The following is a 57,671-nucleotide window of genomic DNA, read 5'->3' as shown; positions in this document are numbered from 1 at the left end:
CAGGTTCGTTTCAAAGTAACCCGACAGATGGCGGCCATTGCCGGCAAACCACTGCTTGTCCCAGTCCGACTGGATCGCGACGCGGCCCATGCGCTGCTGCGGGTTGGTACCGTATTCGAACGACACGGAATCGATATAACCGTTGCCCACGGTGGATTGGGCGAACGCGGCAGGCGCGCACAGCGCGGCGCTGGCCAGCGCCAGCATGCTGATTTTTTTGAGAGTGAACATGGTCTACCTGGAAAGGGTGGGGGATGACATTTTGGAATAATGCGGTATTGTACTAGCGAGAACAATAGCGTGCTGGCAGCCACGCAAGCGGGCGGCACAGGTATCATAGGCGCCCGCCGCAACAATATCGATCAATCACCATGGCCGAACCAACCATCACCCCGCTGTATCCGTTGACCGCGCCGATGCAGCGCCAACCCGAATCCGTCGTGCTGCCGCACGACCCGGTCGGCGAACACATTGCCACGCACCTGGGCGCCCCCGCGATGTTCTTCCACGAGACCGATGGCGGCGCCACTCAGGTCGACATCCACGTGATCGCACCAACCGCCGATTTCCCCTACGTGCGCTTGGTGACCTCGGGGATGAGCAAGCGTCCGATGACGACGCCGGAAGGTGCGCCGCCGTTCGCCGAACTGATCATGACGCTGCCGGCGAACTGGCAGCTCGACGAAGCGTCGATCAAGGAAGAGCGCTGGTATTGGCCGGTAGCCCTGATGCGCCACCTGGCGCACTATCCGCACAACCAGGGTACCTGGATTGGCCTGGGCCATGCGCTGCCCAACGGCGCACCGCCCAAGCCCTACGTCGATGGCGTGGGCTTTTGCGGCGCCATCCTGCTGCCGCCTGTGTCGACGCCAGAGCCGTTTCATTCGGTGACGGTCGAAGGCAAGGACATTTACTTCCACTGCGTCGTGCCGCTGTTCAAGGAAGAACTGGATCTGGCGCGGCACCAGGGGTTTGCCGCCCTGATCGACAAGTTCAACGACAAGGACGTGACTGATGTCGTCGATCCGGCGCGCAAGAACACGGTCAAGAAAAAATTCCTCGGTCTGTTCTAGGCGCCCTCAAGCAGAGCCGGGCGCGATGCCCGGCCCGCCACGTTGTCAGGCAACCGGCAGACTCATCTCCGCCAGGCGTACCCAATAGCTCGCGCCAATCGGCAGCAGGTTGTCGTTGAAATCATAGCTGGCATTGTGCAACTGGCACGGTCCAAGACCGTGGCCACCGGTGCGATGGTCGCCGTCGCCATTGCCCAGGAAGACATAGCAGCCTGGCTTGGCCTGCAGCATGAAGGCGAAATCCTCGGCGCCCATGGTCGGCTCGACATTCGCATTCACCGCGTCCGGGCCCACCACCGCGCGCATTGCCTCGATCGCAAACGCGGTCTGCTCGGTGTGGTTCACCAGCGGCGGATACTTGCGCTTGAAGCCAAAGTCGACCGTCGCGCCAAAGCCCGCAGCAATCCCGTCGGCCATTTCCTGCATGCGGCGCTCGATCAGGTCGAGCACCTCGGTCGTGAACGTGCGCACCGTACCCACCAGTTGCGCTTCATCCGGAATGATGTTGGTAGCACTGCCTGCGTGGATCTGGGTAATCGACAATACCGCCGTAAGCAGCGGGTTCTTTTCGCGCGAGATGATCGTTTGCCACGCCTGCGCGATCTGCACCGCCACCATGATTGGATCGATGCCGCGGTGCGGCTGCGCCGCGTGGGCGCCCTTGCCGCGCACGGTCACGCGAAACTCGTTACTCGAGGCCATCATCGGCCCGTCGACCACGGCAAACGTACCTTCGGCGATGCCTGGCCAGTTGTGCATGCCGTACACGGCGTCCATCGGGAAGCGTTCGAACAGGCCATCCTCGATCATGCGCTCCCCGCCGCCGCCGCCTTCTTCGGCCGGCTGGAAAATCAGGTACACGGTGCCGTCGAAATTGCGGTGCTGCGCCAAGTAGTGCGCGGCGCCGAGCAGCATCGCCGTATGGCCGTCGTGGCCACAGGCGTGCATCTTGCCCGCATTGGTCGACGCGTGGGCGAAGCCATTGATTTCCTGCATGGGCAGCGCGTCCATGTCGGCGCGCAGGCCGATCGCGCGCTCGGACGTGCCGTTCTTGATGATGCCGACGACGCCCGTCACGCCCAGGCCGCGCACGACGGGAATGCCCCAAGCTTCGAGCCGGTCGGCCACGATCTGCGCGGTACGGTGTTCTTCGTAGCCCAATTCGGGATGCGCGTGCAGGTCGCGCCGGATTGCCTGGATTTCGGCGAGTGACGCCAGGATAGGTTCAACCAGTTTCATGATGTTCTCCGCGATGGGGACCTCGGTGACGCTGCCGCGCGCTGCAGCGCGTCAGGCGCTGCGCGTAGGGGGTTGCTGGAGGCCCCTCGGTTGTCTTGCCACCCTTGCATGGCATGGTTTTAACTATTGTAGCGTGCCTTAAACAGACTTGTCAGGGGAGGTCACGAACCCCGGCCGAATCGTATAAAGTATTGGTTTAGCGCAGTTTTTTCAGTGCAGCCTGCATGCAAAGCCCAAATAACAATATGACCACCACCACCGTCCGCGCGACCTGTCCTCACGATTGTCCCGATACCTGCGCGCTGCTCGTCAAAGTCGAGAACGGCGTCGCCACGGAGGTCAAGGGCGACCCGGACCATCCCACCACGGCCGGCGTGCTGTGCACCAAGGTCTCGCGCTACATCGAGCGCACCTACCACCCGGATCGCGTGCTGTATCCGATGCGGCGCGTCGGCCGCAAGGGCGAAGGCAAGTTCGAGCGCATCACGTGGGACGCCGCCCTGGACGAGATCGCCACGCGCCTGACCGGCATCGCCGCGCGTGACCCTGAAGCGATCCTGCCGTACAGCTATTGCGGCACGATGGGCCTGGTGCAGGGCGAATCAATGTCGCTGCGCTTTTTCAATCAGCTGGGCGCGTCGCTGCTCGACCGCACCATCTGCGCCACAGCCGGCGCGACCGGCTACCGGTATTCCATCGGCAGTTCGATCGGCACCGACCTCGAACAGTTCCAGAACGCCAAACTGATCCTGATCTGGGGCGGTAACCCGATCGCATCGAACCTGCATTTCTGGATGCGCGCGCAAGAAGCCAAGCGCAATGGCGCCACCTTGATTGCCATCGATCCGTATCGCTCGCTCACTGCCGAAAAATGCCATCAACATATTGCGCTGCTGCCCGGCACGGATGCCGCGCTGGCCCTGGGCATGATGCATGTGCTGATCAAGGAAGACCTGCTCGATCACGACTACATCGACAAGCACACACTGGGTTTCGAGCCACTCAAGGCGCGGGCCCTCGAATGGCCGCCGGAACGCACGGCCGAGATCTGCGGCATCACCGTCGATGAAGTGGTCAACCTGGCGCGCCTGTACGGTCAGACCGCGAAGAACGGCGAAGCGGCTGCGATCCGCGTCAACTACGGCATCCAGCGCGTGCGCGGCGGCGGTATGGCCGTGCGCAATATCGCCTGCCTGCCGGCCCTGGTGGGTGCCTGGCGCCAGCCCGCAGGCGGCATCCAGCTATCGAGCTCAGCCTCGTTCCCGACCAACCGCCCGGCGCTGCAGCGCCCGGATCTGCTGGCCGGGCGCACCCCGCGCACGATCAACATGACCACGATCGGCGACGACCTGCTGCGCGAGAGCGCGCCCGATTTCGGCCCGAAGATCGAGGCCGTCATTGTCTACAACGCGAACCCGCTGGCCATTGCGCCCGATTCGCGCAAGGTGCAGCAGGGCTTCGAGCGCGAAGACCTGTTTACCGTGGTGCTCGAACACTTTCATACCGACAGCGCCGACTACGCCGACATCCTGCTGCCGGCCACCACCCAGCTCGAACACGTCGATGCGCACCTGGCCTATGGCCACCTGTACATGATGGCCAATAACGCCGCCGTGGCGCCAGTGGGCGAATCCAGGCCGAATACCGAGTTCTTCCGCCTGCTGGCAGCGCGCATGGGGTTTACCGATCCGTGCTTCCAGGAGAGCGACGACGCCATCGCAGCGCAAGCCTTCAACAGCAAGGATACGCGCGCGGTGCACTTCGACTGGGAGTCGCTCAAGCGTACCGGCTGGAGCAAGCTCAACATGCCGGACGCGCCGTTTGCCGACGGCGGCTTCACGACGCCATCGGGCAAGTGCGAGTTCTTTTCCGAGAGCATGCTGGCCGACGGCCTCGATCCGGTGCCCACGTACATCCCGCCGTACGAGTCGGTGGCATCGAACCCGGAGCTGGCAAAAACCTATCCGCTGGCCATGATTTCTCCGCCAGCACGGAACTTCCTCAACTCAACGTTTGTCAATGTACAGAGCCTGCGTGCAACTGAGGGCGAACCGCACCTCGACATCCACCCGTTTGACGCCGCCGCACGTGGCATCGCGCACGGTGACATGGCGCGCATTTATAACGACCGCGGTTCGTTCCTCGCCCGTGCGCGCGTGACCGACAAGGCGCGTGCTGGATTGGTGGTGGGCTTGTCGATCTGGTGGAAGAAACTGGCCACCGACGGCAAGAACGCCAACGAAGTCACCAGCCAGCGTTTGACCGACATGGGCCGGGCGCCCACTTTCTACGACACCCTGGTGCAGGTTGAAAAAGCTGCGCCCCCCACACGAGATGACGCCCTCTAGATTCTCACTGGCCTTCCGGCCGCTCATGGCCGCGGCAGCTGCCGCCCTGATGTTGACAAGCTGCTCATCGCTCTCGTACTACACCCAGGCCGCGCAAGGCCAGCTGCAATTGCTGTCCGATGCGCGCCCGATCGACGACTGGATCGCCGACACCGGCACCAGCGTCAAATTGCGGCACCGGCTCGAGGCAGCGCGCCAGATCCGCCGCTTCGCCATCCAGGAAATGCAGCTGCCCGATAACGGCAGCTACACCAATTACACCAGCCTCAAACGCCCCTACGTGCTGTGGAATGTGGTGGCCACGCCCGAACTGTCGCTCAAACCGATCCAGTGGTGCTTCCCGGTGGCCGGGTGCGTCAACTACCGCGGCTACTACAGCAAGACCGACGCCCAGGCCTATGCCCGGCAACTGCGCGCAGAAGGCCACGACGTGGAAGTGGGTGGCGTGAGCGCCTATTCGACGCTCGGCTGGTTCAGCGATCCGCTGGTGTCGACCTTCATCAATTATCCGGACGCCGAACTGGCGCGCCTGATCTTCCATGAGCTGGCGCACCAGGTCGTCTATGTCGCCGGCGACTCGCAATTCAATGAATCGTTTGCCAGCGCCGTGGAGCAAGCCGGCGTGGAAGCCTGGCTCGAACGCTTCGGCAACCCGGCCATGAGCGCAGCCTACGACCGCTACAAGGCGCGCAAGCGCGACTTCCTGGCGCTGCTGCTGCGTTATCGTGGCGAGCTCGAGCGCACCTACAAGAGCATGGAACCGGACGCCACCAAGCGCGCCACCAAGGGCCGCCTGTTCATCGCGCTGCAGAACGACTACCAGGTGCTCAAGGCAAACTGGGGCGGCTACGCCGGTTATGACCGCTTCTTTGCCGAGCCGCTGTCCAATGCGCATCTTGCCTCGGTGGCGACCTACAATGATCTGGTGCCAGCGTTTCGCGCCCTGCTGCGCCGCGAAAAGACGTGGACGGGTTTCTACAAGGCCGTCAATCGGCTCGCCGCCCTCGACAAGAAAGAGCGTACCCGTGTGTTGACGGGGTTGGCTAAGACGGGTGCAACGGGCCTGCAGGTGGTGCAGCGCACCATGAGCGCGCTGCCGTAGAGGGCCGGTTCCAATCGGCGTAAAAGCGCTTGCGCACAAGGGCGCTGCCCGATAGCATCACAACCAGCGATAGCAAAGGCATAAGCTTCGTGCGCACGCGAGCCGGCAACATAGCACGGCCGTCGACAAGAACGATCATGATCTTGCAAAAGATCCCGAGACAGAGGCAAACCATGGACAAGATTTGGCTGCAGTCGTATCCACCAGGCATGCCGGCAGAGATCAATCCTGACCAGTACTCTTCGCTGGTGCAGTTGCTGGAAGAATCGTTCAGCAAATTCGCAGACCGCAATGCCTTTGTCTGCATGGACAAGTTCCTCACCTACCGCGAACTTGACGCGTACTCGCAAAAGCTCGCGGCCTGGCTGCAAAGCCGCGGCCTGACGCCCGGTGCGCGCGTGGCGCTCATGATGCCCAATGTGCTGCAGTACCCGATCGCGCTGGCTGCCGTGCTGCGCGCTGGCTACGTCGTCGTCAACGTCAATCCCCTCTACACCGCGCGCGAACTCGAACACCAGATCAACGACTCGGGCGCCGAAGCGATCATCGTGCTGGAAAACTTTGCCCACACCGTGCAGAAGGTGATGGGCAAGACGCCGCTGCGCCACGTAGTCGTGGCGAACATGGGCGAACTGCTTGGCGGCGCCAAGGGCATGGTGGTCAATTTCGTGGTCCGTCACGTCAAGAAGATGGTGCCCGAGTTCTCGCTGCCGAACATGGTGACCTTCAAGGATGCGCTGGCGCAGGGCGCCCGCATGACCTTCAAGCCGGCCACGCTCAAGGCGGGCGACGTCGCCTTCCTGCAGTACACGGGCGGCACCACCGGCCCCTCAAAAGGCGCCACGCTCACGCACCGCAACGTGATTGCCAATGTGCTGCAAAGCGAAGCGTGGTCGCAGCCGGCACTGGGCGAGGCGGGCGGCGAGCCTTTGACAATCGTGTGCGCGCTGCCGCTGTATCACATCTTCGCGCTGACCGCGTGCGCGATGTGGGGCATGCGCATGGGGGCGCTCAACGTGCTGATCGTGAACCCGCGCGACATCCCGGGCTTCGTGAAAGAACTGGCCAAGTACCGCTTTAACATGCTGCCGGCCGTGAACACGCTGTACAACGCGCTCGTGAACAACCCCGCTTTCGCCCACCTCGATTTCTCCGGCCTGCGCATGTGCAATGGCGGCGGCATGGCGGTGCAAAAGGCCGTGGCCGACAAATGGCGCGATGTCACCGGCGTGGCCATCATCGAAGGCTACGGCTTGTCCGAGACGTCGCCGGTGGCCACCTGCAACCGCGCCGATGTGGCCGAATTTAGCGGCACCATCGGCCTGCCGGTGCCATCCACCGACATTGCCATCATCGACGATGCCGGTAACCCGGTGGCGCCGGGCCAGAGCGGCGAGATCGCGATCCGCGGTCCGCAAGTTATGCAGGGCTACTGGAACCAGCCGGCCGAGACCGCCAAGGTCATGACGGCGGACGGCTTCTTCCGCTCGGGCGACATCGGCATCATGGACGCCAACGGCTACGTCAGGATCGTCGATCGCAAGAAGGACATGATTCTGGTCTCTGGTTTTAACGTCTATCCGAACGAGCTCGAAGGCGTCATCGCCGGCCATCCGGGGGTGCTCGAGTGCGCCGTGGTCGGCGTGCCGGACGCGCATTCGGGCGAGGCGGTCAAGGTATTCGTGGTAAAAAAAGACCCGAATCTCACGACGGACGACTTGCTGGCCTACTGCAAGCAGGAATTCACCGGCTACAAGCGACCCAAGTACATCGAGTTCCGCGATGAGCTTCCCAAGACCAACGTCGGCAAGATCCTGCGACGCGCGCTGCGGGATGAAAAGCAGGCGGACACGGTGGCGTAAGTCACGGCGGACGATGGGCAATCAGCCGAAGCCGCCTGCGAGGCGGCTTCGGCGTTTTATTGGAACCAACAAGGAAGGCAGTGGAATACATGGACAAATTCTGGCTCACGTCGTACGAAACCGGTATACCGGCAGAGATCGATGCGACGCAATATCGCTCGCTGGCACATTTGCTCGAGGAGGCGTTTCGCAAGTACGCCGACCGCAAGGCCTATGCCTGCATGGGCAAGTCCATCACGTTTTCCGAACTCGATACGATGTCGCAGCGCATGGCCGCCTGGCTGCAGGCCAGGGGCCTGAAGCCGGGTGCGCGCGTGGCACTGATGATGCCCAACGTGCTGCAGTATCCGGTGGCGCTGGCCGCCGTGCTGCGCGCCGGCTACGTCGTCGTCAACGTGAATCCGCTCTACACCCCGCGCGAGCTGCAGCACCAGCTGACCGATTCGGGCGCCGAAGCGATCGTGGTACTGGAAAACTTCGCCCACACGCTGGAACAGGTGCTCGGCCAGACGCAGGTCAAACACGTCATCTTGGCCACGATGGGCGACCTGCTGGGCGGCCTGAAAGGCACGCTGGTCAATCTGGTGGTGCGCAAGGTCAAGAAGATGGTGCCGGCCTACTCGCTGCCAGGCGCGATCGCCTTCAACAAGGTGCTGGCCGAGGGCGCGCGCGAAACCCTGGGGCAGGTTGCGATCGGCCATGACGACATCGCCTTCCTGCAGTACACGGGCGGCACCACGGGCGTGTCGAAAGGCGCGGTGCTGCTGCACCGCCACGTGATCGCCAACGTGCTGCAGAACGAGGCCTGGTTCGCGCCGACCCTGGGGCGCATGCTGGCCGGCGAGCAGCCGCAGTTTGCCTGCGCACTGCCGCTGTACCACATCTATGCGCTGACGGTCTGCGCGCTGCTCGGCCTGCGCGTGGGCGGCATGAACCTGTTGATCCCGAACCCGCGCGACATCAAGGGCTTCATCAAGGAGCTGGGTGGCTACCGCATCAACATCTTCCCGGCCGTGAACACGCTGTACAACGGCCTGCTGAACGACGACGATTTCGCCAAGCTCGATTTCTCGGGCCTGATGGTGTGCCCGGGCGGCGGCATGGCCGTGCAAAAAGCGGTGGCCGACAAGTGGCTCAAGACGACGGGCATCCCGATCGTCGAAGGCTACGGCTTGTCCGAGACCTCGCCCGTGGTCACCGCCAACCGCTGCGACATCAGCGAATTCACCGGCACCATCGGGCTGCCGCTGCCATCGACCGAATTGCGCATCCTGGACGATGCCGGCAACGCCGTCCCGTTCGGCACCGCCGGCGAGATCGCCGTGCGTGGCCCGCAGGTCATGGCAGGCTACTGGCAGCGCGACGACGAGACGGCCAAGGTCATGACGCCCGACGGCTTCTTCAAGACCGGCGACATTGGCATCATGGACGACAAGGGCTACACCCGCATCGTCGATCGCAAGAAGGACATGATCCTGGTCTCGGGCTTCAATGTGTATCCCAACGAAGTCGAAGGCGTGGTCGCGGCGATGCCGGGCGTGCTCGAAGTGGCGTGCGTGGGCGTGCCCGACCAGCACTCGGGCGAGGCGGTCAAGCTGTACGTGGTCAAGAAGGACGCGAGCCTCACCGCCGACCAGGTCAAGGCCTTCTGCAAGGAGCAGCTGACCGGCTACAAGCGGCCGAAGTTCGTCGAGTTCCGCGAGACGCTGCCGAAAACGAACGTCGGCAAGATCCTGCGGCGCGAACTGCGCGACGAAAAAAAACCGGGCTGATGCCGGCATAAGGTTCCGGAGGCCGCCATCATGGCGGCCTTTTTTACGACCGGATTACCGGTTCGCGATCAGCGATTCGAGCGGCGGCAACTGGCGCGGCTTGCGATCCGGGCCGGTGGCCACATAGGTCAGCGTCGCCTCGGTCACCTTGACCACTTCGGCCGCCAGCCGGTTGCGCTCGGCGTACACCTCGACGAACACGGTGATCGACGTGTTGCCCACCTTGGTGATATCGGCATAGAACGACAGCAGGTCGCCGACGAACACCGGATTCTTGAATAAAAACGAGTTCACGGCAATGGTCGCCACGCGGCCATTGGCGCGGCGCGTGGCCGGCAGCGAACCGGCCAGGTCGACCTGGGCCATGATCCAGCCGCCGAAGACATCGCCATACACATTGGCGTCGGACGGTGCCGGCATGACCCGCAGTTCGGGCATCTTGCCGGCGGGGAGGCGAATGGTACTGGGCGTGGTAACGGTATTTTCGGGCGTGGTCATCGTGAATTCTCGGTAAAAGCTACAATCGACCCGAATTGAACCACAAAAGTCTCCCCATGCGCCGCAATACCTCACTTCCGCCGGACCCTACCGGCATTCCCCGCAACGACTGGGCAACGCTCAAGACCTTGTTCCCGTACCTGTGGGTCTACAAGTGGCGCGTGCTGGCCGCCATGGGCGCGCTGGTCGCGGCCAAGATGGCCAACGTCGGCGTGCCGCTGGTGCTCAAGCGGCTGATCGACGGCCTGGCCATCGATCCCGCGCACCCGCACGCATTGATGGTGCTGCCGGTGGGCGTGCTGATTGCCTACGGCTTGCTGCGGCTGTCGATGACCGTCTTCACCGAGCTGCGCGAATTCCTGTTCGCGCGCGTGACGCAGCGCGCCGTGCGCACGATCGCGCTGCGCGTGTTCCGCCACCTGCATGCGCTGTCACTGCGCTTTCACCTGAACCGCCAGACGGGGGGCATGACGCGCGACATCGAGCGCGGCACGCGCGGCGTGAACTCGCTGATCTCGTACTCGCTCTTTAACATCCTGCCGACGCTGGTCGAGATCACGCTGGTGCTGGGCTACCTGATACTGAATTACGACATCTGGTTCAGCATCATCACCGCCGTGGCGCTGGCCTCGTACATCACCTTCACCGTGGTGGTCACCGAATGGCGCACGCACTTCCGGCGCACGATGAACGACCTCGAATCGAAAGCCAGTACCAAGGCGATCGACTCGCTGCTCAATTACGAGACAGTGAAATACTTCGGCAACGAAGACTACGAAGCCAAGCGCTATGACGAGGGTCTGAAGAACTACGAGAACGCCGGCGTGCGCTCGCAGACCTCGCTGTCGGTCCTGAACACGGGCCAGTCCCTGATCATCGCCACCGCGGTCACGCTGATCCTGTGGCGCGCCACGCAGGGCGTCATCAACGGCACCATGAGCCTGGGCGACCTGGTGCTGGTCAATACCTTCATGATCCAGCTGTACATGCCGCTGAACTTCCTGGGCGTGATCTACCGCGAGATCAAGCAAAGCCTGGCCGATATGGAGCGCCTGTTTGGCCTGCTCGACCAGAACCGCGAAGTGGCCGACGGCCTCAAGGCGCTGCCGCTGGATATCAAGGGCGCGCAGGTTGAATTTTCGCATGTGGAATTCAGCTACGAGACCAAGCGCCAGATCCTGTTCGACGTCGACTTCACCATCGCCGCCGGCACCACGACGGCGGTGGTGGGCCACAGCGGCTCGGGCAAGTCCACGCTGTCACGCCTGCTGTTTCGCTTCTACGACGTGAACGGCGGCGCGATCCGCATCGATGGCCAGGACCTGCGCGACATCACCCAGTCGTCGCTGCGCGCGGCGATCGGCATCGTCCCGCAAGACACGGTGCTGTTCAACGACACGATCGAATACAACATCGCGTATGGCCGGCCCGGCGCCAGCCGCGACGACATCGTGGCGGCTGCGCGCGCGGCGTCGATTCACGACTTCATCGAAAGCCTGCCGGATGGCTATCAGAGCATGGTGGGTGAGCGGGGCCTGAAACTGTCCGGTGGCGAGAAGCAGCGCGTGGCGATCGCGCGCACGCTGCTGAAAGACCCGGCGCTGCTGATCTTCGACGAAGCCACGTCGGCGCTCGACTCGCGCGCCGAGCAGGCAATCCAGGCGCAGCTGAAAGAGATCGCGAAGAACCGCACGACACTGGTGATTGCACACCGTCTGTCGACGATCGCCGATGCGCAGCAGATCATCGTGCTCGATCACGGCAAGATCGTCGAGCGCGGCACACATGGTTCGCTGCTGGCCGCGCGCGGCCTGTATGCGCAGATGTGGGACCGGCAGCTGGCGCGGCCGGATGAAGACGTGGCCTCGCCGCCGCTGGTGCCGGAAGCGTTTGAACGCGTGGACGGCGCAGCCGTCCACCCTACGGTATCCGGCGCGTAATCAATACGTGTAAAACATCCGCTGGATCTCCTTGGTGCTGGTCGTTTTCGTCAACGCCAGCATCAACAGGATACGTGCCTTCTGAGGGCTGAGCGTATCGGCCACCACGAAGTCCAGCTGGTCGTCATTGGCCTCGCCATTGCGCGCCACGATGCCCTGGCCGACGCGGCTCGCACGCACGACGATGACGCCCTTGGCCCGCGCCGCCATCAGCGCCGGCCTGGTTTTGGCAGGCAGGCTGCCGTTGCCGACACCCGCATGCACCAGCCCCTTGGCGCCGGCCGCCACCAGCGCATTGACCGCCACATCGCCCACGTTTGCATACGCGTAGGACACGTCCACCTGCGGCAGCGCGTCGAGTTTGGCCAGATCGAACTCGGTATCGACCGTGTGCTTGCGCGTCACGTCGCGATAAAAGAACGGCTTGCCGCCCTGGATGTAGCCGATCATCCCCAGCTCCGTCGTGCGGAAGGTGTCCGCCGTCGTCGTATTGGCCTTGGTGACGTCGCGCGCCGCGTGGATCTGGTCGTTCATCGCCACCAGCACGCCGCGGCCCGCCGCTTCAGGCGTGCCGGCCAGGCGCACCGCGTTGTACAGGTTGATCGGACCGTCGGCCGACAGCGCCGTCGAGGGCCGCATCGAGCCGACCACCACCACCGGCTTCTTGCTCTTGACGACCAGGTTCAAAAAGTATGCCGTCTCTTCCAGCGTGTCGGTGCCGTGCGTGATGACGATGCCATCGACGCTGCTTTGTGCCAGCAGCACGTTGACGCGCTTGGCCAGTTGCAGCCACTGCGCATCGCTGATGTTTTCACTGGCAATCTGGAATACCTGCTCGCCGGTGACGTTGGCCACCTTCGTGATCTCGGGCACGGCCGCGATCAGCGATTGCACGCCGACGGTAGCAGCGGTGTAGCCGATTGTCGTCGTGCTGCTGGCACCCGTTCCGGCGATGGTGCCGCCGGTGGCGAGGATCGTCACGTTCGGCAGCTTGGCGGTCTGGGCCTGGACGGCGGCCGCAAACAGAAAAAGAACGCCGCACAGGGCGGCGTGGGCAGAGCGCGGGAACAGCATGAAGGTCTCCGGGTTTTATAAACCCGGCAGCTTACAGCTTTTTAAAGACGACGCCATCCTTCATCACGAACTTGACCTGCTCGAGCAGCTTGACGTCCTTGAGCGGGTCGCCCTCGACCGCGATGATATCGGCCGCGAACCCCGGCGCGATCGCGCCCAGGCGCTTGGGCTGATCCAGCAGCACGGCCGCATTGATGGTCGCGGCGCGGATCGCCTCGATCGGCGTCATGCCCGCTTCGACCATATAGCCGAATTCCTTCGCATTCTCGCCGTGCGGGAACACGCCGGCATCGGTGCCGAACGCGATCTTCACGCCGGCCTTGTGGGCGCGGGCAAACGTGGCCTGCAGCTGCGGCCCGATCGCCGCTGCCTTGGGCTGCACCAGCGCCGAGTAGTAGTTCGGCACCTTGGCCTTGTCCGCCACGTAGCGCCCGGCCGAGATGGTCGGCACGTACCAGCCGCCGGTCTTCTTGAAGAGCGTGATGACTTCGTCGTCCATCAGCGTGCCATGCTCGATCGAGTCGACGCCGGCGCGCAGCGCGCGCTTCATGCCTTCCGCGCCGTGGGCGTGGGCCGCGACGCGAAAGCCGTAATCCTTCGCGGTCGTGACCACAGCGCGCAGCTCGTCCTCGGTGTACTGCGAGTTCTGGCCGCTGGCGGCCTGGCTCAGCACACCGCCGGTGGCCGTCACCTTGATCAGGTCCGCACCATCCTTGTAGCGCTGGCGCACGGCCTGGCGCGCTTCTTCGGGGCTGTTGAGCACACCCTCGACCGGGCCGGGCGTGCCGATCTTCTCGTTCAAAAAGTGCGACAGGTTGTTGGTGGGATCGGCGTGACCGCCCGTGGTGGCCAGCGATTTACCGGCCGTGAACATGCGCGGGCCCGGTACGTCGCCGGCGGCGATCGCCCGCTTGAGGGCGATGTTCAGGTCATCCGCCGCGCCCAGGTCGCGCACCGTCGTGAAGCCCGCCATCAGCGTGCGCTCGGCAAACTTGATCGAGCGGTAAGCCATGTCGGCTGGGTTGGCCGTAAGGCGGTCGCGGTAGGCGTCCACTGCCGGCAGGGTCTCGCTGGTCAGGTGCACGTGCATGTCGATCAGGCCCGGCAGGCAGGCGTGGCGCGACAGGTCGATGTTCCCGGCCGCGCCGGTCATGGGGCCGACCGAGACGATGCTGCCGTTCTCGATAACGATGCTGACGCGTTCGCGCCAGGTGCCTTGCTGCACGTCCAGCAGGCGGCCGCAATCGACCGTCTGGTTGGCGGCGTGCGCACTGTTCAAGGCCAGCAGCATGCCGGCGGCCATCATGGTTTTCATCGTTTGTCCCTCGTTATTTTCATGAAAAAAAAAAGGCCCTCCATCGCTGGAAGGCCTTCGGTGTCAGGCAATGCCCGCCGCGCCTAGCGCAGTGGTGAAATGGCGGGTTCGGCGTTCGGCTCTCCGAGCTCGCCCTCCCACTTGGCAACGACGGCGGTGGCGATGCCGTTGCCGATGACGTTGGTGGCCGAGCGGGCCATGTCCAGGAAGTGGTCGATCGCCAGCAGCAGCAGCAGGCCGGCTTCCGGGATGTCGAACTGGTTCAGCGTGGCGGCGATCACGACCAGCGATGCGCGCGGCACGCCGGCCATGCCCTTGGAGGTCAGCATCAGCACCAGCATCATCGTGATCTGGGTGCTCATCGACAGCTCGATGCCGTAGGCCTGGGCGATGAAGACGGCGGCGAAGGTGCAGTACATCATCGAGCCATCGAGGTTGAACGAGTAACCGATCGGCAGCACGAACGAGGCCAGGCGGTTCTTGACGCCGAAGCGCTCCAGACCTTCCAGGGTTTTCGGGAACGCCGCTTCGGACGATGCGGTCGAGAAGGCCAGCAGGGTCGGGCCGCGCAGTTCGGCGATCAGGCGCAGGATGCGCGGGCCGACGAAGATCATGCCGATGCCGATCAACACCACCCACAGCAGCGCAATGCCGAAGTAGAACTGGGCCATGAAGACGCCGTACGTCGACAGAACGCCCAGGCCGCTCTTGGCTATGATGCCCGAGACGGCGGCGAGCACTGCGATCGGTGCGAAGTTCATCACGTAGCCGGTCAGCTTGAGCATGACGTGGGCAACGCCGTCGATGGCATCGATCATCGGCGTGGCGCGCGCACCGACGGCAGCGGCAGCGGTGCCGAAGAACACCGAGAACACGACGATCTGCAGAATCTCGTTGCGGGCCATGCCGTCGACAATGGAGGTTGGCACCAGGTGGGTGATGAAGTCCTTCATCGTCAGGCCGGTGGTGGTAATGCCCGCATCGGTGCCCACTGGCGGCATCATGCCGGCAGCGAACAGCGCGTCACCGGGACGGAACAGGTTCACCAGGATCAGGCCCAGCGACAGCGAGATGAGGGAGGCGATGAAGAACCAGCCCAGCGCCTTGACGCCGATGCGACCGACTTCCTTGGCGTCGCCCATCTTGGCGATGCCGACCACCAGGGTGGCAAACACCAGCGGCGCGATGATCATCTTGATCAGGCGAAGGAACAGCGTCGTGATCAACGACATCGTGTCGGCGAAGCTTTGCGCGCCAGCCGTGTCCGTGTTGGTGTTGACCAGATAGCCGACCAGAATACCGATCACCAGCGCGATCAGAATAAAAGTGGTCAGGCGGTTTCGATTGTTCATAAAGCTTCCTGTCTTTGGGACCTGTGCGACACCCGCGGCAACGGCGCTGTCGCTGGTGAATTGTTCGGGCAGTGGCTGGCTGTCGAGGACCGAAAGACCAGTTGATTCTGAAGATTATGGCAAGTTCCGCAGTATCCTAGGGGCTGTTAGTGCTGTCAAGCATGCAGTCGCGTGTGGCGCATGTCGACTGTCGCGCCACGTTGCGCGGTGATCCACGGCGCCCCGGCACAGGTAAAATACGCCATCCGTTTTCCGAGAGCTGCCATGTCCACCATCGAAATCCCCGACACCATCACCATCACCCGTCCCGACGACTGGCACCTGCACCTGCGCGACGGCGCGGCCATGGCCAGCGTGCTGCCGCACAGCGCGCGCCAGTTCGCGCGTGCGATCGTGATGCCGAACCTGCGCCCGCCCGTCACCACCACCGCGATGGCGCTGGACTACCGCGCCCGGATCCTGGCCGCGCTGCCCGAGGGCGTGCAGTTCGAACCCCTGATGACGTTGTACCTGACCGACAACACCAACCCGGACGAGATCCGCCGCGCGCAGGACACGGGCTTCATCCACGCCGTCAAGCTGTACCCGGCTGGCGCCACGACCAATTCCGACGCCGGCGTCACCGACCTGACCAAGTGCTACAAGACGCTCGAAGTGATGCAGGAAATCGGCATGCCGCTGCTGGTGCACGGCGAAGTCACCAATAGCGACATCGACCTGTTCGACCGCGAAGCCGTGTTCATCGAGCGCGTCATGCGCCCGCTGCGCCGCGACATGCCGGCCCTGCCGGTCGTGTTCGAGCACATCACCACCCGGGATGCGGCCCAGTACGTGGCTGAAGCCGAAGGCCCGATCGCCGCCACCATCACCGCGCACCACCTGCTGTACAACCGCAATGAACTGTTCAAGGGCGGCATTCGCCCTGACTTCTACTGCCTGCCGGTGCTCAAGCGCGAAGAACACCGCCTGGCGCTGGTCACCGCCGCCACCAGTGGCGACGAGCGCTTCTTCCTGGGCACCGACTCGGCCCCGCACGCGGTGCACACCAAGTACGCCGCCTGCGGCTGCGCGGGCTGCTACACGGCGCTGCACGCGATGGAGATGTATACCGAAGCCTTCGCCCAGGCCGGCGCGCTCGACCAGCTGGAGGCGTTCGCCAGCTTCAACGGCCCGGCGTTCTACAACCTGCCGCGTAACGAGGGCACGATCACGCTCAAGCGCGAAGCCTGGACCCTGCCCGCATCGGTGCCGATGGCCGAGCACCAGCTGGTGCCGCTCAACGCGGGCGAGACCATCAACTGGAAGATGCTGTAACACCGATGCTGCCGCCGATCGACTGGGCGCAGCCGTGGTACGACACGGTGCGCCCGGCCTTCGAGCGCGCCGCGCCGCCGCCTGAAGGCTTCATCGATGCCTTCAACGTCGCGGTGCGCGCGCTGGACTTGCGCAACGGCGCCGGCCAGCCGTTGCGCTTCGTGCCGCAAGCGAGCCTGCCCGACGGCATGGCGTACGAGGCATTCATCGGCGCGACAGGGCAGGTGCCCACGCGCGACAATCTGCACGACTTCTTCAATGCGCTGGTGTGGCAGACGTTCCCGGGTATCAAGCGCGCCCTGAACACGCTGCAGGCGGCGCAGATCGCGCAGGCCGGCGTGGGCAAGTCGCGTGGGCCGGCGCGCGACGCCGCCACGATCTTCGACGAGAACGCGGCGCTGCTGGTGGTGCGTGATACAGCTGCCGGACGCGCGCTGGTCGACGACCTGCGTGCACATCGCTGGCTCGAAGCGCTGTACGACGGGCGGGCCATGTTTGGCCGCGACGCCGAGGTCTGGCTGTTCGGCCACGCGCTGATGGAAAAGCTGGTCACGCCGCGCAAGGCGATCACGGCGCACACGCGCGTCGTGTTCGTGGACGACACTTACTTTCTACTCGCGCCAGCTGCGCGCCGCGCCTGGATCGACCGCGAGGTGGCGGATGCGCTGGCCGGCGAAGGCCTGGCGGGCAATGGCGCTACATCGGGCTTCACACCGCTGCAGGTGCTGGGCGTGCCGGGCTGGTGGCCCGGGCAGGACGCCGATTTTTATCGTGATACCACCGTGTTCCGTCCACGCCGGACGGACTAACCAAGGAGAATGTGCATGGCTGAAGCTGTACGTTGGGGAATCCTCGGCACGGGCAAGATTGCCCATGCCTTTGCCACTGCACTCAAGGATGTGCCGGGCGCGGTGCTGGCCGGCGTGGCGTCACGCAGCCAGGAAACGGCAGACACGTTCGGCCGCGAATTCGGCGCGCTCGCCAGTTACGGCTCGTACGACGCACTGGTGGCAAATCCGGACATCGACCTGGTCTACATCGGCACGCCGCACCCGCAGCACGTCGAGAATGCGTTGATGGCCCTGCGCGCCGGCAAGGGCGTGTTGTGCGAAAAGCCGTTCACGATGAACCTGCGCGAAGCCGAGCAGGTCGTCACGCTGGCGCGCTCGAAGCGCCTGTTCCTGATGGAGGCGATGTGGACGCGCTACCTCCCGGCCTACCAGGAAGTCCAGCGCATCCTGGCGTCCGGCGAAATCGGCACGCCGCGCCAGGTGGTGGCCGACTTCGGGTTCGCCGCCACGTTCGGCCCCGAGCACCGCGTGTTCAATCCGGAGCTGGGCGGCGGCGCGCTGCTCGACCTGGGCATCTATCCCCTGTCAATCGCCGCGGGCCTGCTTGGCCCGGTATCGGAAATCCGCGCGCAGGCCGAGATGGGTCCGACGGGTGTCGACGTGCAGACGGGCTTCACGCTCAAGCACGAAGGCGGCGGCATGTCGGTCTGCAGCTGCTCGCTGCTGGCGCGCACGCCGGCCGAACTGACGGTGGCGGGCGAGCGCGGTCACGTGCGCATGAACACGCGCTTCCACTGCGCGACGTCGGTCACGGTCACGCTCGACGACGGCACTTCGCGCACGATCGACACGCCGTATCTCGGCAACGGCTATGTGCACGAAGCCATCGAGGCGCAGCGCTGCTGGCAAGCCGGTTTGCTGGAAAGCCCGGTGATGACGCAGCGCGAAACGCTGGCGCTGATGGGCGTGATGGACGAGATCCGGCGCCAGATCGGCTTGCGTTACGAAGCAGACCGGGTACGCCCGCCAGCATGATCCTTGGCGCCGTCACGCCGATCCTGCGCATCTTCGATGAAGCCAAGGCCAGGCAATTCTATGTTGACTACCTCGGCTTCAAGGTCGACTGGGAGCATCGCTTCGCGCCCGACCTGCCGCTGTACCTGCAGATCGCGCGTGACGGGTGCGTGCTGCACCTGAGCGAACATCATGGCGATTGCTGTCCTGGTGCGGCGCTGCGGATCGCCGTTGACGATATCGATGCCCTGCATGCCGGGCTGACGGCCAGACAATATGGCTACGCAAGGCCGGCGATCGAGGATACGCCATGGGGCTCACGTGAATTGAGCATCAAGGATCCGTTCGGGAACCGGCTCACGTTCGCATGCTGACGACACGATCGAACCGCCACCGGCGGTTCGGGTAACACCGACAACAACAAGGACACCATGAAACGCGATGCCCGCTCGACCGCCCGTGTACGGCGCCTCAATCAACGTCAACGCAAGAAGCTGCGCGTTGGCGAATTTACGGAGTATGTCTTCGATGTCGAGCTGACGTTCAGTGAGCCGATCGATGTCGAGTCCTACTACGGCTTTACCGATGGCCTGTTCGGATTTCTCGAGGGACGTGGTTTGCTCGGTGGCGGTTTCGGCGGACGCTTCCCTCTGACCGCAACCTCTGGCGTCATCACGACGTTGGAACGCGGCTCACCGGGCGAAGACGATCGCGAGGCCGTTGCGCAGTGGTTACGCGCCCGGCCAGAGGTGGCCGATGTCAGTGTTCATGCATTGGTCGATGGATGGCACGGCGGAACCCAACATGGGCATGATCGTACCCAATAAAGGTATGTCCCGAGTCAGGTGGCTGGCGGCTTGGACGCGATCGCCCCATCCAGCCGCCTGAACAACTCGCGGTGCAGGTCCCGCGTGTGCTTTTCCATGTGCTTGCGCGCGTGCGCGATCTCTTGCAGCTCGCGCTGCGCCACATTGTTCTTGCCATTGGCGATGGCCCACAGCGCCAGTTCGACGCGCGCATCGATACTGCCGAAGCGTTCCACCACTGACTCGAACTGTACGCCGGCCTCAAGCTGCTGATTGTTCGCGGCATATGCGCGGCCCAGTGCCAGCCCGACTTCATCGGCGCGAAAGCCTGGCTGCCGATCTTGCAGTGACGCGAGCAGCGCAATGGCAGTCGCCGGCTTGCCATGCGCCGCATTGGCGCGCGCAGCGCCCAGGATCACTTCCGGATCGCCCGCGAACGGCCCGCGCAGGCAGGCATCGTAATGCTGGACCGCTTCGTCGGACTGGCCCGCAGCCAGCAGCGCGGCGGCCAGGCGCATCTGGTTGTGGGCAGTCGGGGTCAGGTCGAACGCATGTCGCGCTTCGCGCACGTCACGCCCCGGATCGATGGTTTTCTGCAGCGCGCGGGTAGCGATGCGGCCCTGGCGCTGAAGGCGCGACGCGGGCAGGTACTCGGCCACGAAGTAGGCCAGGCTGCCAAGGACCGGGAACGAAAACAGGATCAGCAGCCAATACATCTGGCGCCCGTTGCGCAGCGCGTGGACCGCGAAGAACAGCGCGATCAGAAAGTGCAGTCCGAGTCCGACGATAGGCATGCCAGGTTCCGTATTGAATGGTGAATGAGAGGCGCAACTGCCCCGGGCAGGGCGTTGCAACTCAGCCAAGATAGCCGCAAACAGTGCGCAAATTTCTAACGGATTGTCACAGTGCGTTTGTACAACACGGTAAGCGCCCAGACGGGAAATGCCACCCGCCCGTCGTCAATATCCTGCTAGAGTTAAGCTGTTGCCTAACGGGAATTTTCATGCCTGACGAACGGAATGTCGCGATACTGGTCGATTGCGAAAATGCGCAGAGCGCCGTGCTCGATCAGGCGATGCAGCATGCATCGACCCTTGGGCGTGTGGTGCTGCGGCGCGGTTATGGCAACGCGGCTTCGCTGACCAACAAGTGGCAGGAAGCGCTGATCCGTCACGGCTTTGCACCGTGCCTGCAATTCCAGTATGTGGGCGGGAAGAACACGGCCGATATCGCGCTGGCGCTGGACGCGCTGGAGATGCTGCTCGACGGGCGGGCCAACCAGTTCGTGATTGTCACGAGCGACTCGGATTTTGTCGGCTTGTGCCGAAAGCTTCAGGAGCGCGGGGCTGGCGTGCATGTATGTGGCGAAGCGAAAACGCCTGCAGCCTTGCGATGTGCCTGTGACGCATTTCATGAGGCGGCATTGGTCGCACCGGTCGTCGAAGCGCCACTGGCTGCGGCGGGCGCCGTGAAGACCGTCGTCGACTGGCGGAATCTACTGGTCAAGACGGTCCGCAAAGTCGCCAAGGCGTCGCCCAATGGATTGGTCAAACTGAGCGAACTGGGAAATCAACTGAAGCAAGCCAGTCCCGGGTTTTCTCCGGCAGCACATGGTCATGCCAAGCTGCGGACGATGATCGAAGCCTGCAGCCAGTTGCGATTGCACCAGACCGAGGGTGGCCATTGCACTGTCAGCATGGCGCCAGCATCGCCGCCCACCGCCCTGCGCGCCGTCTAAACTTTCAAGAACTCTTCACGCCCACCCAGCCAGCGCGCCAGGTGTGCATCGACGACCGCCATCTTCTCCGGCGTCTCGCCCTCAAGCAGCCACTGCGCCACGTCGCGTGCTCGGTCGACCATCCACTGGTCGATCTCCAGGTCGGCAAAACGCAGCATCGCCTGTCCTGACTGGCGCGCGCCCAGAAATTCACCAGGCCCGCGAATCTCCAGGTCACGCCGCGCGATCTCGAAACCGTCCGTTGTTTCGCGCATCGTCAACAGGCGCTGCTTGGCCACCTGGCCCAGCGGCGACTGGTACAGCAGCAGACAAACCGATGCCGCCGAGCCGCGGCCCACGCGCCCGCGCAGCTGGTGCAGCTGCGACAGGCCGAACCGCTCCGCATGCTCGATCACCATCAGCGACGCATTGGGCACGTCCACGCCCACCTCGATCACGGTCGTCGCCACCAGCACATGCACCTGGCCCGCCGTAAACGCGTCCATCACTTCCTGCTTCTCTGCCGGCTTCATGCGGCCATGCACCAGCCCCACCTGCAGATCGGGCAGCGACTCGGCCAGCGTTTCGTAGGTCTCGGTTGCGGTCTGCAATTGCAGCGCTTCGGATTCCTCGATCAGCGGGCAGACCCAGTACACCTGGCGGCCTTCTAGCGCCGCGGCGTACACGCGTTCGACGACTTCGTCACGGCGGTTCTGGTCGATGGCGCGCGTGACGATCGGGCTGCGTCCCGGCGGCAGTTCGTCGATCACCGAGACTTCGAGGTCGGCGTAGTACGTCATCGCCAGCGTGCGCGGGATCGGCGTGGCCGACATCATGAGCTGGTGCGGCACCAGGCCGTCGCTGCCCTTGTTGCGCAGCGTGAGGCGCTGGCCGACGCCGAAGCGGTGCTGTTCGTCGACGATCACCAGGCCCAGTTTGGCAAACTGCACCGAGTCCTGGATCAGCGCGTGCGTGCCGATCACCAGGTGTGCCGCGCCCGATTCGATCAACGCGTTCGACGCCGCCTTGTCCTTTTTCTTCAGGCTGCCGGTCAGCCACGCGACCTTTACGCCAAGCGGCTCCATCCACGCGGCGATCTTGCGGAAGTGCTGCTCGGCCAGGATCTCGGTCGGCGCCATCAATGCGGCCTGGTAGCCGCTGTCGATCGCCTGCGCGGCGGCCAGCGCCGAGACCACCGTCTTGCCGCTGCCGACGTCGCCCTGCAGCAGGCGCTGCATCGGGTAGCCGGCGCGCAGATCGGCGCGGATTTCTTCGACCACGCGCTGCTGCGCACCGGTCAGCGCAAACGGCAGCCCGGCCAGAAAGCCTTCGGACAACTGGCCCACCGCGCGCAGTGGCGGCGCGCCTTTTTCGCGACGCGCACGCTGCGCGCGTTTCAGCGACAACTGCTGCGCCAGCAGTTCGTCGAACTTCATGCGGTCCCAGGCCGGGTGCGAGCGCTCGATCAGCGCGTGCTCGTCGACATCCGCCGGCGGGTAGTGCAGGAGCTTTACGGCCGGCTCGAAGTCCATCAGGTCCATGCGCTTGCGGATCGCTGGCGGCACGGTGTCGGCCCAGTCGATGCGCTTCATCGCATCGGCGATCGCGCGCCGCAGCACCGTTTGCGACAGGCCTTCGCCGGCCGGGTACACGGGCGTGAGCGAGGCGGGCAGGGGCGCGCCTTCGTTGACGACCTTGTAGCCCGGGTGGACCATCTCGGCACCGAAGAAGCCGTGTTTGAGTTCGCCCCGCGCGCGGATGCGCACGCCTTCGGCCATCTGCTTGACCTGGCTGCCGTAGAAATTCATGAAGCGCAGCAGCAGGTCGCCCGATGCATCGGCGATCGTGACGAGCAACTGGCGGCGCGGCTTGAACGAGATCTCGTTCTTGGTCACGATGCCTTCCACCTGCCAGGTCTGGCCGCCGCGCATGCAGGCATCCCGGATCGTGATGATCTGGGTCTCGTCCTCGTAGCGCAGCGGCAGGTGCAGCACCAGGTCCATGTCGGTGCGCAGGCCAAGGCGGGCGAGCTTGCTTTCGAGCGTTTTTGGGGGCGTTGTGGTTTTAGGGGCGGGCATATTGCGGCAAAGTGGCGCTTGCTGACGTAAAATAGAAGGTTCGCCGTATGCGCTTCAAGCCTCTATTGTAAAGCTGGCAGCATTGATTTGCCGAGATTTGCCCAACCAATTGAACATCATGTATTCGCTATCCGATTTCGACTTCGACCTGCCCCCCGAGCGCATCGCGCAATTGCCGCTGCCGGACCGCAGCGCATCGCGCCTGCTGCACCTCGATGGCGACCAGATCATCGACCGCCAGTTCGCCGACATCGTCGACCAATTGCAGGCGGGCGACCTGCTCGTGATGAACAACACCCGCGTGCTCAAGGCGCGCTTCTTCGGCGTCAAGGAATCCGGCGGCCAGGTCGAGGTGCTGGTCGAGCGCGTGCTCGACAACCGCACGGTGCTGGCCCAGGTCCGCGCGTCGAAGTCGCCCAAGCCGGGCAACCGCATCCGTCTCGCTGACGCTTTCGACGTGACGGCTGGCGAGCGCGCTGGCGAATTCTTCACGCTGCATTTTGAAGGCGATGTGTTCGATCTGATCGAAGCGCATGGCCGCCTGCCGCTGCCGCCGTACATCGAGCACACTGCCGACGAATTCGACGAGCAGCGTTATCAGACGGTGTACTCGAAAGAGCCAGGCGCCGTGGCCGCGCCCACGGCCGGCCTGCACTTCGACCAGCCGCTGCTCGACCGCCTGGCCGCAAAAGGCGTGAACTTCGCCTACGTCACGCTGCACGTGGGTGCAGGCACCTTCCAGCCGGTGCGGGTCGAAGACCTCAGCGAACACAAGATGCACACCGAGTGGTACACGATCGCGCAAGAGACGGTGGACGCGGTGCGCGCCACCCGGGCCGCAGGCCGCGACGTGATTGCCGTCGGTACGACGAGCCTACGCGCGCTGGAATCGGCCTCGCAAAGCGGCGAGCTGATCGCCGGCAGCGCCGACACGGCCCTGTTCATCACGCCCGGCTACACCTTTAAAACGGTCACGCGCCTGGTGACCAACTTCCACCTGCCCAAGTCGACGCTCCTGATGCTGGTGTCGGCCTTTGCCGGCTACGCGCCGATCCGCGCTGCCTATGCGCACGCGATCGCCAACGAATACCGCTTCTTCAGCTATGGCGACGCCATGCTCTTGAGCACCACCTCACGATAAGTCCAGAAAAATAGGCCAGACACCACGATGCTCGAATTTACCCTGCTCAAAAAAGACACCAGCGGCCTGTCGCACGCCCGCCGCGGCCGCCTCAAGCTGAACCACGGCACCATCGAAACCCCGATCTTCATGCCGGTCGGTACCTACGGCTCGGTCAAGGCGATGGACCCGATCGAGCTGAAAGACGTCGGCTCGCAGATTATCCTGGGCAATACCTTCCACCTGTGGCTGCGCCCGGGCGTGGACGTGATGAACAAGTTTGGCGGCCTGCACAAGTTCATGGGTTGGGATGGTCCGATCCTGACCGACTCGGGCGGTTTCCAGGTGTTTTCGCTGGGCGCGATGCGCAAGATCACGGAAGAGGGCGTCAAGTTCGCCTCGCCGATCGACGGTTCGAAACTGTTCCTGTCGCCGGAAATCTCGATGCAGATCCAGCGCGCGCTCAATTCGGACATCGTCATGCAGTTCGACGAATGCACGCCGTACGAAATCGACGGCCGTCCGGCCACCGCCGAAGAAGCAGCGAAGTCGATGCGCATGTCGCTGCGCTGGGCCCAGCGCTCGATGAACGAGTTCAATGCCGGCGGCAACCCGAACGCGCTGTTCGGCATCGTCCAGGGCGGTATGTACGAGCACCTGCGCGACGAGTCGCTTGCCGGCCTGGAAGACATCAACTTCCCGGGCCTGGCCATTGGCGGCCTGTCGGTTGGTGAGCCGAAGGAAGACATGAAGCGCATCCTGGCCCACGTCGGCCCGCGCCTGCCCGAGAACAAGCCGCACTACCTGATGGGCGTGGGCACGCCGGAAGACCTGGTCGATGGCGTGGCCAACGGCGTCGACATGTTCGACTGCGTGATGCCGACCCGGAACGCCCGCAACGGCTGGCTGTTTACGCGCTTTGGCGACGTCAAGATCAAGAATGCGCGCTATAAAGAAGAGATGGCGCCGCTCGACGAGAGCTGCACCTGCTACTGCTGCCAGAATTTCTCGCGCGCCTATCTGCACCACCTGCACCGCTCGAACGAGATCCTGGGCGCGCGCCTGAACACGATCCACAACCTGCATTACTACCTGAATCTGATGCAGGAAATGCGCGACGCGATCGATGCCGACGGCTTCCAGGCCTTCCGCGTCAAATTCGCGGCCGACCGCGCACGCGGCGTGTAAGCACTTGCTTACCCTGCGGCCCCGATCTTGCGGTATTGACGGTCGGGGCTGCATGCGATATCGACCGGTTTGTCTTGCAATACCTGAAAGCAAGACGACATACTGCCGGATATGGTTTGCGGCTTCTGGCCGATGCTAGAATACACCGCTTATTTTTTTAACTTCACCATCGGAGTTCTTGTGTTCATTTCCAACGCGTACGCGCAAACTGCCCCTGTCGCCGATGCCGGCATCATGGGTAGCCTGACGACCTTCCTGCCGCTGATCCTGATGTTCGTGGTCATGTATTTCCTGATGATCCGTCCTCAGCAGAAACGCCAGAAAGAGGCGAAAGCCATGATGGACGCACTGGCCAAGGGCGACGAAGTCGTGACCGCCGGCGGTATCGTCGGCCGTGTTTCGAAAGTGGCCGAAGCCTATGTGACCCTGGAAGTTGCCGTCGGTACCGAAATCACCGTGCAAAAAAATTCGGTGACCACGCTGCTGCCAAAAGGCACGCTCAAAGCCCTGTAAGCCTTAGCTGTGCGCCGTGCGGGGCAACCCGCACTGCCTAACCTGAACGCCGGAACACTATGAATCGCTATCCCGTCTGGAAATACCTACTGATCGTCATTGCGCTGTTGCTGGGCGCCTTGTACACGGCGCCCAACTACTTCGGCGAAACGCCGGCGTTGCAGGTCACATCAGGCCGTTCTACCCTGAATATCACGAGTGCCTCCACCACCGTGGTTGCGGATGCGCTCAAGCGTGCCGGCATTCCATCCACTGGTATCACCCTTGAAGGCACGGGCCACACCACCTCGGTGCGCGCGCGTTTCGCCGGTACCGAAGAGCAGTTCAAGGCCAAGCTGGCCTTGGAGCGCGAACTGAACCGCGACCCTGCCAATCCCGATTACATCGTCACCGTCAACCTGGTGAAGAACACCCCGGCCTGGATGACGGCCATTGGCGCAGCGCCGATGAGCCTGGGCCTGGACTTGCGCGGCGGCGTGCACTTCCTGCTGCAGGTCGACACCAAGGCAGTCCTCGACAACAAGGTTAAGGCCCTGCAGTCGAGCGTGCGCAGCAATCTGCGTGACAAGAACGTGCGCCACAGCGGCATCGAGCGCGTGCGCGACACCATCGAAGTACGCTTCCGCGACGCCGCCACCCGCAGCAATGCCCGCAATGTGCTGGCCGCGCAGTCGAGCGAGCTGGCCTTTGCCGATGCTGCCGATGGCGCCGACATGAAGCTGGTCGTGAGCCTGAAGCCCGAAGCCATCAAGCGCTCGGTCGAAGACGGCATCAAGCAGAACATCATGACGCTGTCCAAGCGCATCAATGAACTGGGCACCACCGAGCCGATCATCCAGCAGCAGGGCGCCGACCGCATCGTGGTCCAGCTGCCAGGCGTGCAGGACGTCGCCCGCGCGAAAGACATCATCGGCCGCACCGCCACGCTCGAGCTGCGCATGGTCGACACCACCGTGACCCCGGGCACCGAGCTGTCGGCAGCGATTCCGCTGAACTCGGAGCTGTTCACCGAAGGCCGCGGCGCACCGATCGTCGTCTCGCGCGACATCATCCTGACCGGCGAATCGATTTCGAGCGCCACCGCCAGCTTCGACCAGAACCAGCAGCCTGCCGTTTCGCTCGACCTGAACGGCGACGGTGGCCGCCGCATCCGCCTGGCCACACGTGACGCCGTCGGCAAGCGCATGGCGATCCTGCTGAAAGAAAAGGGCGTCTACAACGTGTTGTCGGCCCCGACCATCCAGCAAGAACTCGGTTCGAGCTTCCAGATCACCAATATGGGCACCTCGCAGGACGCCAACGAGCTGGCGCTGCTGCTGCGCTCGGGCGCGCTGTCGGCGCCGATGGAATTCGTCGAAGAACGCGTGATCGGCCCGCAACTGGGCGCCGAGAACATCGAACGCGGCCTGCACTCGACCATCTGGGGCTTCGTGGCGATCGCGATCTTCATGATCATCTACTACCACCTGTTCGGCGTGTTCTCGGCGCTGGCGCTGGCGGCCAACGTGCTGTTCCTGCTGGCCCTGCTGTCGATCATGCAGATCACCTTGACGCTGCCGGGTATCGCGGCAATCGCGCTGGCCCTGGGCGTGGCAATTGACTCGAACGTCTTGGTGAACGAACGTATCCGCGAAGAGCTGCGTGCCGGCGCGACGCCACAGGCAGCGATTTCGGCCGGTTCCAAGCATGCCTGGGACACCATCGTCGACTCCAACGTCACCACGCTGATCGTCGGCCTGGCGCTGTTGATCTTCGGTTCCGGTCCGGTGCGCGGCTTCGCCGTGGTCCACTGCCTGGGCATCCTGACCTCGATGTTCTCGGCCGTGGTCGTGGCACGTGGTTTCGCCAACCTGTGGTACGGCCGCCAGAAGAAGCTGACGAAGATTTCGATCGGCACGGTCTGGCAGCCTGGCATGACGCCTAACAAGAAGTAAGCACCGGGATACGACAATGGAATTTTTCAAGATCAAACGGGACATCCCGTTCATGCGCCACGCGCTGGTCCTCAATGCGATCTCGGTGATCACATTCGTGGCGGCGGTGTTCTTCCTGATCACCAAACCTCTGAACTTCTCGGTGGAGTTCACGGGCGGCACGGTGATGGAGCTGCTCTATCCGAAAGCGGCGGACCAGGAAAAGATCCGCAACACGCTGCGCGGCATGGGCTATTCGCACCCTGAGGTGGCCAGCTTCGGCACCGCGCAGGACATCATGCTGCGCCTGCCAATCGTCGCAGGCGCGCCGGCGGCCAGCAGCTCGACGGCCGTGTTCAACGCGATTTGCCGTGACGAGCAGGGCACGACCAAGCAGACGCAAACGACGACCGACAAGGGTGAAGTGCTCAACCGCACCAGCTGCGTCGCACCAGGCGGGCAAGAGCTGATCAGCCTGCAGCAAGTGCAGTTCGTCGGCCCGTCGGTCGGCGAGGAGCTGGCCCAGAACGGCCTGAACGCGCTGCTGATGGTCATCCTGGGCATCGTGGTCTACCTGGCGATCCGCTTCGAATGGAAATTCGCTGTCGCCGCCGTGGTCGCCAACCTGCACGACGTGGTCATCATCCTGGGCTTCTTCGCGTTCTTCCAGTGGGAGTTCTCGCTGACGGTGCTGGCGGCAACGCTGGCGGTGCTGGGCTACTCGGTCAACGAGTCGGTCGTCATCTTCGACCGGATCCGCGAAATGTTCCGCAAGCAGCGCCGCATGAGCGTGCCGGAAGTGATCGATCACGCGATTACCAGCACGATTTCGCGCACGATCATCACGCACGGCTCGACGCTGATGATGGTCATGTCGATGCTGTTCTTCGGCGGCTATGCGCTGCACTACTTCGCGATTGCACTGGCCATCGGTATCTGCTTTGGTATCTACTCGTCGGTGTTCGTGGCGGCGGCCGTGGCGATGTGGCTGGGCGTCAAGCGTGAAGACCTGATCAAGCCAGTCAAAGAGAAAGACGACACCGACGGCGCCGTCGTCTGACCGATTGCACGATTGCGGCTTTGTGTGTGTCAACGCACGGAGCCGCGATGTGCCCGTATTTATAGTGGAACTGTCTCTTTCAGGACATCCCTAGTTTTGGACTTCACCCGCCCCGGCAACGGCGCGGGTTTTTTTTGCCCTGGCGCTAAGCGTGGTCGGCTGCAAATTGCTGCTGCAAAAAGGCAATGAACAAGCGCACTCGCTGCGGCGCCTGCCGTCCGTAGGCATGCAGCGCGTGGACCTCCAGCCCTGGCATTGGCAAGTGTGGCAGCACGATGTCGAGGCGGCCGGCGGCCAGATCGTCCGCCACGGCGATCCGGGCCAGCTGGGCGATACCGGCGCCTGCCAGCGCAGCCTGGCGCAATACGACCCCATCGTTGGTGTCGAACGGACCGTCCGGCACCAGGCTGCTGCCGTCGGCCCAGGTCCAGGGGAAGGGGCCTGCCGGCGTCAGGTAGCGCAGGCAGGCGTGCTCGGCCAGGTCGGCCTGCGTGGCCGGCTGCCCGCGCCGCGCCAGGTAAGCGGGCGCGGCAACGAGCACCGGCTGCAGCGTCGTCAAGCGGCGCGCCGTCAGGCGGTTGTCCAGCAGGGCGCCAACGCGGATCGCCACGTCATACCCTTCGCGGATCAGGTCGACCTGGCGGTCGGCAATCCCCAGTTCGAGCTTGAGCCGGGGATGCGCGAGCGCGAAACGCTCGGCCCAGCCGGCAAACACGGTGCGGCCCAGGTCACTTGGCGCCGCCACGCGCAGCAGGCCGCTCACATCGGCTGGCGTGCGTAGCGCTTGCTCCGCATCGGCCAGCGCCTGGATCAGCGGCGCCACCCGCTCGAAATACAGCGCGCCTTCGGCCGTCAGCGCCAGCGTGCGTGTCGAGCGCTGGATCAGGCGCACACCGAGCCGCGCTTCCAGCCGCGCCACGCTTTTCGATACCGCCGAGGGACTCGCGCCCAGCAGGCGCGCAGCATCGCTGAACGACCCGGTCTCGATCGTGCGGACAAACGCGGCCAGGCCGGCGGAGGTATCGACAATGGCAGTCATTCAAGAACTTTCGGCATAAATCATGTGATGTTTTTGGGGCTAATTATCCGGGATATCCGCAATTACCATGGCAGCCATATCAATCTGCTCTAAAGGTTATCTCATGCTTCCAACCACGATGCGCCACTGGCGCCTGGCCGCGCCCGGCCGCGACAACCTGACACTGGCGAGCGCGCCGGTGCCCCAGCCTGGTCCGGGCGAGGTCCTGGTCCGCGTTGGTGCGGTGGCGCTGAACTACCGCGACCTGCTGGCGATTGATGCTGGCATGGGCATTCCGCCGGTGTTTCCGCTGACGCCGGGCTCGGACCTGTGCGGTGTCGTCGTCGCGGCTGGGGAAGGCGCGCGGCGCTTGCAGCCGGGCCAGCGCGTGATCTCGACCTTCGAGGCGGGCTGGTTTGATGGCTTGCCTGCGGGGACTGCGCGCCATCCGCCCGCCCATACGCTCGGAGGCGCGGCGCCCGGCGTGCTGGCCGAGTATGTGGCGCTGCCGGAAGACTGGTTCGTGACGGCGCCCGAACGCCTGGACGATGCGCAGGCCAGTACGCTGCCGGTGGCCGGCCTGACTGCCTGGAGCGCGCTGGTCGAGCACGGGCGGCTGCACGCCGGCCAGACGGTGCTGATCCAGGGCACGGGCGGTGTCTCGCTGTTCGCGCTGCAGCTGGCGGTGGCGCATGGCGCGACGGCGATCGTGACCTCGTCCAGCGACGCCAAGCTCGACCGGGCCAGGGCGCTGGGTGCGGCGCACCTGATCAATTATGCGCGCGAGGACTGGGTCGAGGCGGTGTACCGCATCACCGGCGAGCGGGGCGCCGATCATGTGCTCGAGATGGTGGGCGGCGCGCACCTGGACCGCGCGCTCCATGCGGTGGCGGTGCAGGGACGGATTTCGCTGATCGGCGTGTTCGACGGCTTCACGTTCTCGGGCTCGTCCGGCCTGATGCTGCGCAAGCAGGTCACGCTGCAGGGGATCAGCGTCGGCCACCGGCGCGCTCTCGAGGCGCTGGTGCGCGCGGTGGACCGCACCGGCATTGCGCCCGTGATCGACCGGCGCTATCCGCTGGCGGCGCTGCCGGAGGCGCTGGCGCACCTGGCGGCAGGCCCGTTCGGAAAGATCGTGATCGAGATGGCTTAAGCGATCACAACTGCCACGGATGGTTGTTCCTGCCATCGAGCGCGCTGTCGAGATACGTCGCGGCGCTGATCAGGGCCAGGTGCGTGAACGCCTGCGGAAAGTTACCGAGCAGTTCGGCCTTGCCAGTGAACTCTTCGGCGTACAGCCCGACATGGTTGCCGTAGGCGAGCAGCTTCTCCATATTGTTGTGCGCCTGCTCCATGCGCCCGGCGCGCGCCAGGCATTCCACGTACCAGAACGAGCAGGCCGCGAACGCGCCTTCTTCGCCCTCGAGGCCATCGTCGCGGTCGTAGCGCAGCACCAGTGCGTCATCGCCAAGCTGGTCGCCGATGGCGTCGAGCGTGGCCAGCCACTGCGGGTCGGTCGAACCGATGAAGCGCACCAGCGGCATCATCAGCATCGCGCCATCGAGGTCGGTAGAGCCCTTGCTGCGCACGAAGTGGCCCAGTTCCTTGTTCCAGAACGTGGCCCAGATGTAGTTGGAGATGTCGTTGCGCGCCGCGATCCAGCGGTCGAACGGTGCGGTCAGCGAGCGCTTGCTGGCCAGGCGGATCGCCCGGTCGACCGCCACCCAGCACATGAGTTGCGAGTGCAGGTGCTCGCGCGGCGCTTCGCGGCCTTCCCAGATACCGGCGTCGGGCCGGCGCCAGTTGTCGCACACGAAGCCGACCACGTGGCACACACCCAGCCAGTCGGCGTGCGAGATCGCTTCGCCATACTTGTTGCTCAGGTAAACCGCGTCGAGCAGGGCGCCGAAGATATCGAGCTGCAGCTGGGTCGCGGCGTCGTTGCCGATCCGGACCGGCTGCGAGCCGGCATAACCAGCCAGGTGATCGAGATCGACTTCGGCCTGCACTTCGCCACCGTCCAGCGCGTACATGATGCGCAGCTGGCCGTCATCCGGTCCATGGGCGGGCCGCTCGGCCGACCAGCGCGTGAACGCCTTGGCTTCGTCGGTGTAGCCAAGCCGCATCAGCGCGTAGACGGTGAACGACGCGTCGCGGATCCAGGTCGAGCGGTAATCCCAGTTGCGCGAGCCGCCCAGCACCTCGGGCAGGCCGAAGGTGGCGGCAGCGACCATCGAGCCATGACGGCGCGATGTCATCAGCTTGAGCACCAGCGCCGAGCGCGTGACGTCCTCGCGCCAGCGGCCCTTGTAGGTCGAGCGCCTGGCCCAGTTGCGCCAGTGCGCGACCACGTCAACCACCAGCGCATCGCGCGCCGCCTGGTCGAGGGGCGGGTCGCCTTCTTCGTCCATGACGATGTCGATCGACTCGCCTGCCTTCAGCACGAAGGTGGCGCCGGCGCCGCCGTCGACAGCGGTGAAGTCGACCGGTGCGCACAGGCGCAGCGACGGCGCCCCGGCGGCGGAAAACACCACCTGGCCCTGCGTGATGCTGACCTCGGGCTGCAGGCGCGCATAGTCGAAGCGCGGCTGGCAATCGAGCCGCATGCACACGTCGCCCTTGGTGACTTGCACGCGGCGCAGCAGACGCGCCGCGCCGTGGCCGATTTCTTCGGGACCGGCCATCAGGTCGGTGACCTGGACGCTGGCCTCGTCACTCAGCCACTGCGTGAGCAGGACGTTGGTGTCGGGCAGGTAGGTCTGCACGACGCGCGCATCGGCCATCTGCGGGGCCAGCGTGAAGTGGCCGCCCTTGTCCGGGTCGAGCAGGGCGGCGAATATGCTGGGGCTGTCGAAGTCGGGCCAGCACAAGAAGTCGATCGTGCCGTCGGTGGCGACGAGCGCCATCGTGGCCAGGTTGCCGATGGCGCCGTGGTTGGCGATGGGCCGTGGTGGCGGGGTGGCCGGGGGGTTGGGCGCCGGGTTGCCTGAACGTTCAACCATTGTCTTCGAAGCCCGGATACAGCGTCATGCCGCCATCGACATACACCGTGGTGCCGGTCATGTAGTCGGCCAGGTCGGATGCCATGAACAGCGCGAGCGCCGCCACGTCTTCCACGTCGCCGATGCGGCCATACGGGATCAGCTTGAGCAGCTTGTCGGCGGCCGCGCCTTCGGTGGCCTCGGCATTGATCGGCGTGCGGATGGCGCCTGGTGCGATGGCGTTGACGCGGATGCGATCGGGCGCCACTTCCTGCGCCAGGGAACGCATCAGCATGCCGATGCCCCCTTTTGACGCGGCGTAGTTGACGTGGCCGGCCCAGGGAATGATCTCGTGCACGGAACTCATGCACAGGATGGCGCCGTTGGCGCGCATGCGGCCACGGTTGCCCTGCTCGCGAAAGTGCCGGATGGCCGCGCGCGTGCACAGGAACTGGCCGGTGAGGTTGACGTCGATGACAGTCTGCCAGTCCTTGAGCGTCATCTCGGCGATTGGGGCGTCTTTCTGGATACCCGAATTGGATACCAGGATATCGATGCCGCCAAAGGCTTGAATGGTTTCGTCGAACAGGCGCGTGACGTCGTCTTCGTGCCCGACATTGGCCTGGACCGCGACGGCGCGGCCTCCGGCGCCAGTAATCTGGGCGACGACTTCTTCGGCCTTGTCGCGGCTGCTGTTGTAATTGACGACGACATGCGCGCCGGCCTCGGCAAACGCAAGGCTGATGCCACGGCCGATGCCGGAATCGCCGCCGGTGACGAGCACCACCTGGTCCTGCAAGCTGATTTTCATGGGATTCTCCAGAAGGTCGGGGCGCACAGTTGCGTGCGCCGGATATGAGAATGACCTTAGCAGAAAGCGGGAATGGGCCCGGCACGCGAGCCATAGCAATGTCGCGCGGAAAAAGAAGGGTCGAATAAGACGCTTGAAATGCGTCCAGTGTGAGTCAGCGCACCGAGAACGCTCTTCACGAGACATAAGATCAGGCTGTCTCTTTCAGGACATCCCTAGTTTTGGACTTTGGCCCGCTCCTCACCGAGCGGGCATTTTTTTTGCCTACAGCAGCGCCGAGGTCAGGCTCTTGACCTCTTCGCCCGACTCTGCCATTACGCCCTTGAGCGTGCCGTGGCCGAACACGAAGTCGATCGTGGCCGCGCCTGCATAGGTCGTGGCGCCCACGGGTGCGAACAGCGGTGACGGGAACGGTGCCAGGTCATTGGCCAGCAGCAGCGTGTCGCCCAGGGTTTCGGGTGGCAGCGCGCGCATGCCGTCCCACAACGCTTCAATGGCGCTCATCACGGGCGCAGGCACGGCCAGCTGGTGCAGCACGCCGCGACCGATGGCCGCTTCGCCATGGTCGAGCCAGGCGTCGAGATTATCGTCCAGCAGCCCCGGCATCGCTTCCGCGCGCGACAGCAGGTAAAAGCCGCCGACTTCGTGCACGATGCCGGCGAACAGCGCGGTTTCAGGGTCGACGAACGAGACGCGGCGCGCGATCACCTGGGCCAGTGCGGCCACGTGGGCCGAGTGCGTCCAGAGCTGGTCGGCCTTCTTGCGCAGGCCCGGGTCACGGATTTCGCTGGCCAGCTGGCGCACGATGACGGACGCGGCCAGCGCGCCCAGCGTGCGAAAGCCCACCCGCTGCACGGCGGCGGGCACGCTCGTAACGTCGTTGCCGGAGCGGTTATAGGCGACCGAGTTGGCGATCGCCACCGTGCGCGCGGCCAGCAGCGGCTCGGCCTGCACGAGGCGGGCGGCGGCGTCGATATGGCAGTCGGGTTCGCTCAACGCCCGCTGCAACTTGAGCGATGCGTGAACGCTGGTGGGGAACGTGAGTTCGCCCCTGCTGGCTTCAGCAGCGATGCTGTCGAGGGAGGAGAGTTGGTCCATCAAAAAATTATACCCCCAACCCATCCGAACGCGACCAAATATATTGCTCTAGAGAACCACGGGCCTTAGCCTGTGGCATCCCTGCGACCGGATTACGCTTCGCTGAAGATGGCGTCGCAGCCTTCTTTTGGCTCTTCGGTGTTTTCCAGCTCGTCGGCCAGGCCCAGGTCGAACAGTTCTTCGACCGCGTTCATGTAGCTGTTGAGCTTGGTGGCGCCGATCAGGCGGTAGATTTCGCCGGCTTCGTTGCGCACACCGATCAGCATCGGTTCTTGCTGGACTTCATCCAGGGGGGCGACGTCGAGCAGGATGTTGCCGATGATGTGCTTGTCGAAATGGGCGGGCTTCTTGTCGTCGATGAGGGCGGTTTTCAAGGCGTTTCCTTCAGGTGGGGTGGTGATGGCAGGGGACCGTTGCCGTGGCTGGCGATGCGGGTGCGCAGCAGCGTCAGGGCGGTTTCGAGCGTGGCGAAGTCGGTGTCGCTGTAAGCGTGGAACAATTCCTTGCCGCGTGCGATCACGAGCGGGAACACATCGCAGAATACCTGTTCGCCGGCTGGCGTGAGGCGCACGAAGAACGAGCGCTTGTCGTCGCAGCTGCGCTCGCGCAGTACCAGGCCCTTGTGCTCCAGGCGCTCGATGACGCCGGTGAGCGTGCCCTTGGTGATCAGCGTGCGCTCGCCCAGCTCCTTGTAGGTCATGCCGCTCGTGTTGCCGAGCGTGGCGATGATATCGAACTGCGCATGCGTCAAGCCATTCTGGCGCACGGCGTCGCCCGAGACGCGCTCGAAACTCTGCATGCACTCGGCCAGCAGTCGGACGCTTTTTAGATATCGTTCCCCCATGGGCCGGGATTATAGCCGCCCGCTGCCTTGCCGGTAGCACCACGCGTCCACCGATACGCAATATTACCGGGCAGGCGGCCACAGTCCCGTTGCGCGAATGTTCTCCGGTATGATGTACGCCCATGTCGTTTGCACAGGCCTGTGGCCATTTCCTTTTCGTGACCCTGACCATCCGCCGCGATGCAGCCTGACCTGTCCCTGCTGACCCAGGAGCGGCTGCTGCGCGTGCTCCTGGTCAACGCCGGCGAGCCGGACGCGCTGACCTGGTCCGGGCTGTACCAGCCGCTGCGGCTGGCCGCCAAGGTGCTGGGGCCCGAGCGCCTGCACGTCGACGTGCGCAGTCCCGACAAATTCATGGGCGACGCCCAGCGTCACTGGCACCTGGTGCTGCTGGTGGCCGACGAGGCCGAAGCGGCGCTGCGTCCGGCCAATCTGCGCGCGCTGGTCGAACGCTGCCGCGCCGCGCCGTTCTGGGGCGGCGTCGGCGCCGGCGTGCTGTGGCTGGCCGACGCGGGCGTCCTGCACGGCGTGCGCACCGCATTGCCCTGGGCGCTGTACCCGGACGTCAATGCCCAGGCCGAGCAGGCCCTGCTCACCCCCAACCTGTACGAATTCGACGCCAACCGCCTCACCTGCTGCGGCGGCGCGGCCAGTATCGACTTCGCGCTGACGCTGGTCGACCTGCTGTTTGGCGCGACCGTCCAGGCACAGGTGAAGGAAACGCTGTGCATCGACCGCGTGCGCGGCCCGGACGAGCGCCAGCGCGTGGCGCTGCAAGCCCGCTTCGGTGCGCTGCAACCGAAACTGTCCGAGGCGGTGGCGCTGATGGAAGCCAATATCGAAGAGCCGCTGTCCACCGACGAGATCGCCCAGCTGGCCGGCATTTCGCGGCGTCAGCTCGAGCGCCTGTTCAAGCAATACCTGGGCAGCCTGCCATCGCGCTACTACCTCGAACTGCGCTTGCGCCGCTCGCGCCAGCTCCTGCTCGACACCAATCACTCGATCGTCCAGGTGGGGCTGATGTGCGGATTTTCGTCGGGCTCGCACTTTTCGACGGCGTTCGGGGCCTTGTTCGGCAATACGCCGCGCGAGGAGCGGCAGCGGAAGCTGGCGCAATAGCGCCGTCCGGTAGCGTCAAAAATGAAAATGCCTGTCGCACTTCTAAAAGAAGTTGTCGGCCAGCGTTTCTATAATGAATTGATCATGCGGGAGACTTGTCCCGCGCCATTTACATTGATTGGATGAGGAAAAAGCCATGAACGCTCAGCTTGATTCGGGTATCGCCACGCGGTCTGTCACCCGCCAGACCTTCGACGACGTCCTGGTCCCGACCTACGCCCCGGCCGCCATGGTGCCGGTGCGTGCATCGGGCCTGGACCTGTGGGACCAGGAAGGCAAGCAGTATCTGGACTTCACCTCGGGCATCGCCGTCACCTCGCTGGGCCACGCCCATCCTGAAGTAAACGAAGCGCTGACCAAGCAGCTCAACACCCTCTGGCACCTCGGCAACGGCTACACCAACGAGCCGGTGCTGCGCCTGGCCAGTGCGCTAACCGAAGCGACGTTCGCCGAACGCGCGTTCTTCTGCAACTCGGGGGCCGAAGCCAACGAAGCGGCCCTGAAGCTCGCGCGTAAATACGCGCACACCAAGTTCGGTCCGCACAAGTCGCGCATCGTCTCGTGCCTGGCCTCGTTCCACGGCCGCACGCTGTTTACCGTGTCGGTCGGCGGCCAGTCGAAATACACTGAAGGCTTCGAGCCGCTGCCACCGGAACTGAGCCACATCCCGTACAACGACATCGAGGCCGCACGCGCCGCGATTACCGATGATGTCGCGGCCGTGATCGTCGAGCCGATCCAGGGCGAGGGCGGCGTCATCCCCGGCAACCCGGACTACCTGAAAGCGCTGCGCGAGCTGTGCGACCAGACCGGCGCGCTGCTGATCTTCGACGAAGTCCAGTCGGGCATGGGCCGCACCGGCACGCTGTTCGCCTACGAGCAGATGAACGTCAAGCCGGACGTCCTCACATCGGCCAAGGCACTGGGCAACGGCTACCCGATCGGCGCGATGCTCACCACCACCGAGATCGCCAAGCACCTGGGCGTGGGCAGCCACGGCACGACCTACGGTGGCAACCCGCTGGCCACTACCGTCGCCCTGAAGGTCCTGGAGATCATCAACCAGCCGGCCTTCCTCGCGCGCGTGAAAGAAGCCAACGTGGCGATCATGACGAACCTGCTGCAACTGGCAGCGGATTTTCCGCAGGTGTTCGGCCAGCCGCGCGGCATGGGCCTGCTCCTGGGCCTGCCGATGGCGGAAACGTCGAAAGGCCGCTCGAAGGACTTCACCAAGATCGCCGAGAAGATGGGCCTGATGCTCCTGATCGCCGGTCCGGACGTCGTGCGCCTGGCGCCGGCGCTGATCGTCTCGGACGCGCAGATCGCCGAAGCGAACCGCATCATGCGCGCCGCCGTGGCCGAATTCCTGGCCGACGCCATCGACGAACCTGCGGCGCCACGCAAAGAGGCACCCGTGCCTGCACCCGACGCCGCCTGATGCATCGGACCCGCCGGCCGCCTTGAACCAGGCGGCCGGCTGCACGCATTGACCCACAGGGAGACCACATGTATGTTGTCCGTCCGGTAGATCGCGCGGATATCGGCGCGCTCGAAGCGATGGCCGCTATTTCGATGCCGGGGGTGCATACGCTCCCGCGCACGCGCGAAGGCATCAATGCCGCCGTCGAGCGCTCGCTCGCTTCGTTCGCCGCGCAAGTCGATATTCCAAGCGAAGAATCGTATCTGTTCGTGCTCGAAGACCTGCGCTCGCGCGAGGTCGTCGGCACCGCCGCCATCCACGCGTCGGCCGGCTCGAACGGCACCTATTTCGCGTTTCGCAACGATGTCATCCAGCAGGTCTCGCGCGACCTGAACATCAGCCACAACGTGCACGCACTCACGCTGTGCTCCGAGCTGACTGCCTACTCGCACCTGTCGGGTTTTTTTGTCCGCAACCGCGAGAGCGCGGGCGTCGAGGCGGCGCTGCTGTCGCGCGCGCGCCTGCTGTACGCGATGCTCGCACCGCACCGCTTTGGCGACCGCTTCTTCGTGCCGCTGGCCGGGCGCGTCGATGCTGATGGCCAGTCGCCGTTCTGGAATGCGCTGGGCCGCAAGTTTTTCAAGATGGACTTTCTCGAAGCCGAGCGCCTGATCGAAGGCGCCCGCAACCGCACGCTGATCGTCGAACTGATGCCGCACTATCCCGTCTACGTGCCGCTGCTGCCGGGCGACGCCCAGGCGGCGCTGGGCCAGATCCATCCGGGCGGCCAGATGGCGTTTGATCTGCTGGCGCAAGAGGGCTTTGAAGCCGACGAGTACATCGACATCTTCGACGGCGGCCCGATCCTGCAGGCGCACAAGAACGCGCTGCGTTCGTTCGGCGCTTCGCAGCGCCTGCGCGTGGCCGCCGCCGGGCAAGAGTCGCCGAATCACGGCGCGCCGGTGGCGTACGCCGTCGCCAGCGTCGACAATGGCTTCCGGGCCGTGACGCTGCACTCTTCGCCGCTCGATCACGCATCGACGATCGCGCTGCCGCGCGACGTCCAGCAAGCACTTGGCGTCGCAGCGGGCGACGAGGTCGTGTGCCTGCGCATCGAAGGAGAAGCATCATGCTCGTGATCCGCGCCGCCAAAACATCCGACCTGGATGCCCTGATCAATATGGCGCACCAGGCCGGCAGTGGCATGACGACCCTGAAGCCCGACCCCGAGATGCTCGGCCAGCGCTTGGCCACGTCCGAGGCGTCGTTTGCCGAAACCATCCGCCCCGAGCAGCGCGACTACATGTTCGTGCTCGAACAGCCGCAGGACGGCAGCATCGCCGGCGTCTGCGCGATCAAGGGCGCGGTGGGCCTGACCGAGCCGTTTTACAACTACCGCATCGGCACGCTGGTGCACTGCAGCCGCGAACTGAATGTCTTCACGCGCATGGAGACGCTGTACCTGTCGAACGATCTCACCGGCTCGACCGAACTGTGCTCGCTGTTCCTGCTGCCCGAATACCGCGTGGGCTTCAACGGCAAGTGGCTCTCCAAGAGCCGCTTCCTGTTCATTGCCCAGTTCCAGCAGCTGTTTACCGAAAAGATCATCGCCGAGATGCGCGGCTACCAGGACGAGGGCGGCGATTCGCCGTTCTATGAAGGCCTGGGCCGCCACTTCTTCAAGATGGATTTCAACCATGTCGACGGCCTGACCGCGATCGGCAAGAAATCCTTCATCGCCGAACTGATGCCGCGCCAGCCGCTGTATGTCGATTACCTGCCGCAATCGGCGATTGACGTCATCGGCAAGGTGCACACCTCGACCCAGCCAGCGCGCCGCCTGCTCGAGCAAGAGGGCATGTACTACGAAGGCTACGTCGACATCTTCGACGCCGGCCCCGTGCTGCAGGGCCGCGTGTCCGAACTGCGCGCGGTGCGCGACAGCGTGCTGGCCGTGGCGGCGCAAGGCTTGCCGGCGATCGACGCCGGCGAGGTGGTCGAGGGTGCGCCCAAGGACATCGCCCACGACACCGAACACATGCTGGTGTCGAACACGCGTCTGGACGACTTCCGGATGATCCTCACGCGCGCCGTGCCCGGCGCGGGCAGCGTGGTCCTGAGTCCCGACGAGCTGGCGCTGCTGCGCATCGCCGCCGGCGACAACGTGCGTACCCTGACACTCAATACCAGGAAAAACACCCATGGCTAATCTCTCGAATTACATCAACGGCGAATGGCTCGCCGGCAGCGGCGCTGAACTCGCGACGATCGACCCATCGACCGGCCGCCAGACCTGGATCAGCAATGCCTCGAGCCCGGATGACATCGCGCGCGCCGCGCAAGCCGCGCACGACAGCTTCGAAGCCTGGGCGTTAACGCCGCTGGCCGAGCGCATCGCCATCGCCACGCGTTTTCGCGATCTGCTGAAGGACAACGCCGAGTCGCTCGCCGCGACGATCGCCGAAGAAGTGGGCAAGCCTTTGTGGGAGGCGCGCACCGAAGTCGCGACGATGGCCAACAAGATCGACATCTCGGTCCAGGCGCACGCTGCCCGCACCGGCGAGAGCGCAACCAAGGTCGCCGACGGCAACGCCGTGCTGCGCCACCGTCCGCACGGCGTGTTCGCCGTCTACGGGCCGTACAACTTCCCGGGCCACCTGCCGAACGGCCACATCGTGCCGGCGCTGATCGCAGGGAACACGCTGCTGTTCAAGCCCAGCGAATACGCACCGCGCACGGCCGTCAAGACGGTGCAGCTGTGGGAGCAGGCTGGTTTGCCCAAGGGCGTGCTGAACCTGGTCAACGGGGGCCGCGACACCGGCATCGCGCTGGGCCAGCAAGCGCTGATCGACGGCGTGCTGTTTACGGGCAGCAGCCAGACCGGCGCCGCGCTGCATAAACAGTTCGGTGGCCAGCCGGGCAAGATGCTGGCGCTGGAAATGGGCGGCAACAATCCGCTCGTCGTGTGGGGAGTGGAAGACATCGACGCGGCCGTGCACCACACGGTGATGTCGGCCTTCATCTCGGCCGGCCAGCGCTGCACCTGCGCGCGCCGCCTCGTGATCGAAAACGGCGCTGCCGGCGACGCGTTCCTGGCGCGCCTGGTGGCCGTGGCCGCGCAGTTGCAGGTTGGCCCGTCGAACGCCGAGCCGCAGCCGTTCATGGGGCCCGTCGTCTCGAGCGCCGTCGCCGCGCGCCTGGTGCAGGCGCAGGAAGACATGGTCGCGAAAGGCGGCAAGCTGCTGCTGGCGATGCGCCAGCTCGACCCGAACACCGGCTTCGTCACCGCCGGCATCGTCGACACGACCGATGCGCAGGGCGTCCCGGACGAAGAATGGTTCGGCCCCTTGCTGCAGGTGATCCGCGTGGCGAGTTTCGACGAGGCACTGCGCGTGGCCAACGCCACCGACTACGGCCTGGCCGCAAGCCTGCTGTCGCCATCAGAAGACCTGTGGCAACGCTTTGCCGTGCGCGCCCGCGCCGGCATCGTGAACTGGAACCGGCCGACCACCGGCGCGGCCAGCTCGGCGCCGTTCGGCGGCGTGGGCAAATCGGGCAACCATCGCCCGAGCGCGTATTACGCCGCTGACTATTGCGCCTATCCGGTCGCCTCGATCGAGAACCCGGTGCTGGACATGCCGGCCACGCTCTCGCCTGGCTTGAGCTTCCCGGCCGAAGGAGGTTGACCATGCGCGATGCACGCGAATTCAATTTTGACGGGCTGGTTGGCCCGTCGCACAACTACGCCGGCCTCTCGTTCGGCAACGTGGCCTCGTTCAGCAATGTGCGCAGCAGCTCCAATCCGCGCCAGGCCGCCTTGCAGGGCCTGGCCAAGATGCGTGAGCTGGCCGCGCGCGGCTTTGCGCAGGCGGTGATGCCGCCGCAGGGTCGCCCGAATTTCAGGTTGCTGCGCAGCCTGGGTTTTTCGGGCACCGATGCCGACGTGCTGGCCCGCGCTTATCGTGAAGCCCCCGTGATCCTGGCCTGCGCCTGGTCGGCTGCACCGATGTGGACCGCCAACGCGGCCACCGTCAGCCCGTCGGCCGATTCGCTCGATGGCCGCGTGCACTTCACGGCCGCAAACCTGAACAACAAGCTGCACCGCTCCGAAGAACATGTGCAGGCCACGCGCACGCTGCGCGCGATCTTCGGCAACAGCGAACATTTCATGGTGCACGACCCGCTGCCACCGGTGCCGGCTTTTGCCGACGAAGGCGCGGCCAACCACACGCGCTTTGCCGCGAGCCACGGCGCTGCCGGCGTCGAGTTCTTCGTGTATGGCCGCGTCGAGTTCGACCCCTCGGCCCCGGCGCCGAAAAAATACCCGGCGCGCCAGACGCTCGAAGCCTCGCAAGCCATCGCGCGCCTGCACGGCCTGGATCCGGCGCGCACCGTGTTTGCGTCGCAGAACCCGGACGTGATCGACCAGGGCGTCTTTCATAACGACGTCATCGCGGTCGGCAATGGCAATGTGCTGTTCTATCACGAGCAGGCGTTTGCCGATGAAGCGGGCACGCTCGACGCGCTGCGGCGCGCGCTGGCCGTTGCCGGCACCGAGCTGCATCCGGTGCGCGTGGCGACGAGCCAGGTGGCGGTGGGCGACGCCGTCGCCAGCTACCTGTTCAACAGCCAGCTGCTGTCGAAGGCGGACGGGCGCATGGCGCTGGTGGTGCCGCACGAATGCCGCGAGAACGCCGCGGTTGCCGATTATCTGGCAGGCTTGCTGGCGGGGCGCGGACCGATCGATGAATTGATCGAATTCGATCTGCGCCAGAGCATGCGCAATGGCGGCGGGCCGGCGTGCCTGCGCCTGCGCGTGGCGCTGACCGACGCCGAGGCGGCCGCGATGCACCAGGGCGTGATCATGACCGAGGCGCTATACGCGCAACTGGTTGCGTGGGTCGAACGCCATTATCGCGACCGCATCGAAACGCAGGATCTGATGGACCCGCAGCTGGCGCTGGAATGCGCCGCCGCGCTGGAAGAACTCACACGCATCCTCGGCTTGCCGGGGCTGTACGACTTGTAACAGCAGGATTCGGGCGGGTAATCCCTGTCCATATAAAGCAGGGCAGCGCCATGCCACGAGCTGCGGCGCGCCAGGCACACAACTTTGGAGAAGCAAGATGAAAGATATGCCCAACGATTTGCGCGGCCAGACGCTGGCGCTGATCAACGAGAACGGTTCGGCCAGTCAATCGGCCGGCAGCGCGCAGGTCAATGCCTTGATCGCCGCCTGGCTCGAGTCGCTCGACGACGAAGACCTGGCCGGCACCGCGCCGCACAGCCTGGCGCCCGTGCTGGTCGACGGTTTCTCGCAACTGGCCCAGCGCACCGGCCCTGGCGCGCAGATCGCCACGATGGGTTACTCGGACGGCCGCGGCGGCAAGGCCACCGCACTCTTGATTCTCAACGATGACCGCCCGTACCTGGTCGACTCGTTCGTCATGGCACTGCGCAAGGAGCGCATCGTCGCCGCCGGCGTCATGAACGCCGTGCTGCCGGTACGCCGCGACGCCACGGGCGCGCTGGCCGCCATCGGCGAAGCGGGCAGCCCGCTCGAATCCATCGTCCTGTGCCTGCTGAACGACGAACTGCAGTACGAAGAACTCGACAAGCTGACCGCGCGCATCCGCATGGTCGCCAGCGACGCCGCCACCGTGCAGCGCGACGCCGTCGCCATGGGCGACCGCATGACCGCCGTGGCCGCAGCCGCTGCTGCCGCCGGCACGCCTGACGGCCAGGAGGCTGCTGCCTTCCTCGAATGGGCCAAGAACGAAGGCTTCGAGCCGTTCGGCTACGCCTACTACGTCGTCAAGGCGGGCGAGCGCGAACTCGAACGCGATCTGGGCAGCCGCATCGGCGTGCTGAAAGACACGGCGCATCCGGTGTATGGCGATTGCCTGGCCAGCATCCCGGGCGACCTCGATACGCTGTCGCGCCGTGCTGATACGCTGTCGATCGTCAAGGCCGACGTGGCCGGCACGCTGCACCGCGACCAGCCGCTGGACTTCATCGGCGTGCGCGATACCGACGCGCAGGGCCGCATCCTGGGCGAGCATTGCTTCATTGGCCTGTTCACGCGCGCTGCCACCTCGACCCCGCTGGCACGCCTGCCGTTCGCCCGTGGCCGCGTGGCCAAGGTGCTCGGCATCGCCGGCGTGCGCCAGGAAGGCTTCCGCGCCGAGAAATTCATCGAGATCCTCGAATCGCTGCCGCGCAACGAAGCGCTGGAAGCCGAGCCGGAATGGCTGGCCGAAGTCTGCAGCGCCGTGGTGTCGCTGTACAAGCAGCCGCGCGCCAAGGTGTTTGCACGCCGCGACGTGTATCGCCGCCACCTGAACGTGCTGGTGTACCTGCCGCGCGAGCGCTTCAGCGCTGCCGTGGCCGCGAGCCTGGCAGCCGCCCTGAAGGAAAGCTCGGGCGCGCGCGACGTCGACGTCCAGACCCTGGTGGCCGATGGCCCGCTGGCGCGCGTGTACCTGATCGCGCATGCGGCCCGCTATCCGCTCGACCTGGAAACCGATCTGCAGGCGCCGCTGCTGGGCGTGCTCGATGGCTGGCATGACCGCTTTGCCCAGCTGACCAACAGCGTCGATGAAAGCCGCCTGCGCAGCCTGATGCGCAAGGTGGTGCCAACGTTGCCGGTGAGTTTTGTCTCTGCCACGGCGCCCGAAACGGCGTTCCGCGACGTGCACGCACTGCTGACGCGCTGCCGTCCGGATCGCGTGACCGCGCGCATCGAGCAGGATGACGCTGCCGGCACCTCGATCCGCCTGTATTCGAGCGAGACCGTGCCGTCGCTGTCGCGCATCCTGCCGGCGCTGCAGAACGCCGGTATCGCGGTCGACCGCGAGCAGACCTTCCGCCACACGGGCCTGGATGGCGTGCGCCGCTACGTGACCGCGCTGTCGGTCGACGCCGAAAGCGCCGCCAAACTCACCAAGCCGGGCATCGGCAAAGTGGCCGAAGAACTGTTCTCGGCCCTGTTCAACGACGAAGCCGAAGATGGCCGTATGAACGGCCTGACCATCGAAGGCGGCCTGTCGCTGCGCGAAGTGCAGCTGGTGCGCGCGTACATCAGCTACTGGCGTCAGCTCGGCTCGAAGTTCTCGGTGCGCTACATGGCCGAAACGCTGCGCGCCCAGCCAGGCCTGGTCAAGGAATTCGTCAACGGCTTCATGCAGCGCTTCGATCCGGCCCTGACCGACGAACAACGCAATGAAGGCAGCAGCGCGCTGTACCTGCTGAAAACCAGCCTGCCGGGCGTGAACCACGCCGACACCGAAGAAATCATGGCGGCGCTGATCGACCTGGCGCTGGCCACCGTGCGCACCAATTACTTCCAGAACAGCGGCGAAAAAATCATCTTCAAGGTCGACACGAGCGACCTGGCGCTGGCGCCGGAACCACGGCCGTTCCGCGAAATCTACGTGTTCTCGCGCCGCTTCGAAGGCGTGCACCTGCGCGGCGGCCCGGTCGCCCGCGGCGGCCTGCGCTGGTCGGATCGCATGGAAGACTACCGCACCGAGGTGCTGGGCCTGGTGAAGGCGCAGATGGTCAAGAACGCCGTCATCGTGCCGGCCGGCTCGAAAGGCGGCTTTGTCTGCAAGCAGATGCCGAAGGATGCGGCGCGCGACGTGGTCGCCGCCGAGGGCGAAGCCGTGTATCGCCTGTTCATTGCCAGCCTGCTGGAAGTGACCGACAACCGCGTGCGCGGCGAGATCGTGCCGCCAGAGGCAACCGTGCGTCACGACCAGGACGATCCGTACCTGGTGGTGGCAGCCGACAAGGGCACCGCGACGTTCTCGGACATCGCCAACAGCATCGCCGTGCAGCGCGGCTTCTGGCTGGGCGACGCGTTCGCGTCGGGCGGCTCGAACGGCTACGACCACAAGAAGATGGGCATCACCGCCAAGGGCGCGTTCGAAGCGGTCAAGCGCCACTTCTATGAACTGGGCCACGACCTGGCCAACAACCCGATCACGATGACCGGCGTGGGCGACATGTCGGGCGACGTGTTCGGCAACGGCGTGCTGCTGTCGCGCCAGCTGAAACTGGTGGCGGCGTTCGACCACCGCCACATCTTCCTGGACCCGACGCCGGACGTCGAAGTCTCGTTCAAGGAACGCGAGCGCATGTTCGCGCTGCCACGCTCGTCGTGGGAAGACTATGACAAGAGCCTGATCTCGGCCGGCGGCGGCGTGTACCCGCGCAATGCCCGCTCGATCGAACTCTCGCCGCAGATCCGCGAGGCACTGCAGATCGAAGAGACGTCGCTGGCACCACAGGAACTGATGCACCGCATCGTCAAGGCGCCGGTCGACCTGTTCTACAACGGCGGCATCGGTACCTATATCAAGGCCTCGACCGAGACGCATGCACAAGTGAAGGACCGCGCCAACGATCAGATCCGCGTCAACGGCAATGAGCTGCGCTGCAAGGTGGTGAGCGAAGGCGGCAACCTGGGCGCGACCCAGGCCGGCCGCATCGAGTTCGCGCTCGCCGGTGGCCGCATCTTCACCGATGCGATCGACAACTCGGCCGGTGTGGATTGCTCGGACCATGAAGTCAACGTCAAGATCTGGCTCGATACCGAAGTCAATGCCGGCCAGTTGTCGGAAACCGACCGCAATCGCACGCTGAACGAAATGACCGGCGAGATCGAGCGCCTGGTCCTGCGCGACAACACGCTGCAGACGCATTTGCTGACGCGTGAAGTGCAGGCGCAGGCCACCGGCGCAGTGGTCGACGGCTACATCGCCCTGATCGCCAACCTGGAAGCCGAAGGCGCCGTCTCGCGCGAGCTCGAACAGCTCCCGAGCGACGCCGAACTGCTGCGCCGCAAGGCGCTGGGCCTGGGCCTGACGGCGCCGGAACTGGCGGTGGTCATTGCCAACGTCAAGAACCGCTTCAAGCGCACGCTGGCTGCACTGCCGCTGACCGACGAAGTCTGGGCCGATGCGCTGCTACGGCCGTACTTCCCGGCGCAGCTGGTCGCCACCCGCGATCCGCTGGACCATCCGCTGGCCAATGCCATCCTGGCCACCGTGCTGGCCAACGAAGCCGTCAACCGTTGCGGCCCGCTGATGCTGCGCGACCTGGCGCTGGAACACCGCATCGACGACACCGAAGTCGTCAGGGCGTGGGCCAAGGCCTGGGCTGCGCTGCACCTGGCGCCGGTGTTCGATGCGCTCGACGCCGACGCCCTGGTGGTGCCGCGCGACGTGTCGGTCTCGGTCGATAACCGCACCCGCGCGCTGCAACGCGCCACGATCGAAGGCGTGCTGTCGCTGCCGCCAGGCTCGCAAGGCCTGGACGAGCTCTCGACGCTGTTCGCCGAAGCCGACGAAAGCGCGGCTGCCAAGTTCCGCTCCGAGGCCGATGGCCATACGGGCCTGCCACCGCAGTTCGCGGCGGCCTGGAAGGCGGTCGAGATCATCGAGTCGCAAGCCTCGTTCCTGTTCGCGGCGGTCTCGGTGCCACGGCCAGAAGGCATGTCGCTGCTGCAGTTCCTGCAGGTCGGCACGCTGCTGCGCCAGCAGGTCGGCATCGACACGCTGGAACTGGGCCTGAAGCTGCCGGCGCAGAGCAAGTCGCAGGAACAGCTGCGCAACTACGCGCTGCAATCGCTGCGCCGCGCGCAACAGCGCCTGCTGCTGCAGGTGATCGAATATGCGGGCCACAACGGCAACGACATGCAGGCAGCGGTGGACGAAGTGACCGCCGCACGCGGCTTGACGGGCTTTGCCCCGCCGACGGAGCTGGAGCAGGCGATGCTGGACGTGTGGGCGCTGTCAGAAGGCCTCTCGCCAGAACGTCTGGCCGCGTGATATGGGCACTGAGATGCGCACTGAGATGAGCACCCCAGCTGCAGCAGGGTTGCCGGAAGCGGTGCGCGCGCTGGCCGAAGCCGACTTCGGCGCGGTCGCGCAGCGCTTTCGTGATGCCGGCTTTGTCGTCGCGTTGCCGGCGTCAGGCATCCTGACGGTGCGCGCCGCCACCCTGGACGCCGATCGCCCCAGCGTGCTGGTGTCGGTCGGTGTGCATGGCGACGAGACGGGGCCGATCGAGATGGTGGCGTATCTGGTCGACGCGCTGTCGCGTTCCGCCAGCGCGCTGGCGGTGGACCTGATGCTGTGTGTCGGGCATATCGACGCCATCCGCGCCGGCAAGCGTTTCATCGACGCGGACCTGAACCGGATGTTCCGCGCCGAACGCGGCTCGCTGGCCGGGACATTCGAAGCGGGGCGCGCCGATGTGCTGATCGAGGCGACCCGCGCGTTTTTCGAGGGCAGTGGCCCGGCGCGCTGGCACCTCGACCTGCACACGGCAATCAGGCCATCGCACTATCCGATGTTCGCGATCGTGCCGGAACTGATTGCCGATGCGGCGCGCGCGAGCTTGATGGGGTGGCTCGGCGAGGCGGGGATCGAAGCGATCATCATGAATCCCGAATCGGCCGGCACCTACAGTTACTTCACGGCCGAGCATCTCGGCGCGGCCAGCAGCACGGTCGAACTGGGTCGTGTTGGCACGCTGGGGCAGAATGACCTGTCGCAGTTTGCCGCCGCATCGAGCGCGCTGGATCGCCTGCTGCGCGGGCAGCCGGCACAGCCAGCGACCGCGCCACCGCGCGTATTCGCAACGGCGCAGTCGATCATCAAGCTGTCGGACGCGTTCAGCATGCAGGTAGGGCGCGAGACCTGGAACTTCACGCCGATGCAAAAAGGTGAGGTCATCGCGCAGGATGGTGCAACGACCTACACGGTGCAGCACGACGAAGAACTGGTCGTGTTCCCGAACCCGGATGTAAGGGTAGGGCTGCGCGCCGGGATCATGGTGGTGCGCATCCGGTAAAGCCAAGCGGGCCACGGCCCGCTTTTTTTTGGCTGACGACAAAAATTGTCATAACACAGCTGGGGTCAGGTCTGACATTCGGACACGACCTCAGCCTTACAGCCGGGGTCAGGTCTGACATTCGGACACGGCCTCAGCCTTAGCCACTTCCAACAGTGTCTTGCCCAGTATTAGCATGGCCCTCTGCCAGCTGGTTCCCACTACGCGATTGTCGAGATCGTGTCCGAATGTCAGACCTGACCCCCGCTTTTTTTTGGTCGACGACACGAATTATCAGGTCGGGCTAGACTGGTGCTCTTGATATGCAGGAGCCACCATGACCATGCTGTTTTCACCCTATTCGCTCGGCCCCCTCGAGCTGTCCAACCGTATCACCATCGCCCCGATGTGCCAGTATTCCGCTGTCGATGGCTTGCCCACCGACTGGCACATGATCCATCTCGGCAGCCTGGCGCTGTCCGGTGCTGCGCTGATCACGTTAGAGGCCACCGCTGTCGTGCCGGAAGGCCGCATCTCGCCGAATGACCTGGGCCTGTGGTCCGATGCGCATGCCGACGCGCTGGCGCCGATTCTGGCGGCGATGCGCCGTCATTCGCCCATCAAGATCGGCATCCAGCTGAGCCATGCTGGCCGCAAGGCGTCGACGAACGTGCCGTGGGAGGGTGGTGCGCAGATCGCCCCTGACGCGGCTAACGGCTGGCAGACCGAAGGCCCGTCCGCTGTGCCGCATACCGAAGGCGACGCCGCACCGCTGGCGCTCGATGCCGCCGGCCTGGAACGGGTACGCGACGGTTTTGTTGCCGCTGCACGCCGCGCACACGCGCTGGGTTTTGACGTGATCGAGCTGCACGGCGCCCACGGCTACCTGCTGCACCAGTTCCTCTCGCCGCTGGCCAATCACCGCACCGACGCATACGGCGGCTCGCTCGAGAACCGCATGCGCTATCCCCTGGAAGTCTTTGCGGCCGTGCGCGCCGCCGTGCCGTCGATGACGCTCGGGATGCGCATCTCTGCCACCGACTGGGTCGATGGCGGCTGGGACCTCGAGCAGAGCGTGCGCTTTGCGCAGGAACTGGAGCGCATCGGCTGCGACTTCATCCACGTGTCCAGCGGTGGCGTGTCGACCGCCCAGAAGATTCCGGTGGAGCCGGGCTACCAGATCGGTTTCGCCGAACGGATCAAGCGTGACACGGGTCTGCCGACGATCGGCGTGGGCCTGATCACCGAGGCGCGTCATGCCGAAGCCATTTTGCAGGCGGGCCAGGCGGACGTCATCGCCCTGGCGCGCGCGATGCTGTACGACCCGCGCTGGCCGTGGCACGCGGCGGCCGAACTGGGGGCGCAGGTGAGTGCGCCGCCGCAGTACTGGCGCTCGCAGCCACACGAATTCAAGACGCTGTTCGATACCACGCGGCCTGGCAAGGGCTGACACGGCTCGCGCCGGGGGCATGCAGCCCACGGCGCCGTTTTTGCAGTTCGTCGCATGCAGCACGTTGCAGGGCAGGGCGGTTGGTAGAGTGCCATCACCCGAACAACAACCTGTCAGGACTGCCATGCGTACCTCCATCGCCCTTGCCGCCGCTCTTGCTGCTCTTTCTGCCCTTGCCGGCTGCGCCATCATCGTCGCGCCGCAGGATGGCAGCGACATGCGCTTTCATACGTCATGGAGCAGCGGCACGACGGAGGGGAACGGTGTCGCGGCGCGCGATGCCCGCGCCATTGCAGCGCTGCCGGCACTGGACGTGAGCGGCGCGCTGCCGGTCGATGTGCGTGTGGGGCCGGTCGCGTCGCTGGTGGTGGAAGCCGACAGCAACCTGCTGCCGCTGATTCTCACCGAGACGCGCGGCGACACGCTGCGGATCTGGTCCGAGCAGAACCTGCGCAGCAAGACACCGCTGCGGATCATCTATACGACACCGCGCCTGACCGAAGTGCGCGCGTCGGGCGCGACCCGCGTCGACGTGGGCGGCCTGAATGGCGCGCCGCTTGACGTGCGCAAGAGCGGTTCGGCGAGCGTGACGCTGGCCGGCACCGCCGACAACCTGCATGCGCGGGCGAGCGGCTCCGGTCTGCTGGATGCGGCCCGGCTCACCAGCAACAGCATCGATGTCACGCTGTCCGGGTCGAGCCGGATGCGCCTCGGGCAGGTCAGCGGCGAGGTCGCGCGCATGGAGCTGAGCGGATCGAGTTCGCTCGAGGCCAGCGGCGCGGTGCGCTCGCTCAACGCCCGCGTGAGCGGCTCGGCCAGCGCCGATCTGGCGGGCCTGTCGACGCAGGACGCCGACCTGGGCGCGAGTGGCGCCGGCAGCATCCGGGCCACGGTCAGGCAGTCGCTGTTTGCCCGTACCTCGGGCTCGGGCGGCATCCGTGTGTATGGCCAGCCGGCCCAGCGCAGCATGACGGGCGAGCGCATCCACCTGCTCGATTGAGGTCTTGTCGCGCGTGCAAACAAAATGTCTTCAGCGACAGCAGAGTCCCCTATAATCGCAGCTTCGTTTTGAGACTGCGTTTGGGGACTGCTTACCGGCGGCATCGAACGCGATTGCAACCGCGTACTGAAGGACTCGCCGTGAATCAGACTCTGGGCCAAAAGCTGCTACGTACCAAACCGGCGGGACGCCATCACGACGAGGGCACATCCGTTGGCGTTGCCGGCGCATTGCCCGGCCTGCACCGGTCGCTCGGGCTGTTCCCACTGACGATGATCGGCGTGGGCGCCACGATCGGTACCGGCATCTTTTTCACGATGGTTGAAGCGGTGCCAAAAGCCGGTCCTGCCGTCGTCCTCTCGTTTCTGCTTGCGGCAATCACCGCCGGCCTGACCGCGCTGTGCTACGCCGAACTGGCCGGGCGCGTGCCGGCATCGGGCTCCTCGTACTCGTTCGCCTACGCGACGCTGGGCGAATTCGCGGCGTTCATCGTCGCCGGCTGCCTGCTGCTCGAATACGGCCTGGCCGCCAGTGCGACGTCGATCGGCTGGTCCGATTACCTGAACAACTTCCTGCTCAATGCGTTCCACTGGCAGATACCGATCGAGTTGCGCTCGCCGATGTTCGTGTCGGACCACCATAACGTCTCGTTCAATCCGGGCCATATCAACCTGCCGCCGATCCTGCTCGTGATCATGTGCGGCATCATGCTGGTGCGCGGGACGAAGGAATCGGCCACGACCAACGCCATCATGGTGATGATCAAGCTGGCGATTCTAGTGTTCTTTTCCGCGATTGCGTTCACCGGCTTTGACGCCAACAACTTCCAGCCATTCTTCAATATGGACGAGAGCAAGGGTTACGCGGGCATGGCCGGCGTGACTGCCGCTGCCGGCACCGTGTTCTTCTCGTTCATTGGCCTGGACACCATCGCCACCGCCGGCGAAGAGGTCAAGGACCCGCGCCGCAACGTGCCGATCGGGATCCTGTCGGCGCTGGTCATCGTCACCGTGTTCTACATGCTGGTGGCGATTGCCGCGATGGGTGCTCAGCCGGCGCACCTGTTCGAAGGCCAGGAAGCCGGCCTGTCGGTGATCCTGCAGAACGTGACGGGCAAGGCCTGGCCGGCGCTGATCCTGTCGGCTGGCGCCGTGGTGTCGGTGTTTTCGGTGACGCTGGTGACGATCTACGGCCAGACCCGCATCCTGTACGCGATCAGCCGCGATGGCCTGATCCCGAAGGTGTTCCAGAAAGTCAGCCCGCGCACGCAGGCGCCGGTGGCCAATACGATCATCGTGTGCACCGTCGTTGGCCTGGTGGCCGGCACGGTCGATTCGACCTTCCTGTGGGACATGGTCAGCATGGGGACGCTGACGGCATTCATGGTGGTGTCGATTGCGGTGCCGGTGATCCGCCACAAGCAGGGCCCTGACGCGCCACCGGGCTTCCGCGTGCCGTTCGGTCCGTATGTGGTGCCGGGGCTGTCGGTCCTGGCCTGCCTGTACATCATGAAGGATTTGTCGAGCACGACGTTCCGCGTGTTCTTCATCTGGATGGGCGTGGCGGTCGTGACCTACTTCGTCTACAGCATGCGAAACAGCCGGCTGAACAAACAGCAGTCGTAAGCGGCTGGCGATCACGATGGACAAGTTTGAACGACGGCGCGACCGCTTCGCGCTGTTCGACAGCATGGACAGCCCGGCGCTGAACCTGTGTTTCACGCTGACGCTGCCGGACTTTCGTCCCTGGTGCCGCGCGCAGGGCCTGGCGCCATTCCACGTGCTGCTGTGCGCCACGCTGCGCGCGGTGCTGAAGATCGAGAACTTCTGCTACCGCATCGTGGATGGCGAAGTCATCCGCATCGAACGCCTGAACCCATCGTTCACCGTCACCAACGCCAACGACGACCTGAATTTCGCGATGTTCGCGTGGTCCGACGACCTGCACACGTTCGTCGCCCGCAGCCGCGCCGCCGGCGCCGAAGCCGCTGGCATGACCGCGTTGAACACGCAGTACGCAGCCCTGTCACCGCGCGCAGCAAAAGAGCAAGTCTTCGTCACCTGCATCCCCTGGCTCGACTTCACATCGATCCAGCACCCGACCGCAACGCTGGCTCAGCCCGACATCCCGTCCCTGGCCTGGGGGCGCTTTCGCGACGCCCCCAACGGAGAATTAACGCTGCCATTCTCCGTCCAGGCGCACCACGGCTTCGTCGACGGCCTCCACATCCACCGCCTAGCCACCCAAATCACCACCGAACTCACCGCCATCCTGTAATTAGGGTAATTAGGGTCAGAGTAGAATTATTGGCCAATTGCCCCAGAGATAACTAGGGTCAGAGTCGCATTAACGGCTCATCCGCAAAAGTTGTCAAACAATTCGACTCTGACCCTAATTGTTTTTGAGGTGTTTTTCTGCTTGAGTTTGGTAGAAGTTACGTCGCATTCAAATACTCTCGGCATTAATTTCCTGCAGCTACCCAAACTCGCTAAATTTACATAAAAATTAATTAGGGTCAGAGTCGAATTGTTGGCCAATTGCCCTGGAGATAACTAGGGTCAGAGTCGCATTAACGGCTCATCCGCAAAAGTTGTCAAACAATTCGACTCTGACCCTAATTGTTGGGGATTTCTTTAGGATATTAAAAAGGCCGCGCTCCTTGCGGTAGCACGGCCTTTGGCAGAATTGATTACGCGAGATTTAGAGCGCGTTCATTTCTTTCAGCAGGTTATCGGCCTTGTCGACATACTGCATATTCCACAGCATGTAGCGGGTATCGACCTGGATCGAGCGGGTCATGGCTTTGTTGAAGTCCCAATCCGAGATGATCGAGTCGAGCGTGCCGTCGAATGCCAGGCCGATCAGCTCGCCCTTGGCGTTCAGTGCAGCCGAACCCGAATTACCGCCCGTGATGTCCAGCGTTGCCAGGAAGTTCACTGGCAGCGTTTTCAGTTTCGGGTCGACGTACTTGCCGAAGTTCTTTGCCTGGATGGCAGCCAGCTGGTTGTCCGGCGCGTCGAATTCGCCTTCGCCCGTGTGCTTGGCGGTGACACCGGCCACGGTGGTGAAGGCGGTCCAGCCGGTGGTGCCGTCGGCGCCTTGCGGGCGGCCGGCGATCTTGCCGAAGGTGACGCGCAGCGTGCTGTTGGCGTCCGGGTAGACGGCCTGGCCGCGGCTGTTCATGTAGGCGATCTTGGCCTTCATGTAGTTGCCGTAGGCTTGCTGGATCTTGCCGGCCGACTCTTCCTGCTTTTCTTCATCCTTCATGTCGGCGTCGTACATTGCGACCGCTGCCTTGATGAAGCTGTCGTTCGATGCCTTGAACTCGGCTGGCGTCTTTTTCAGCCACGCGGTGCGCGCTGCCTTGTCGGCCAGTTTCGAGCCTGCATAGATGCGGTCGAGTGCGGTCTTCAGTTCGGCTTCGCTCATGCCGGCGCGGATGCCCAGTGCGGCGTCGAACGCGGCGTCGTGCTCGGCGGCCGGTTGCGCGTTGTACTTGGTCAGGAAGTTCAGCACCAGCGCCTTGTCGACTTTTTCGTCGTAGGTGCGGTCCTGGCCTTCAACGACGGACGTCAGGCGTGGCAGGTCGCGTTCCTGGTAGCCGGTCTTGCGCTCGGCGTCCGGCTTGGTGCGTTCGTTGGCCAGGCGGTACAGCGTGCGTGCCGACGACAGGAACTTCGGTTGCGCGTAGGTCTGGAAGAAGCTCTTCTTGGTGCCCGCATCGCGTTCGGCGATCAGCTTTTCAGCGGTGTCGATGTCGGCTGCGTACTGCGCCTTGCGCGCGGCGTCGCCATTGACCCAGGCCTTGAGCGCATTGTGCTCGGCCGTTTTACGCTGCAGGAAGTCGCTGCCCTGGTACGAGACCAGCATGCCCTTGCGATTCTTGTAGTAGTTGTTCACGCCCGCGATCTGGCCGGCGTATTTCAGCTTTGCGGCCGGATCGGTCTTGGTTTCGCGGTCGATGATCGCCAGCGTCTCGCTCGAGGCCTGGATGAACGCTGGGTAGTTCCAGTCGAACGTGAACGCCACTTCGGACGGCAGGCGGTGACGGTTGGTGCGGCCCGGGTAGCCCAGCACCATCACGAAGTCGCCTTCTTTCGGGTTGTCCTTGGCAATCTTGATGATATGCTTCGGCTGGTATGGCACGTTGTCCTTCGAGAACTCGGCCGACTTGCCATCCTTGCTGACATAAGCGCGGTAGAAACCGTAGTCGCCGGTGTGGCGTGGCCACATCCAGTTGTCGGTGTCCCCGCCGAATTTGCCGACGCCCGACGCCGGTGCATGCACCAGGCGCACGTCGCGGATTTCGAGCTGTTTCAGGCGATAGAATTCCAGGCCGCCGTAGAAGCTGGCCACCGTGCAGCGGTAGCCGGCATCTTTTTCGCAGGCCGCCACCAGGGTTTTCTGGTTCTTTTCGATGGCGTCGATGCGGGCCTTGCCGGTCAGCTTGGCGACTTCAGGGGTGATGACCTGGGCGCTGACATTGGCCACTTCGTCGGTGACGTACACGCGGCTGCCGGGCGAGGCGGGCAATTCGTCGGCCATGGTCTTGGCCAGGAAACCGTTGGCCAGCAGGTCGCGCTCGGGCGTCGAGTTGACGGCGATGCTGTTGTAGACGCAGTGGTGGTTGGTCACGACCAGACCTTGCGGCGAGACGAACGACGCCGAGCAGCCGCCCAAGCTCACGATCGCGCCCATCGGGAATTCAGTCAGCTTGGTCAGATTTGCCGGATCCAGCTTGAGGCCGGCGGCTTTCAGTTGCTTGGCTACTTGTGGCAGCTGTTGCGGCATCCACATGCCTTCGTCCGCGTGGGCGGCGAAGCTGGTCAGGATGGCGAGCGAGAGAAGGGTCTTTTTCATGCGCTTTGGTCTGGTTGGGAAGGGGAATTACGGACTCCGTGGAGTGTTCGTGAGTATGGTTAATCCGCTATCGGATCGTCAACCTGTATTTCAGCCACGCCAATGAAAAAGCCCGCGCCTGTCCCGGCGCGGGTTCCTTTGCAACGACGCCTGCAACGGCGCTTACAACTGCGCCTCGAACAGCGACGCGAACCACGTGCTCACGTGTTCCCACCATGGCCGCTTGGCCAGGGCATGCGGCGTCACCGGCTTGGCCAGCTTCCAGTCGGCATTAAAGACGTCCGTCATCTGCGTCGCAAACCCGGCATCTAGCACGTTCAGGTTGGCCTCGTCATTGATACTGAACGAGCGGTTGTCGAAGTTGGTCGAGCCCACCGATACCAGCAGCTTGTCGACGATCAGCGTTTTGACGTGGTACATCGTCGGCTGGTATTCCGAGACCTGCACGCCGGCCGCCAGCAACTCGGGCCAGCGGTCGCGCGAGGCGGCCCGCACCAGATCCGAATCGATGATGTGGCCCGGCGTGATCAGGCGTACCTTCACGCCGCGCCTGGCGGCGGCGATCAATGTGCGCACCGTCAGTTCATCCGGCACGAAATACGAGGCCGACAGATCGATCGTCTCGCGCGCCGACGTGATTGCCATCAGGTACATCAGGTGCATGCTCTCGCTGCCGCCCGTGGGCGAGCTGGAGAACATCTGCGCCGGCATCGCGCCCTTCGGCTGGAGCGGCGGGAAGTACGCCGGGCCATCGAGCACGACGCCCGTGGCCTTGGTCCAGTTGTCGTTGAACACGGCCTGCATCTGCCCGACGACCGGGCCTTCGACGCGGAAGTGGCTGTCGCGCCAGTGGTCTTTGTCCTGCGCGTTGCCGCGCCATTGGTCGGCAATGCCCACGCCGCCCGTGAAGCCGACCGTGCCGTCCACGATCAGTAGCTTGCGGTGGGTGCGGTTATTCATGCGCGCCAGCTTCCACCAGACGGGCTTGTGATAGCGCTGCACCTGCACGCCGGCCGCCTTCATCTTGTCGACCTGGGCATTGTCCATCTTCATGCTTCCCATGAAGTCGAGCATCACGTGCACCTTGACGCCAGCGCGCGCGCGCTCGGCCAGGGCCTCGGAAAACTCGGTGCCGATCGATT

At 64.6% G+C, this 57,671-nt stretch carries 46 protein-coding genes (2 of these 46 only partly in view); 30 read left to right on the top strand and 16 right to left on the bottom strand.

Annotated features, from left to right (window positions below; genetic code table 11):
- A protein-coding gene (locus AC56LY_RS18505; RefSeq protein WP_258835973.1) for an acyloxyacyl hydrolase crosses the window boundary here: on the bottom strand, nucleotides 1-231 show its 5' end (the start). 333 nt of this gene lie to the left of the window's left edge; only the first 231 of its 564 coding nucleotides appear in the window; its start codon is at nucleotides 229-231; the stop codon falls past the left edge of the window.
- Nucleotides 232-371: 140 nt separating this feature from the next.
- Between AC56LY_RS18505 and AC56LY_RS18500 the strand changes: the two genes are divergently transcribed.
- On the top strand, nucleotides 372-1,073 hold the full coding sequence (locus AC56LY_RS18500; protein WP_499581881.1) for a suppressor of fused domain protein: 702 nt from the start codon (nucleotides 372-374) through the stop codon (nucleotides 1,071-1,073).
- Nucleotides 1,074-1,118: 45 nt separating this feature from the next.
- Here the strand turns inward: AC56LY_RS18500 and AC56LY_RS18495 are convergent, their stop codons facing one another.
- A complete protein-coding gene (locus AC56LY_RS18495) occupies nucleotides 1,119-2,312 on the bottom strand; it encodes a M20 aminoacylase family protein (RefSeq protein ID WP_499581879.1) in 1,194 nt (397 codons plus the stop codon).
- A 245-nt stretch (nucleotides 2,313-2,557) separates the two neighbouring features.
- On the opposite strand from AC56LY_RS18495, the gene AC56LY_RS18490 reads away from it, so the two are divergent.
- From AC56LY_RS18490 to AC56LY_RS18475, 4 genes are all read left to right on the top strand, one after another.
- Nucleotides 2,558-4,660 (top strand): molybdopterin-containing oxidoreductase family protein, encoded by a 2,103-nt coding sequence (locus AC56LY_RS18490; protein WP_499581877.1) that lies wholly within the window; start codon nucleotides 2,558-2,560, stop codon nucleotides 4,658-4,660.
- A 25-nt stretch (nucleotides 4,661-4,685) separates the two neighbouring features.
- Nucleotides 4,686-5,762 carry an aminopeptidase gene (locus AC56LY_RS18485; protein ID WP_499581875.1) on the top strand — a complete coding sequence of 359 codons (1,077 nt, stop codon included), beginning with the start codon at nucleotides 4,686-4,688 and terminating at the stop codon, nucleotides 5,760-5,762.
- Between the two features lie 173 nt (nucleotides 5,763-5,935).
- A complete protein-coding gene (locus AC56LY_RS18480; protein ID WP_499581873.1) occupies nucleotides 5,936-7,624 on the top strand; it encodes a long-chain-fatty-acid--CoA ligase in 1,689 nt (562 codons plus the stop codon).
- Between the two features lie 89 nt (nucleotides 7,625-7,713).
- Nucleotides 7,714-9,396: a long-chain-fatty-acid--CoA ligase gene (locus AC56LY_RS18475; protein WP_499581871.1), complete on the top strand. Its 1,683-nt coding sequence runs from the start codon at nucleotides 7,714-7,716 to the stop codon at nucleotides 9,394-9,396.
- A gap of 54 nt (nucleotides 9,397-9,450) precedes the next feature.
- Here AC56LY_RS18475 and AC56LY_RS18470 read toward each other — a convergent pair whose 3' ends face one another.
- Nucleotides 9,451-9,894 carry an acyl-CoA thioesterase gene (locus AC56LY_RS18470; RefSeq protein ID WP_183555969.1) on the bottom strand — a complete coding sequence of 148 codons (444 nt, stop codon included), beginning with the start codon at nucleotides 9,892-9,894 and terminating at the stop codon, nucleotides 9,451-9,453.
- A gap of 56 nt (nucleotides 9,895-9,950) precedes the next feature.
- On the opposite strand from AC56LY_RS18470, the gene AC56LY_RS18465 reads away from it, so the two are divergent.
- On the top strand, nucleotides 9,951-11,834 hold the full coding sequence (locus AC56LY_RS18465; RefSeq protein ID WP_499581869.1) for an ABCB family ABC transporter ATP-binding protein/permease: 1,884 nt from the start codon (nucleotides 9,951-9,953) through the stop codon (nucleotides 11,832-11,834).
- Here AC56LY_RS18465 and AC56LY_RS18460 read toward each other — a convergent pair whose 3' ends face one another.
- The 3 genes from AC56LY_RS18460 to AC56LY_RS18450 form a co-directional block, all read right to left on the bottom strand.
- Nucleotides 11,835-12,908, bottom strand: a complete 1,074-nt coding sequence (locus AC56LY_RS18460) for a type II asparaginase (protein WP_499581867.1) — start codon at nucleotides 12,906-12,908, stop codon at nucleotides 11,835-11,837.
- A 31-nt stretch (nucleotides 12,909-12,939) separates the two neighbouring features.
- Complete coding sequence (locus AC56LY_RS18455) at nucleotides 12,940-14,223, bottom strand: metal-dependent hydrolase family protein (protein ID WP_499581865.1); 1,284 nt, start codon at nucleotides 14,221-14,223, stop codon at nucleotides 12,940-12,942.
- An 83-nt stretch (nucleotides 14,224-14,306) separates the two neighbouring features.
- Nucleotides 14,307-15,575 (bottom strand): dicarboxylate/amino acid:cation symporter, encoded by a 1,269-nt coding sequence (locus AC56LY_RS18450; protein WP_258835965.1) that lies wholly within the window; start codon nucleotides 15,573-15,575, stop codon nucleotides 14,307-14,309.
- 264 nt (nucleotides 15,576-15,839) lie between these two features.
- Here AC56LY_RS18450 and pyrC point away from each other — a divergent pair, with 264 nt between their 5' ends.
- Genes pyrC through AC56LY_RS18425 form a run of 5 tightly spaced genes read left to right on the top strand, consistent with a single transcriptional unit; the run spans nucleotide 15,840 to nucleotide 19,521 of the window.
- Nucleotides 15,840-16,889: a dihydroorotase gene (gene pyrC / locus AC56LY_RS18445; protein ID WP_332533515.1), complete on the top strand. Its 1,050-nt coding sequence runs from the start codon at nucleotides 15,840-15,842 to the stop codon at nucleotides 16,887-16,889.
- Nucleotides 16,890-16,894: 5 nt separating this feature from the next.
- A complete protein-coding gene (locus AC56LY_RS18440) occupies nucleotides 16,895-17,698 on the top strand; it encodes a DUF3025 domain-containing protein (protein WP_499581864.1) in 804 nt (267 codons plus the stop codon).
- A gap of 15 nt (nucleotides 17,699-17,713) precedes the next feature.
- Nucleotides 17,714-18,715, top strand: coding sequence for a Gfo/Idh/MocA family protein (locus AC56LY_RS18435; protein ID WP_499581862.1), 1,002 nt, complete (start codon nucleotides 17,714-17,716; stop codon nucleotides 18,713-18,715).
- A complete protein-coding gene (locus tag AC56LY_RS18430) occupies nucleotides 18,712-19,068 on the top strand; it encodes a glyoxalase superfamily protein (protein ID WP_499581860.1) in 357 nt (118 codons plus the stop codon). Before AC56LY_RS18435 ends, AC56LY_RS18430 begins: the two co-directional genes overlap by 4 nt.
- 57 nt (nucleotides 19,069-19,125) lie before the next feature.
- Nucleotides 19,126-19,521: a 50S ribosome-binding protein YggL gene (locus AC56LY_RS18425; protein ID WP_499581858.1), complete on the top strand. Its 396-nt coding sequence runs from the start codon at nucleotides 19,126-19,128 to the stop codon at nucleotides 19,519-19,521.
- Between the two features lie 14 nt (nucleotides 19,522-19,535).
- Here the strand turns inward: AC56LY_RS18425 and AC56LY_RS18420 are convergent, their stop codons facing one another.
- On the bottom strand, nucleotides 19,536-20,294 hold the full coding sequence (locus tag AC56LY_RS18420) for a hypothetical protein (RefSeq protein WP_499581856.1): 759 nt from the start codon (nucleotides 20,292-20,294) through the stop codon (nucleotides 19,536-19,538).
- Nucleotides 20,295-20,503: 209 nt separating this feature from the next.
- On the opposite strand from AC56LY_RS18420, the gene AC56LY_RS18415 reads away from it, so the two are divergent.
- The gene (locus AC56LY_RS18415) at nucleotides 20,504-21,238 is read left to right on the top strand and encodes an NYN domain-containing protein (RefSeq protein WP_499581854.1); all 735 of its coding nucleotides are present in this window, start codon (nucleotides 20,504-20,506) and stop codon (nucleotides 21,236-21,238) included.
- On the opposite strand, the gene recG is transcribed toward AC56LY_RS18415, so the two are convergent.
- Nucleotides 21,235-23,295 (bottom strand): ATP-dependent DNA helicase RecG, encoded by a 2,061-nt coding sequence (gene recG / locus AC56LY_RS18410; RefSeq protein ID WP_499581852.1) that lies wholly within the window; start codon nucleotides 23,293-23,295, stop codon nucleotides 21,235-21,237. The two genes, AC56LY_RS18415 and recG, sit on opposite strands and share 4 nt — an antisense overlap.
- A 118-nt stretch (nucleotides 23,296-23,413) precedes the next feature.
- Between recG and queA the strand changes: the two genes are divergently transcribed.
- From queA to secF, 5 genes are all read left to right on the top strand, one after another.
- Nucleotides 23,414-24,436 (top strand): tRNA preQ1(34) S-adenosylmethionine ribosyltransferase-isomerase QueA, encoded by a 1,023-nt coding sequence (queA, locus tag AC56LY_RS18405; RefSeq protein ID WP_499581850.1) that lies wholly within the window; start codon nucleotides 23,414-23,416, stop codon nucleotides 24,434-24,436.
- A gap of 27 nt (nucleotides 24,437-24,463) precedes the next feature.
- Nucleotides 24,464-25,603: a tRNA guanosine(34) transglycosylase Tgt gene (tgt, locus tag AC56LY_RS18400; RefSeq protein ID WP_499581848.1), complete on the top strand. Its 1,140-nt coding sequence runs from the start codon at nucleotides 24,464-24,466 to the stop codon at nucleotides 25,601-25,603.
- A gap of 180 nt (nucleotides 25,604-25,783) precedes the next feature.
- Nucleotides 25,784-26,116: a preprotein translocase subunit YajC gene (gene yajC, locus AC56LY_RS18395; RefSeq protein ID WP_183555984.1), complete on the top strand. Its 333-nt coding sequence runs from the start codon at nucleotides 25,784-25,786 to the stop codon at nucleotides 26,114-26,116.
- 59 nt (nucleotides 26,117-26,175) lie between these two features.
- Nucleotides 26,176-28,050 (top strand): protein translocase subunit SecD, encoded by a 1,875-nt coding sequence (secD, locus tag AC56LY_RS18390; RefSeq protein WP_499581846.1) that lies wholly within the window; start codon nucleotides 26,176-26,178, stop codon nucleotides 28,048-28,050.
- Between the two features lie 16 nt (nucleotides 28,051-28,066).
- Nucleotides 28,067-29,089 carry a protein translocase subunit SecF gene (gene secF, locus AC56LY_RS18385; protein WP_499581844.1) on the top strand — a complete coding sequence of 341 codons (1,023 nt, stop codon included), beginning with the start codon at nucleotides 28,067-28,069 and terminating at the stop codon, nucleotides 29,087-29,089.
- A gap of 145 nt (nucleotides 29,090-29,234) precedes the next feature.
- On the opposite strand, the gene AC56LY_RS18380 is transcribed toward secF, so the two are convergent.
- A complete protein-coding gene (locus AC56LY_RS18380; protein ID WP_499581842.1) occupies nucleotides 29,235-30,128 on the bottom strand; it encodes a LysR family transcriptional regulator in 894 nt (297 codons plus the stop codon).
- Between the two features lie 103 nt (nucleotides 30,129-30,231).
- Here AC56LY_RS18380 and AC56LY_RS18375 point away from each other — a divergent pair, with 103 nt between their 5' ends.
- Nucleotides 30,232-31,260 (top strand): zinc-dependent alcohol dehydrogenase family protein, encoded by a 1,029-nt coding sequence (locus AC56LY_RS18375; protein ID WP_499581841.1) that lies wholly within the window; start codon nucleotides 30,232-30,234, stop codon nucleotides 31,258-31,260.
- A 4-nt stretch (nucleotides 31,261-31,264) separates the two neighbouring features.
- Here AC56LY_RS18375 and AC56LY_RS18370 read toward each other — a convergent pair whose 3' ends face one another.
- From AC56LY_RS18370 to AC56LY_RS18350, 5 genes are all read right to left on the bottom strand, one after another.
- On the bottom strand, nucleotides 31,265-33,109 hold the full coding sequence (locus tag AC56LY_RS18370; RefSeq protein WP_499581839.1) for a glycoside hydrolase family 15 protein: 1,845 nt from the start codon (nucleotides 33,107-33,109) through the stop codon (nucleotides 31,265-31,267).
- On the bottom strand, nucleotides 33,102-33,899 hold the full coding sequence (locus tag AC56LY_RS18365) for an SDR family oxidoreductase (protein WP_499581837.1): 798 nt from the start codon (nucleotides 33,897-33,899) through the stop codon (nucleotides 33,102-33,104). Before AC56LY_RS18365 ends, AC56LY_RS18370 begins: the two co-directional genes overlap by 8 nt.
- Nucleotides 33,900-34,163: 264 nt before the next feature.
- Nucleotides 34,164-34,997, bottom strand: a complete 834-nt coding sequence (locus AC56LY_RS18360; protein WP_499581835.1) for an HDOD domain-containing protein — start codon at nucleotides 34,995-34,997, stop codon at nucleotides 34,164-34,166.
- A 92-nt stretch (nucleotides 34,998-35,089) separates the two neighbouring features.
- Nucleotides 35,090-35,371, bottom strand: a complete 282-nt coding sequence (locus AC56LY_RS18355; protein ID WP_183555992.1) for a hypothetical protein — start codon at nucleotides 35,369-35,371, stop codon at nucleotides 35,090-35,092.
- Nucleotides 35,368-35,796 (bottom strand): MarR family winged helix-turn-helix transcriptional regulator, encoded by a 429-nt coding sequence (locus AC56LY_RS18350; RefSeq protein ID WP_499581833.1) that lies wholly within the window; start codon nucleotides 35,794-35,796, stop codon nucleotides 35,368-35,370. Before AC56LY_RS18350 ends, AC56LY_RS18355 begins: the two co-directional genes overlap by 4 nt.
- 225 nt (nucleotides 35,797-36,021) lie before the next feature.
- Here AC56LY_RS18350 and AC56LY_RS18345 point away from each other — a divergent pair, with 225 nt between their 5' ends.
- The 12 genes from AC56LY_RS18345 to AC56LY_RS18290 all read left to right on the top strand — a co-directional run bounded on the left by AC56LY_RS18345 (nucleotide 36,022) and on the right by AC56LY_RS18290 (nucleotide 53,946).
- On the top strand, nucleotides 36,022-36,960 hold the full coding sequence (locus AC56LY_RS18345; protein ID WP_183555994.1) for a GlxA family transcriptional regulator: 939 nt from the start codon (nucleotides 36,022-36,024) through the stop codon (nucleotides 36,958-36,960).
- Nucleotides 36,961-37,096: 136 nt separating this feature from the next.
- Entirely contained in the window at nucleotides 37,097-38,398 is a 1,302-nt protein-coding gene (locus AC56LY_RS18340) for an acetylornithine/succinyldiaminopimelate transaminase (RefSeq protein ID WP_183555995.1), read from the top strand.
- A 68-nt stretch (nucleotides 38,399-38,466) separates the two neighbouring features.
- The gene (locus AC56LY_RS18335) at nucleotides 38,467-39,519 is read left to right on the top strand and encodes an arginine N-succinyltransferase (protein ID WP_258835944.1); all 1,053 of its coding nucleotides are present in this window, start codon (nucleotides 38,467-38,469) and stop codon (nucleotides 39,517-39,519) included.
- A complete protein-coding gene (gene astA / locus AC56LY_RS18330; RefSeq protein ID WP_258835943.1) occupies nucleotides 39,510-40,589 on the top strand; it encodes an arginine N-succinyltransferase in 1,080 nt (359 codons plus the stop codon). The genes AC56LY_RS18335 and astA overlap by 10 nt, the downstream gene beginning before the upstream one ends.
- Entirely contained in the window at nucleotides 40,582-42,066 is a 1,485-nt protein-coding gene (gene astD, locus AC56LY_RS18325; RefSeq protein ID WP_499581831.1) for a succinylglutamate-semialdehyde dehydrogenase, read from the top strand. The genes astA and astD overlap by 8 nt, the downstream gene beginning before the upstream one ends.
- 2 nt (nucleotides 42,067-42,068) lie before the next feature.
- Entirely contained in the window at nucleotides 42,069-43,409 is a 1,341-nt protein-coding gene (astB, locus tag AC56LY_RS18320) for an N-succinylarginine dihydrolase (protein ID WP_499581829.1), read from the top strand.
- A 97-nt stretch (nucleotides 43,410-43,506) separates the two neighbouring features.
- On the top strand, nucleotides 43,507-48,213 hold the full coding sequence (locus tag AC56LY_RS18315; RefSeq protein ID WP_499581827.1) for an NAD-glutamate dehydrogenase domain-containing protein: 4,707 nt from the start codon (nucleotides 43,507-43,509) through the stop codon (nucleotides 48,211-48,213).
- A gap of 25 nt (nucleotides 48,214-48,238) precedes the next feature.
- Entirely contained in the window at nucleotides 48,239-49,240 is a 1,002-nt protein-coding gene (locus AC56LY_RS18310; protein WP_499581825.1) for a succinylglutamate desuccinylase, read from the top strand.
- A 316-nt stretch (nucleotides 49,241-49,556) separates the two neighbouring features.
- Nucleotides 49,557-50,669 carry an NADH:flavin oxidoreductase/NADH oxidase gene (locus AC56LY_RS18305; RefSeq protein WP_499581824.1) on the top strand — a complete coding sequence of 371 codons (1,113 nt, stop codon included), beginning with the start codon at nucleotides 49,557-49,559 and terminating at the stop codon, nucleotides 50,667-50,669.
- 124 nt (nucleotides 50,670-50,793) lie between these two features.
- Nucleotides 50,794-51,669 carry a head GIN domain-containing protein gene (locus AC56LY_RS18300; protein ID WP_499581822.1) on the top strand — a complete coding sequence of 292 codons (876 nt, stop codon included), beginning with the start codon at nucleotides 50,794-50,796 and terminating at the stop codon, nucleotides 51,667-51,669.
- 140 nt (nucleotides 51,670-51,809) lie between these two features.
- The gene (locus AC56LY_RS18295; protein WP_499581820.1) at nucleotides 51,810-53,294 is read left to right on the top strand and encodes an APC family permease; all 1,485 of its coding nucleotides are present in this window, start codon (nucleotides 51,810-51,812) and stop codon (nucleotides 53,292-53,294) included.
- A gap of 16 nt (nucleotides 53,295-53,310) precedes the next feature.
- The gene (locus tag AC56LY_RS18290) at nucleotides 53,311-53,946 is read left to right on the top strand and encodes a CatA-like O-acetyltransferase (protein WP_499581818.1); all 636 of its coding nucleotides are present in this window, start codon (nucleotides 53,311-53,313) and stop codon (nucleotides 53,944-53,946) included.
- A gap of 423 nt (nucleotides 53,947-54,369) precedes the next feature.
- Here the strand turns inward: AC56LY_RS18290 and AC56LY_RS18285 are convergent, their stop codons facing one another.
- Together AC56LY_RS18285 and AC56LY_RS18280 are read right to left on the bottom strand one after the other, a co-directional pair.
- Complete coding sequence (locus tag AC56LY_RS18285; RefSeq protein WP_499581817.1) at nucleotides 54,370-56,529, bottom strand: S46 family peptidase; 2,160 nt, start codon at nucleotides 56,527-56,529, stop codon at nucleotides 54,370-54,372.
- Between the two features lie 162 nt (nucleotides 56,530-56,691).
- Nucleotides 56,692-57,671, bottom strand: the 3' portion of a protein-coding gene (locus AC56LY_RS18280; protein ID WP_499581815.1) for a phospholipase D-like domain-containing protein. It continues 298 nt past the right edge of the window; 980 of the gene's 1,278 nt are visible here — the last part of the coding sequence; the start codon falls outside the window, past its right edge; the stop codon is at nucleotides 56,692-56,694.

This window comes from Telluria sp. ZT3P25 (assembly GCF_059685895.1).
This window is presented reverse-complemented; position numbering and strand designations above follow the sequence as displayed.

What these genes read in the sequence shown, in the direction of transcription:
- AC56LY_RS18365 (WP_499581837.1), bottom strand. Translation starts at nt 33,899, where the DNA reads ATGAAAATCAGCTTGCAGGACCAGGTGGTGCTCGTCACCGGCGGCGAT.
- recG (WP_499581852.1), bottom strand. Translation starts at nt 23,295, where the DNA reads ATGCCCGCCCCTAAAACCACAACGCCCCCAAAAACGCTCGAAAGCAAG.
- AC56LY_RS18310 (WP_499581825.1), top strand. Translation starts at nt 48,239, where the DNA reads ATGAGCACCCCAGCTGCAGCAGGGTTGCCGGAAGCGGTGCGCGCGCTG.
- astD (WP_499581831.1), top strand. Translation starts at nt 40,582, where the DNA reads ATGGCTAATCTCTCGAATTACATCAACGGCGAATGGCTCGCCGGCAGC.
- AC56LY_RS18370 (WP_499581839.1), bottom strand. Translation starts at nt 33,109, where the DNA reads ATGGTTGAACGTTCAGGCAACCCGGCGCCCAACCCCCCGGCCACCCCG.
- AC56LY_RS18430 (WP_499581860.1), top strand. Translation starts at nt 18,712, where the DNA reads ATGATCCTTGGCGCCGTCACGCCGATCCTGCGCATCTTCGATGAAGCC.
- AC56LY_RS18300 (WP_499581822.1), top strand. Translation starts at nt 50,794, where the DNA reads ATGCGTACCTCCATCGCCCTTGCCGCCGCTCTTGCTGCTCTTTCTGCC.
- AC56LY_RS18290 (WP_499581818.1), top strand. Translation starts at nt 53,311, where the DNA reads ATGGACAAGTTTGAACGACGGCGCGACCGCTTCGCGCTGTTCGACAGC.
- AC56LY_RS18335 (WP_258835944.1), top strand. Translation starts at nt 38,467, where the DNA reads ATGTATGTTGTCCGTCCGGTAGATCGCGCGGATATCGGCGCGCTCGAA.
- AC56LY_RS18415 (WP_499581854.1), top strand. Translation starts at nt 20,504, where the DNA reads ATGCCTGACGAACGGAATGTCGCGATACTGGTCGATTGCGAAAATGCG.
- AC56LY_RS18480 (WP_499581873.1), top strand. Translation starts at nt 5,936, where the DNA reads ATGGACAAGATTTGGCTGCAGTCGTATCCACCAGGCATGCCGGCAGAG.
- AC56LY_RS18455 (WP_499581865.1), bottom strand. Translation starts at nt 14,223, where the DNA reads ATGAAAACCATGATGGCCGCCGGCATGCTGCTGGCCTTGAACAGTGCG.
- AC56LY_RS18475 (WP_499581871.1), top strand. Translation starts at nt 7,714, where the DNA reads ATGGACAAATTCTGGCTCACGTCGTACGAAACCGGTATACCGGCAGAG.
- tgt (WP_499581848.1), top strand. Translation starts at nt 24,464, where the DNA reads ATGCTCGAATTTACCCTGCTCAAAAAAGACACCAGCGGCCTGTCGCAC.
- AC56LY_RS18350 (WP_499581833.1), bottom strand. Translation starts at nt 35,796, where the DNA reads ATGCAGAGTTTCGAGCGCGTCTCGGGCGACGCCGTGCGCCAGAATGGC.
- AC56LY_RS18305 (WP_499581824.1), top strand. Translation starts at nt 49,557, where the DNA reads ATGACCATGCTGTTTTCACCCTATTCGCTCGGCCCCCTCGAGCTGTCC.
- secD (WP_499581846.1), top strand. Translation starts at nt 26,176, where the DNA reads ATGAATCGCTATCCCGTCTGGAAATACCTACTGATCGTCATTGCGCTG.
- AC56LY_RS18340 (WP_183555995.1), top strand. Translation starts at nt 37,097, where the DNA reads ATGAACGCTCAGCTTGATTCGGGTATCGCCACGCGGTCTGTCACCCGC.
- astB (WP_499581829.1), top strand. Translation starts at nt 42,069, where the DNA reads ATGCGCGATGCACGCGAATTCAATTTTGACGGGCTGGTTGGCCCGTCG.
- AC56LY_RS18490 (WP_499581877.1), top strand. Translation starts at nt 2,558, where the DNA reads ATGACCACCACCACCGTCCGCGCGACCTGTCCTCACGATTGTCCCGAT.
- AC56LY_RS18495 (WP_499581879.1), bottom strand. Translation starts at nt 2,312, where the DNA reads ATGAAACTGGTTGAACCTATCCTGGCGTCACTCGCCGAAATCCAGGCA.
- AC56LY_RS18375 (WP_499581841.1), top strand. Translation starts at nt 30,232, where the DNA reads ATGCTTCCAACCACGATGCGCCACTGGCGCCTGGCCGCGCCCGGCCGC.
- astA (WP_258835943.1), top strand. Translation starts at nt 39,510, where the DNA reads ATGCTCGTGATCCGCGCCGCCAAAACATCCGACCTGGATGCCCTGATC.
- AC56LY_RS18450 (WP_258835965.1), bottom strand. Translation starts at nt 15,575, where the DNA reads ATGAACAATCGAAACCGCCTGACCACTTTTATTCTGATCGCGCTGGTG.
- AC56LY_RS18315 (WP_499581827.1), top strand. Translation starts at nt 43,507, where the DNA reads ATGAAAGATATGCCCAACGATTTGCGCGGCCAGACGCTGGCGCTGATC.
- AC56LY_RS18420 (WP_499581856.1), bottom strand. Translation starts at nt 20,294, where the DNA reads ATGCCTATCGTCGGACTCGGACTGCACTTTCTGATCGCGCTGTTCTTC.
- AC56LY_RS18345 (WP_183555994.1), top strand. Translation starts at nt 36,022, where the DNA reads ATGCAGCCTGACCTGTCCCTGCTGACCCAGGAGCGGCTGCTGCGCGTG.
- AC56LY_RS18435 (WP_499581862.1), top strand. Translation starts at nt 17,714, where the DNA reads ATGGCTGAAGCTGTACGTTGGGGAATCCTCGGCACGGGCAAGATTGCC.
- AC56LY_RS18360 (WP_499581835.1), bottom strand. Translation starts at nt 34,997, where the DNA reads ATGGACCAACTCTCCTCCCTCGACAGCATCGCTGCTGAAGCCAGCAGG.
- pyrC (WP_332533515.1), top strand. Translation starts at nt 15,840, where the DNA reads ATGTCCACCATCGAAATCCCCGACACCATCACCATCACCCGTCCCGAC.
- AC56LY_RS18470 (WP_183555969.1), bottom strand. Translation starts at nt 9,894, where the DNA reads ATGACCACGCCCGAAAATACCGTTACCACGCCCAGTACCATTCGCCTC.
- AC56LY_RS18380 (WP_499581842.1), bottom strand. Translation starts at nt 30,128, where the DNA reads ATGACTGCCATTGTCGATACCTCCGCCGGCCTGGCCGCGTTTGTCCGC.
- AC56LY_RS18465 (WP_499581869.1), top strand. Translation starts at nt 9,951, where the DNA reads ATGCGCCGCAATACCTCACTTCCGCCGGACCCTACCGGCATTCCCCGC.
- AC56LY_RS18485 (WP_499581875.1), top strand. Translation starts at nt 4,686, where the DNA reads ATGGCCGCGGCAGCTGCCGCCCTGATGTTGACAAGCTGCTCATCGCTC.
- secF (WP_499581844.1), top strand. Translation starts at nt 28,067, where the DNA reads ATGGAATTTTTCAAGATCAAACGGGACATCCCGTTCATGCGCCACGCG.
- queA (WP_499581850.1), top strand. Translation starts at nt 23,414, where the DNA reads ATGTATTCGCTATCCGATTTCGACTTCGACCTGCCCCCCGAGCGCATC.
- AC56LY_RS18285 (WP_499581817.1), bottom strand. Translation starts at nt 56,529, where the DNA reads ATGAAAAAGACCCTTCTCTCGCTCGCCATCCTGACCAGCTTCGCCGCC.
- AC56LY_RS18500 (WP_499581881.1), top strand. Translation starts at nt 372, where the DNA reads ATGGCCGAACCAACCATCACCCCGCTGTATCCGTTGACCGCGCCGATG.
- AC56LY_RS18425 (WP_499581858.1), top strand. Translation starts at nt 19,126, where the DNA reads ATGAAACGCGATGCCCGCTCGACCGCCCGTGTACGGCGCCTCAATCAA.
- AC56LY_RS18440 (WP_499581864.1), top strand. Translation starts at nt 16,895, where the DNA reads ATGCTGCCGCCGATCGACTGGGCGCAGCCGTGGTACGACACGGTGCGC.
- AC56LY_RS18460 (WP_499581867.1), bottom strand. Translation starts at nt 12,908, where the DNA reads ATGCTGTTCCCGCGCTCTGCCCACGCCGCCCTGTGCGGCGTTCTTTTT.